This is a genomic window from Alphaproteobacteria bacterium (assembly GCA_018063245.1).
Lineage (GTDB): Bacteria > Pseudomonadota > Alphaproteobacteria > JAGPBS01 > JAGPBS01 > JAGPBS01.
On sequence record JAGPBS010000012.1, the window covers coordinates 1 to 44,104 of the forward strand.

43 protein-coding genes, 3 tRNA genes and 1 pseudogene are annotated in these 44,104 nt (G+C 39.4%); 19 read left to right on the forward strand and 28 right to left on the reverse strand.

The window, feature by feature from the left end; genetic code table 11:
* Positions 1 to 161 precede the first annotated feature (161 nt).
* The 3 genes from KBF71_02555 to KBF71_02565 are packed head-to-tail and all read right to left on the reverse strand — an operon-like array spanning position 162 to position 2,761.
* On the reverse strand, positions 162 to 1,298 hold the full coding sequence (locus KBF71_02555; protein ID MBP9877200.1) for a nicotinate phosphoribosyltransferase: 1,137 nt from the start codon (positions 1,296 to 1,298) through the stop codon (positions 162 to 164).
* The gene (smpB, locus tag KBF71_02560) at positions 1,282 to 1,785 is read right to left on the reverse strand and encodes an SsrA-binding protein SmpB (protein MBP9877201.1); all 504 of its coding nucleotides are present in this window, start codon (positions 1,783 to 1,785) and stop codon (positions 1,282 to 1,284) included. The genes KBF71_02555 and smpB overlap by 17 nt, the downstream gene beginning before the upstream one ends.
* A gap of 40 nt (positions 1,786 to 1,825) precedes the next feature.
* Entirely contained in the window at positions 1,826 to 2,761 is a 936-nt protein-coding gene (locus KBF71_02565; GenBank protein MBP9877202.1) for a 4-hydroxy-tetrahydrodipicolinate synthase, read from the reverse strand.
* Positions 2,762 to 2,819: 58 nt separating this feature from the next.
* Here KBF71_02565 and KBF71_02570 point away from each other — a divergent pair, with 58 nt between their 5' ends.
* Positions 2,820 to 4,796, forward strand: a complete 1,977-nt coding sequence (locus KBF71_02570) for a lytic transglycosylase domain-containing protein (protein ID MBP9877203.1) — start codon at positions 2,820 to 2,822, stop codon at positions 4,794 to 4,796.
* A gap of 398 nt (positions 4,797 to 5,194) precedes the next feature.
* On the opposite strand, the gene KBF71_02575 is transcribed toward KBF71_02570, so the two are convergent.
* On the reverse strand, positions 5,195 to 5,545 hold the full coding sequence (locus KBF71_02575; protein MBP9877204.1) for a hypothetical protein: 351 nt from the start codon (positions 5,543 to 5,545) through the stop codon (positions 5,195 to 5,197).
* A 150-nt stretch (positions 5,546 to 5,695) separates the two neighbouring features.
* Between KBF71_02575 and KBF71_02580 the strand changes: the two genes are divergently transcribed.
* The 10 genes and pseudogenes from KBF71_02580 (at position 5,696) to KBF71_02625 (ending at position 13,910) form a co-directional block, all read left to right on the forward strand.
* Positions 5,696 to 5,771: transfer RNA gene (locus KBF71_02580), tRNA-Thr, on the forward strand.
* A 38-nt stretch (positions 5,772 to 5,809) separates the two neighbouring features.
* Entirely contained in the window at positions 5,810 to 6,403 is a 594-nt protein-coding gene (gene ccmA, locus KBF71_02585) for a heme ABC exporter ATP-binding protein CcmA (protein MBP9877205.1), read from the forward strand.
* Positions 6,400 to 7,065, forward strand: a complete 666-nt coding sequence (locus KBF71_02590; protein ID MBP9877206.1) for a heme exporter protein CcmB — start codon at positions 6,400 to 6,402, stop codon at positions 7,063 to 7,065. Before ccmA ends, KBF71_02590 begins: the two co-directional genes overlap by 4 nt.
* 22 nt (positions 7,066 to 7,087) lie before the next feature.
* Positions 7,088 to 7,816: a heme ABC transporter permease gene (locus tag KBF71_02595; GenBank protein ID MBP9877207.1), complete on the forward strand. Its 729-nt coding sequence runs from the start codon at positions 7,088 to 7,090 to the stop codon at positions 7,814 to 7,816.
* A gap of 143 nt (positions 7,817 to 7,959) precedes the next feature.
* Positions 7,960 to 8,388: a cytochrome c maturation protein CcmE gene (gene ccmE / locus KBF71_02600; protein ID MBP9877208.1), complete on the forward strand. Its 429-nt coding sequence runs from the start codon at positions 7,960 to 7,962 to the stop codon at positions 8,386 to 8,388.
* The gene (locus KBF71_02605; GenBank protein ID MBP9877209.1) at positions 8,388 to 10,352 is read left to right on the forward strand and encodes a heme lyase CcmF/NrfE family subunit; all 1,965 of its coding nucleotides are present in this window, start codon (positions 8,388 to 8,390) and stop codon (positions 10,350 to 10,352) included. Before ccmE ends, KBF71_02605 begins: the two co-directional genes overlap by 1 nt.
* Before the next feature lie 4 nt (positions 10,353 to 10,356).
* On the forward strand, positions 10,357 to 10,872 hold the full coding sequence (locus KBF71_02610; protein ID MBP9877210.1) for a redoxin family protein: 516 nt from the start codon (positions 10,357 to 10,359) through the stop codon (positions 10,870 to 10,872).
* Between the two features lie 8 nt (positions 10,873 to 10,880).
* Positions 10,881 to 11,273, forward strand: a complete 393-nt coding sequence (locus tag KBF71_02615; protein ID MBP9877211.1) for a cytochrome c-type biogenesis protein CcmH — start codon at positions 10,881 to 10,883, stop codon at positions 11,271 to 11,273.
* The gene (locus tag KBF71_02620; protein MBP9877212.1) at positions 11,260 to 11,949 is read left to right on the forward strand and encodes a hypothetical protein; all 690 of its coding nucleotides are present in this window, start codon (positions 11,260 to 11,262) and stop codon (positions 11,947 to 11,949) included. The genes KBF71_02615 and KBF71_02620 overlap by 14 nt, the downstream gene beginning before the upstream one ends.
* A 1,877-nt stretch (positions 11,950 to 13,826) precedes the next feature.
* Positions 13,827 to 13,910 (forward strand): annotated as a pseudogene (locus KBF71_02625) (energy transducer TonB).
* A gap of 1,555 nt (positions 13,911 to 15,465) precedes the next feature.
* Here KBF71_02625 and KBF71_02630 read toward each other — a convergent pair.
* Together KBF71_02630 and KBF71_02635 are read right to left on the reverse strand one after the other, a co-directional pair.
* A complete protein-coding gene (locus tag KBF71_02630; GenBank protein ID MBP9877213.1) occupies positions 15,466 to 16,377 on the reverse strand; it encodes a LysR family transcriptional regulator in 912 nt (303 codons plus the stop codon).
* A gap of 68 nt (positions 16,378 to 16,445) precedes the next feature.
* Positions 16,446 to 16,613, reverse strand: coding sequence for a hypothetical protein (locus KBF71_02635; protein MBP9877214.1), 168 nt, complete (start codon positions 16,611 to 16,613; stop codon positions 16,446 to 16,448).
* A gap of 123 nt (positions 16,614 to 16,736) precedes the next feature.
* Here KBF71_02635 and KBF71_02640 point away from each other — a divergent pair, with 123 nt between their 5' ends.
* From KBF71_02640 to KBF71_02655, 4 genes are all read left to right on the forward strand, one after another.
* On the forward strand, positions 16,737 to 17,288 hold the full coding sequence (locus KBF71_02640; GenBank protein MBP9877215.1) for an HAD family hydrolase: 552 nt from the start codon (positions 16,737 to 16,739) through the stop codon (positions 17,286 to 17,288).
* Positions 17,289 to 17,363: 75 nt separating this feature from the next.
* Positions 17,364 to 17,750 (forward strand): preprotein translocase subunit YajC, encoded by a 387-nt coding sequence (yajC, locus tag KBF71_02645; GenBank protein ID MBP9877216.1) that lies wholly within the window; start codon positions 17,364 to 17,366, stop codon positions 17,748 to 17,750.
* A 109-nt stretch (positions 17,751 to 17,859) separates the two neighbouring features.
* Positions 17,860 to 18,663 (forward strand): peptidoglycan editing factor PgeF, encoded by an 804-nt coding sequence (pgeF, locus tag KBF71_02650; protein MBP9877217.1) that lies wholly within the window; start codon positions 17,860 to 17,862, stop codon positions 18,661 to 18,663.
* Between the two features lie 107 nt (positions 18,664 to 18,770).
* Positions 18,771 to 20,321: a hypothetical protein gene (locus tag KBF71_02655; protein ID MBP9877218.1), complete on the forward strand. Its 1,551-nt coding sequence runs from the start codon at positions 18,771 to 18,773 to the stop codon at positions 20,319 to 20,321.
* 113 nt (positions 20,322 to 20,434) lie between these two features.
* Here KBF71_02655 and KBF71_02660 read toward each other — a convergent pair whose 3' ends face one another.
* The 11 genes from KBF71_02660 to KBF71_02710 all read right to left on the reverse strand — a co-directional run bounded on the left by KBF71_02660 (position 20,435) and on the right by KBF71_02710 (position 33,139).
* A complete protein-coding gene (locus KBF71_02660) occupies positions 20,435 to 20,887 on the reverse strand; it encodes a tRNA (cytidine(34)-2'-O)-methyltransferase (GenBank protein ID MBP9877219.1) in 453 nt (150 codons plus the stop codon).
* On the reverse strand, positions 20,887 to 21,918 hold the full coding sequence (gene lpxK / locus KBF71_02665; protein ID MBP9877220.1) for a tetraacyldisaccharide 4'-kinase: 1,032 nt from the start codon (positions 21,916 to 21,918) through the stop codon (positions 20,887 to 20,889). The genes KBF71_02660 and lpxK overlap by 1 nt, the downstream gene beginning before the upstream one ends.
* Positions 21,919 to 23,232, reverse strand: coding sequence for a 3-deoxy-D-manno-octulosonic acid transferase (locus KBF71_02670; protein MBP9877221.1), 1,314 nt, complete (start codon positions 23,230 to 23,232; stop codon positions 21,919 to 21,921).
* Complete coding sequence (locus tag KBF71_02675; GenBank protein ID MBP9877222.1) at positions 23,229 to 23,744, reverse strand: hypothetical protein; 516 nt, start codon at positions 23,742 to 23,744, stop codon at positions 23,229 to 23,231. The genes KBF71_02670 and KBF71_02675 overlap by 4 nt, the downstream gene beginning before the upstream one ends.
* On the reverse strand, positions 23,745 to 24,698 hold the full coding sequence (lipA, locus tag KBF71_02680) for a lipoyl synthase (GenBank protein MBP9877223.1): 954 nt from the start codon (positions 24,696 to 24,698) through the stop codon (positions 23,745 to 23,747).
* A 24-nt stretch (positions 24,699 to 24,722) separates the two neighbouring features.
* Positions 24,723 to 26,126, reverse strand: coding sequence for a dihydrolipoyl dehydrogenase (gene lpdA / locus KBF71_02685; protein MBP9877224.1), 1,404 nt, complete (start codon positions 26,124 to 26,126; stop codon positions 24,723 to 24,725).
* Positions 26,127 to 26,160: 34 nt separating this feature from the next.
* Entirely contained in the window at positions 26,161 to 27,441 is a 1,281-nt protein-coding gene (locus KBF71_02690) for a pyruvate dehydrogenase complex dihydrolipoamide acetyltransferase (protein ID MBP9877225.1), read from the reverse strand.
* A gap of 20 nt (positions 27,442 to 27,461) precedes the next feature.
* The gene (locus KBF71_02695) at positions 27,462 to 28,835 is read right to left on the reverse strand and encodes a pyruvate dehydrogenase complex E1 component subunit beta (GenBank protein MBP9877226.1); all 1,374 of its coding nucleotides are present in this window, start codon (positions 28,833 to 28,835) and stop codon (positions 27,462 to 27,464) included.
* Positions 28,836 to 28,864: 29 nt separating this feature from the next.
* Positions 28,865 to 29,845 (reverse strand): pyruvate dehydrogenase (acetyl-transferring) E1 component subunit alpha, encoded by a 981-nt coding sequence (gene pdhA / locus KBF71_02700; GenBank protein MBP9877227.1) that lies wholly within the window; start codon positions 29,843 to 29,845, stop codon positions 28,865 to 28,867.
* A gap of 105 nt (positions 29,846 to 29,950) precedes the next feature.
* Positions 29,951 to 30,853, reverse strand: a complete 903-nt coding sequence (locus KBF71_02705; GenBank protein ID MBP9877228.1) for a 50S ribosomal protein L11 methyltransferase — start codon at positions 30,851 to 30,853, stop codon at positions 29,951 to 29,953.
* 12 nt (positions 30,854 to 30,865) lie between these two features.
* Entirely contained in the window at positions 30,866 to 33,139 is a 2,274-nt protein-coding gene (locus KBF71_02710) for a UvrD-helicase domain-containing protein (GenBank protein MBP9877229.1), read from the reverse strand.
* A gap of 105 nt (positions 33,140 to 33,244) precedes the next feature.
* Here KBF71_02710 and KBF71_02715 point away from each other — a divergent pair, with 105 nt between their 5' ends.
* On the forward strand, positions 33,245 to 33,964 hold the full coding sequence (locus tag KBF71_02715) for a DUF502 domain-containing protein (protein MBP9877230.1): 720 nt from the start codon (positions 33,245 to 33,247) through the stop codon (positions 33,962 to 33,964).
* Between the two features lie 16 nt (positions 33,965 to 33,980).
* Here the strand turns inward: KBF71_02715 and KBF71_02720 are convergent, their stop codons facing one another.
* Together KBF71_02720 and KBF71_02725 are read right to left on the reverse strand one after the other, a co-directional pair.
* Positions 33,981 to 34,376 (reverse strand): hypothetical protein, encoded by a 396-nt coding sequence (locus KBF71_02720; GenBank protein MBP9877231.1) that lies wholly within the window; start codon positions 34,374 to 34,376, stop codon positions 33,981 to 33,983.
* A gap of 41 nt (positions 34,377 to 34,417) precedes the next feature.
* On the reverse strand, positions 34,418 to 34,681 hold the full coding sequence (locus tag KBF71_02725; protein MBP9877232.1) for a hypothetical protein: 264 nt from the start codon (positions 34,679 to 34,681) through the stop codon (positions 34,418 to 34,420).
* A 301-nt stretch (positions 34,682 to 34,982) separates the two neighbouring features.
* On the opposite strand from KBF71_02725, the gene KBF71_02730 reads away from it, so the two are divergent.
* The 3 genes from KBF71_02730 to KBF71_02740 all read left to right on the forward strand — a co-directional run bounded on the left by KBF71_02730 (position 34,983) and on the right by KBF71_02740 (position 37,928).
* Complete coding sequence (locus KBF71_02730; GenBank protein ID MBP9877233.1) at positions 34,983 to 36,731, forward strand: ribonuclease J; 1,749 nt, start codon at positions 34,983 to 34,985, stop codon at positions 36,729 to 36,731.
* Between the two features lie 4 nt (positions 36,732 to 36,735).
* On the forward strand, positions 36,736 to 37,146 hold the full coding sequence (gene mce / locus KBF71_02735) for a methylmalonyl-CoA epimerase (GenBank protein ID MBP9877234.1): 411 nt from the start codon (positions 36,736 to 36,738) through the stop codon (positions 37,144 to 37,146).
* A 98-nt stretch (positions 37,147 to 37,244) separates the two neighbouring features.
* Positions 37,245 to 37,928 (forward strand): hypothetical protein, encoded by a 684-nt coding sequence (locus KBF71_02740; GenBank protein ID MBP9877235.1) that lies wholly within the window; start codon positions 37,245 to 37,247, stop codon positions 37,926 to 37,928.
* 7 nt (positions 37,929 to 37,935) lie between these two features.
* Here KBF71_02740 and KBF71_02745 read toward each other — a convergent pair whose 3' ends face one another.
* The 9 genes from KBF71_02745 to KBF71_02785 all read right to left on the reverse strand — a co-directional run.
* Positions 37,936 to 38,514 (reverse strand): DUF924 domain-containing protein, encoded by a 579-nt coding sequence (locus KBF71_02745; GenBank protein ID MBP9877236.1) that lies wholly within the window; start codon positions 38,512 to 38,514, stop codon positions 37,936 to 37,938.
* Positions 38,515 to 38,553: 39 nt separating this feature from the next.
* A tRNA-Arg gene (locus tag KBF71_02750) sits at positions 38,554 to 38,630 on the reverse strand.
* A gap of 180 nt (positions 38,631 to 38,810) precedes the next feature.
* A tRNA-Pro gene (locus tag KBF71_02755) sits at positions 38,811 to 38,888 on the reverse strand.
* 153 nt (positions 38,889 to 39,041) lie between these two features.
* Positions 39,042 to 39,560 carry a DUF192 domain-containing protein gene (locus KBF71_02760; GenBank protein ID MBP9877237.1) on the reverse strand — a complete coding sequence of 173 codons (519 nt, stop codon included), beginning with the start codon at positions 39,558 to 39,560 and terminating at the stop codon, positions 39,042 to 39,044.
* A 42-nt stretch (positions 39,561 to 39,602) separates the two neighbouring features.
* Positions 39,603 to 40,952 (reverse strand): sodium:proton antiporter, encoded by a 1,350-nt coding sequence (locus KBF71_02765; protein MBP9877238.1) that lies wholly within the window; start codon positions 40,950 to 40,952, stop codon positions 39,603 to 39,605.
* Positions 40,953 to 41,110: 158 nt separating this feature from the next.
* Positions 41,111 to 42,043 (reverse strand): ribose-phosphate pyrophosphokinase, encoded by a 933-nt coding sequence (locus KBF71_02770; protein MBP9877239.1) that lies wholly within the window; start codon positions 42,041 to 42,043, stop codon positions 41,111 to 41,113.
* A 110-nt stretch (positions 42,044 to 42,153) separates the two neighbouring features.
* Positions 42,154 to 43,134 (reverse strand): class II fructose-bisphosphatase, encoded by a 981-nt coding sequence (gene glpX / locus KBF71_02775; GenBank protein ID MBP9877240.1) that lies wholly within the window; start codon positions 43,132 to 43,134, stop codon positions 42,154 to 42,156.
* Between the two features lie 28 nt (positions 43,135 to 43,162).
* Positions 43,163 to 43,822, reverse strand: a complete 660-nt coding sequence (locus KBF71_02780) for a hypothetical protein (GenBank protein ID MBP9877241.1) — start codon at positions 43,820 to 43,822, stop codon at positions 43,163 to 43,165.
* Between the two features lie 81 nt (positions 43,823 to 43,903).
* A partial coding sequence (locus tag KBF71_02785) for an anion permease (GenBank protein ID MBP9877242.1) occupies positions 43,904 to 44,104 on the reverse strand: 201 nt, incomplete at its 5' end.

Sequence of the window (44,104 nt, forward strand, 5' to 3'; positions counted from 1 at the left end):
TCGATAACTCCTTTTGCTAACCACGGCATTTTAGATCTCCCATTTTTGCCGTAAAGTTTATCAATTTTCGTTACCTATGTCCCCGCACATTCGTTACCTATGTCTCCGGTCTGTACACGAAGGCAGGAATGACAAAATTGATTTTTTTCAGACAACTCAGATCATTTACGAAACAAAAATTCACGACCAACTTTGACGCGCGGCTTACCATCATAATCGATAATGTCAGCAGTTGCGTAGGTCTCTCTCCATTTTTCTGGCAAGAAAGAGCCTGTGCCAATCATATCAATTGGCGCTTTGGCTTCAGCCATTAAGAGGCATTTATTATAATCAAACCCGCTTGAGGCAATAATTTTCACTTGCTCAAAACCGTTTTTATCTAAATTCTCTCTAAGCCAGAACAGGCCAGCTGCTGAAACGCCAGTGCCAACCAAATGCTTAAGCTCATCTTCTGTTCTAAATCCTCTGATTGATTTAGGTGAATGTTTTTCAAGAACAGCATAAGATTGTGTTGGATCTAAACCTTCAACATAGCGTCCACCTGACGTATCAATTCTAAGTGAGAGTTTTCCAGACTTAGCTTCTGCTGAAAAATGATAACAAACCTCAAGTGAATCTGTAATTTCTTGAGCAAAGTAGTCAATTAAAACAATTAGGCTTTGATCCGGAAATGTCTTTGCATAGAGTTCTGCTGCTTTTAATGTTGAACCTGCATAGCCAATGAGAGCATGGGGCATTGTCCCCATTGCTTTTTCATTCCCGAAATAATGGGACGTTGCGGCAATTGAATTGCCAATAAATCCGATTGCTTTTGCTTTTTCTTTTGCGCTTGCAGAACCAACTGAAGCAGCATATGACATTTGCTCTGCCATGTCATGACCTGCACAATGACGTGCATCCATTGCTAAAAATGGAATTTTAGGCAAGGTCGAGCACATGCTAAAGGCATTGTAAGCTGCAACACATGCCGGTCCTATTTTCATTAAGAGCTCAGTTTCAAGATCAACAAGCTGTGAAAATTGACCCGAAACATACATCAGAGGCTCACCCGCTCCAACCCATGCACCTTCTGGATAGCAAAGATCAATCTGAAATTGAGTATTGCGTTCTAATTCTTTTTCTTTGAGCCAATTGATTGCAAGGCGAGGGGCCGACAAAACAGGCCTACGCATAAAGATAGCATATGTAACGTGTGCATCTCCATGTGATTCAACAATTTTTTTTGTTTTGAGAAAATACTCATCAACCCATGCAGTGCCCGACAATTGATCTTGAATTTTCTTACTCACTCTTCTGATCCTTCATGATTTTTGCTTTTTCACGTTGCCAATCGCGCTCTTTTTCAGTCTCACGCTTGTCGTGAAGTTTTTTACCTCTTGCAACACCAAGCTCTATTTTAACTTTACCTTTTTCATTAAAGTACATTGAGAGAGGAACGATAGTTGTTCCTTTGCGGCTCACAGATTGTGCAAGCCGTGTAATTTCTTTTTTTCTGAGCAAAAGTTGTCTTGGTCTTTTAGTCTCATGCTGAAAATAATTACCAGTATGTTGATTTTCAGGAATATAGGCATTATAGAGCATAATGACTGAATCATCATTTTCTGTTTTACCAAGTGCTGCAAAAGATTCATTCACGCTGGCATGGCCTTCTCTGAGCGATTTAACTTCGCTACCAAAAAGCATAATGCCTGCCTCAAAAACTTCATCGATGAAGTAATCAAATTTTGCTCTTCTATTTTGTGCAATGAACTTTTTAGCGCGTTCTTGCTTCTCTTTGTCCGCCATTTTTTCCTCTATATGCGGCAGCCTTATGCATGAATTTCAATCAAGAAAATTGCATTGGATATCCGCTTGAATCTGCAAAGCTTGCAATGGCTGATGTTTCATGAGTCAAGAGATGCAACTTTTTCATTACATCTTGAATTGCTTCTTTTGATTCCTCAGTCGTTGTCACCAACGGTAATCTCACATCATCACGACACAGACCCATTAAGCTTGCTGCATATTTTACAGGACCTGGGCTTGTTTCGCAAAACAAAATATCACTGAGGGGAGCCAATTGATCTCTTATTTTTGTAAAAGTAGCTATATCAGCCTCTTTCCAAGCTTTATAAAACTGAACACAGAGTTCAGGCACAAGGTTAGAGGCAACAGAAACGCATCCATCTCCTCCATGCGCAAAATAAGCACCTGCTACAGGATCATCGCCAGTCAGCACTTTAAAATCATTTCCTAAAGCTTGGCGATATTTAAGAGGCATGGTGATATCACCAGAACAATCTTTAATTGCCTTAATCCGAGGAAGTTCTGCCAAAGCACAAACTGTATCAAAACTCATGTTCACATTGGTTCGGCTAGGCACATTATATAAAATAATTGGAATGTCAACAGCGTCATGAATTGCTTCAAAATGAGCATAAATACCGCGTTGTGTTGGTTTATTGTAATAAGGAGCAACACTCAGAACAGCATCAGCACCAACCTCTTTGGCATATTTTGTTGTTTCAATTGAATGAGCTGTATGGTTCGAACCAGTACCCGCAATGACTTGACATTTCCCTTTTGCAACTTCCATCGTTAAATCAAAAATACGATAATGTTCAGAGATTGAAAGAGTTGGGGCTTCACCTGTTGTACCACAAGGAACAACGCCTGTTACACCTGCTTTAATTTGACGCTCTATCATTTTCTGAAAAGCATCTTCATCTATTTTATTATCTTTAAAAGGCGTTATAAGAGCCGTATAATATCCTTCAAACATCTTTTTCTCCTTTTTTATAATCTGGACCTTAAAAAGAATAACAGGAAATGGACTCAAAATGCAATCAATAGAACAAAGACTTTCTATCTCTCAACGTCTCTGCAGATTTTTCCTTCTCTTTGGTTTAGCCTCAAGCTTTGCAATCGATGCAAATGCAGATGACTCACTAGGCTTTCTGTACAATGCGGCATCACAAAAACAATGGCATGTCCTTGAAAAAATTGCGGTGCAAAAGAAAAACCCTGAGACCAAAGCCTTTATTCAATGGATGTGCTACAAGAATAAAACATGCCCAGCATCAGCTACTGACATGGTTTCCTTTATTCGTCAAAATCCAACATGGCCCGATATTAAGCTTATTCAAGAAAATGCTGAACAGGCTTTAGTCCGTGAAAATAATACAAAGCTTGCCATGGAATGGTTTTCAAACCATGAACCTCAAGGGCTTGAAGGTATGATGATCTATTTAAAAGCCGTTGAAGCACAAAAAGGAAGAGAAGCTTTTTCAAAAGAAGTCAAAAGATTTTGGAGAGGCTCTCAATTCATTGTACCTACACAGCAAAAATTTTTAAGTCTTTATAAATCGCAATTGAATGTTGAAGATCATGTTCAGCGCTTTAATTTCCTGATTGAAAAAAATCAACTTCATCAAGCTGAAAAAATCATCCCTCATTTGCCTCAAGATCAAAAAGCCCTTGCATCAGCAAAGCTTGCTTTGGCTCAAAATCACCCAGCTGTTGCTCATGCTTTACAAAAAGTACCTCAATCCCTCAGGAATGATGCAACACTTAATTATTTACGCGTGAAATGGCGTCATAAACGCAAAGCGGATAAAGAAGCTCTGGAACTGCTTGAGTCTAAAAACATTCATTTCCCGCAAACACAGAACATGTGGGTTGAGAGAAATTACTATGCGCGTGCTTTGCTTAAAGACAAACAATATCAACGAGCCTATAAGATCGCCTCACAACATGGCTTAAAAGAAGGAGCCTCTTTTGCAGATGCTGAATTTTTAAGCGGCTGGATTGCTCTTAAATTTCTCAAGAATAAAGAAACTGCCCTGAATCACTTTACAGCCTTACAAAAAGCAACAAGTAGCCCTATTTCACAATCACGTGCTTATTACTGGATGGCAAAAGTGGCACGCGACAAAAATGATTCAGCAGGTGCCTCTCAATATCTCACAAGTGCTGCTCAATTCCCAAATACCTATTACGGCCAGTTGGCAGCAAAAGAGCAGGGACAAAAGTCTAAGAATTTTATCATAGATCAATTATCAATTGCCTCTGATCAAAAACAAGCCTTCCAGAATGACCCTCGTGTGAAATTGGCAAAACAATTGATCAAGGTGAATAGATCGTTATCTCGGAGCCTTATCAGATCACTCGCAAACAGTGCAGAGACAAAAGAACAATACTATCAAACTGCAGAACTGGCACAATCATTGAAATTTATTGATCTATCTGCACGGATAGCAAGGCAAGGCATGAATGCCAATATGGGTGTTTTTACCCAAGCCTTTCCAGTGCTGAAAGAAAGCCCCGTTCATAAAGATCAACGGAAAAATGCAATGACACATGCATTGATTCGTCAAGAAAGTGACTTTAAAGCAGATGCCTTAAGTAACAAAGGAGCAGTTGGCCTCATGCAGCTTTTACCTGCAACAGCCAAAATTATTTCCAAAAAAGAGAGCCTCTCTTATTCGCCTCAAAAGCTAAAAGGGGATCCTGCTTTCAACATGAAGCTTGGGACATCTTTTTTCAACCAATTGATGGATCGTTTTGATGGATCAAAAGTCCTTGCCATTGCGGCATACAATGCAGGTCCAAATCGCGTTTCTGAATGGATCAAAGAATATGGACATCCCAAAGAGCTCAAAATGAGTGAAGCTGATTGGATTGAAATGATTCCATTCCAAGAAACCCGAAACTACGTTCAGCGCGTTTTAGAAAATTCAAGAGTGTACAAGGTGAAATTGTCACAAAGCGCAGATAGGTCAAAAGTTGTTTCTGTGAATGATTTAAAAGCGCAGTGAGAGGGGCATTCTTTGTCATGCTGAATTTATTTCAGCATCTTTGTGTAATGAAGAACAGATCCTGAAACGAGTTCAGGATGACTATGACCTTCGTCATTGCGAACGAGTAAAACGAGTGTACTACCTTCCCATAAGTGTACAGTTTTATTACCCCGTGCCCCTTTTTTGTCACACCTGCGCAGGTGTCCAGAAATATTGAAACACAGAGTCATCCTGAACTCGTTTCAGGATCTACCTATAATTACAGGAAGATGCCGAAACAAGTTCGGCATGACGTACTGGTTGTCGTTTTTCCCGGATTCCTGCTTTCCACCTACGCCAAGGCTTCGGTCGACAGGTCGCAGGAATGACAAAAGAAGAGGCGGGGGTGACAAAAGTTAAGTAAAAGACTCAACCAACTAAACAGCAGTAATTAGATTCGCAAGCGCAACACCTTCAGCAAGATCGCAATGAAGAGTCGAACTAATGTCCTCAGCTCTCACAGTACTTTGATGAGTAAAATATAAGACAAAATCCTTTAAATGACCAAATTGAGGACTATTAATTTTCACTGCATTGTTTGGACTCAAAGCCATCAAATGAGCAATTGGACAAGGAAGGCTAATTTTGTCTAAGTAACGATTAGAGATTGTCACATTCTTGTTTGGATAATATTCAACATGATATGTTTTATTATCACATTTAAACTCACCTTGTTTTGTCGTACCCATACTTGGCGTTTCTTTCCAAACTATTTCAATTGTAGGCATTTTATATTCCTTTCATTCTGATAGGCTTAAGCACTCTATTGTTCAAGCAGTAAAAGTATATATGATAATCACCATCACGCAAGCAGAGGAATGAAAAATTTTTGTTTGTATCTTTGGGGCGATCCATATAGAATATCGAAATCAGTAGGCGCCGCTTTAGCTCAGTTGGTAGAGCATCTCATTCGTAATGAGGGGGTCGTAGGTTCGAGTCCTATAAGCGGCACCACTTCTTTTCCTTAACAGAGCTCTACTAGAAGAAGAAAAATGATTCTCGATGCTCAAAACCTGTCTTATGCTTACCAAGATATTCCTTTGTTTGAGTCAATAACTCTACAGATCCAAAAACCAGGTCTTTACCTTATCAAAGGGCCAAATGGAGCCGGCAAAACAACACTTTTAAAAATGCTCTCAGGCATATTGAAACCTTCAACCGGCAGCGTTCAAACGAAGATAACCTCTCTTTACATCGGTCATTTAAATGCCTTACATGACCAGCTCACATTGTCAGAGATGCTGGACTATTACACCCATTTTTTAAGAAGCACACAAAGTGATAGGAGCCATAGAGCTTTGAACTCATTTTCATTACAGGATTGGTTAGATACAAAAATGTCTGATTTATCTTATGGTCAAAAACGCAAAGCATCCTTGATGCGTTTATTTTTAAGAGATTCACCATTATGGATATTGGATGAGCCTTTTCAAGGACTTGATCAAGAAGCCCATACTTTTTTATGGTCTGAAATTGATTCATTTATTCAAAGTAATGGAACCTGTGTCATGACTTCGCACGAATCGCCCTCAGCAATCCAGCTTCCCTTTAAGGTTTTTGATCTGACTTTTGGAGAAAAGTCATGATATATCTCCTCAGATTTTTCATCCTTGAGCTCAAGCGACAATCCGCGGATCGTCATTCTTTTCTTTCAATTTCTCTCTTCTTTCTGATTTTCTTGAGTGTTGCTCTTTATGCTTTTCAGTCAGAAGGTATTCTCTCATTTTCAACTTTCGCCGGCCTTGTTTGGCTCTGTATATTGCTTTCAAGCTTTCTGGCATTAGACTTCTTTTTTGAGCAAGATGAACAGAGTGGTCTGCTCGATTTTTATCTGACAGCGCCTATCTCGCTTGCATATTTCATCTTTTGCAGAAGCCTTTCTATCTGGTCCTTTCTCTTTCTGCCTTTGATTCTCATCTCAAGTTTCTTGGCCGCTCTTTTAGGCTTTACAGAGGTGGTTGTTTTTCAATTTGGGCTTTCTCTTGTGATGGGGAGTTTTATTCTTTTATCTTATCTCTCCGTTATTGCAGCTCTCTTGGTTGGCGTGAAACAAACAATCTATCTGCTTGGCATTGTTCTTTTGCCTTTATTGATCCCTTTATTACTCTTAGAAATGAATCTTGCCCAAATTTTACAAGTGGGAGAGAAAGTTGATGCTTTTCTTTGGATTTTAGGCGGGATTTCGATTATGCTAGCCTCAGTAAGCTCATATAGTGCTGCATGGGTTCTGCGGAAATCAAAAGAATAAAAAAGGATCTGGATTTATCGTCATGAATTTTTTTGGCCTCTCACAACCAACACGTTTTTTGATGCTCAGTAAATATCTGACGCCCCTATTGCTTTGTTTATTTTTAGGCGCATTAACCTATGGGCTTTATCAATCACTCTATATTTCTCCACCTGATTACCAACAAGGTGAGTCCGTTCGCTTAATGTATATCCATGTGCCTGCAGCCTGGATGGCCTTATTCATTTATGTATCAATGGGTATTGCATCAGCTATTTTTCTTATATTCAGACATAATCTAGCCTCTCTCTATTGTAGATCTGTTGCGCCACTCGGGATGATGTTTACTGTTATCTGTCTCATCACAGGCAGTATTTGGGGAAATCTTACCTGGGGAGCCTATTGGGTTTGGGATGCGCGTTTAACCAGCGTTTTGATTCTGCTCTTTTTATATATTGGATATTGGGTTCTAAAAGATGCTTATCGACATGTTGAAAAGGGAGAAAAAATGGCATCCATTTTGGTGCTGATTGGCCTTGTCAATATCCCTGTGATTAAATTTTCGGTTGATTGGTTTCAGACACTTCACCAGCCTGCTAGTTTTAGAGCCTTCCAAAGACCATCTATTCACCCCGATATGTTAGTGCCTCTTTTATGGATGGCTTGTGCTTATTTTCTTTTATATGGCCTTCTAACCCTATGGCGGATGCAAAGCCTTTCATGGGAACGTAAAATCAAAAGACTTCAGATGAAACAGAAAGGAATATCTTGATGATTCTTGATGAACCAACCATTTCTTACTGTTATTTTTTTGTCTTATCTGTCTTTTTTGTTAGCTTTGTACGTATTTTTACAGTACGAGGCCATCATAAGAGGAAATTACATCAATTGATCTCTGAGAGAGAATAAGCCGCCATGCTATCTTTAAAACAACAGAGATTCTTTTTCATCTGCCTCATGTTATTGGGCATTTCACTTTCAGTTTTCTTCTTTTTGAGAGGCTTTGAGGAAGACATCATCTTTTTCTATACGCCATCAGATATCATCACAAAAGGAATGCCACAAAAGGAAATCCGCTTAGGTGGGCTGGTGAAAGAAGGATCTATCTTAAAAGAAGGAGAGTTGCTTCACTTTACACTCACAGATACCAATCATGAAGTCCGTGTGGATTATCAAGGGCTTGTGCCAAATTTATTTCGTGAAGGGCAGGGTATTGTTGCTAAAGGACGCTTTCAATCACCAGATCATTTCGTTGCAAAAGAATTGCTTGCAAAGCATGATGAGAATTATCGTCCACCTGAGCTCACAAAAAAACTTGAGCAAAACCAGAGAAAGAGCGACTGATGTTCATTGAAGTGGCTCACTATTGTTTTATTCTGCAGACAGCTCTGTCTTTGATCTTGTCCTTTGCCTTGTTTATGCTGCCACGGATTGAAAGTCGTATCAGTGAAAACCAGCTCCAAAAATGGGTTCCTGATTTTATTGAACGCGCTTTAATCTTATTTGCTATCCTAACCATCATCTGCTTGATTGCTTTACTGGATGCATTTTTATCATCGGACTTTTCTGTCTCATTGGTTTTCAAACATAGTAGTTCAATTGATCCTTTTATTTATAAGATCTCAGCTCTCTGGGGAAATCATGAAGGATCTATGTTTCTATGGATCTGTTTTCAACTGATTTTTATTTCTCTGCTCTTTTATCGATTAAAATCTGTTCATTTATCCAGCAGCCGCACAGCTTTTCTATCGAGCCTTTTTGGCGGACTTTTTGTCATCTTTGGTCTTTTTTCTATCTTTGTGATTGTGACCTCTAATCCATTCTTACGTCACGTTTTTGAAGGAGGAGAAGGAAAATCACTCAACCCAATGCTCCAGGATCCAGCTTTTATCATCCATCCACCTTTATTGTTTCTAGGCTATGCGAGTCTTCTTGTGCCCTTTGTGCTTTTACTCACCGCACTTTGTTACGAAACATTGACTCAGCGCGTCATTCGAGAAATGCGTTTTTGGGTATTGCTTTCCTGGGGACTTTTAACGCTTGCTGTTGCTCTTGGATCTTATTGGGCCTATTACGAATTAGGCTGGGGAGGCTGGTGGTTCTGGGATCCTGTTGAGAACGTCTCTCTCTTGCCTTGGCTCTTAAATTTGGCCTTGTTTCATGCTTTGCTGATGTATGAAAAGAAAAAAATCATGAAAGGCTGGGTATGCGTTTTGGCGAGTCTTTCTTTTATTCTCAGCATTATGGGCACCTTTTTGGTACGTTCAGGTCTTTTATCATCCGTACATAGCTTTGCTTCTGATCCCTTACGCGGATCCTTCATTTTTGGATTTTTTACCCTTCTGAGTTTCGTGACTTTAAGTATTTTCATTATCAAGCGCGATGAGCTTTTAAAGGATGAGGGGGCTTTGCCTTTTTCCTTTTTCAGTCGTGAGATGATGTTTGTTCTCTGTAACTTCTTTTTGCTCTTTGGCTCATTTGTTGTTTTGCTTGGCACATTTGTGCCTTTGCTCTATGAGGCTCTCTATGGAGAGGTGATCGCTGTTGGCGCTCCTTATTTCAACAAAATCTTTGCTCTCTTTTTACCTGCTTTCGCGCTTGTCATGTTTTTAGGGATTGTTTGTTCTTATCAAAGAAGTATCCTTACAAAAATATCTTCCTTTTTAATTCTGGCTCTCTCTATTACATTTGCGATCTTGCTCGCAATTGTTTGGATTTATGGACATGGATTGCTCATGCCTTTTTCCGCAACTGTTTCCGGTATTTTCATTTGTGTCTTTACAGTCATTCATTGGTGGCGTCGTCGTCAGCAAAAATCGCTTTCAATCGGCTATTTTGGGATGTTTTTTGCACATGGTGGATTTGGCATCATGCTTCTTGCCCTTGGCATTGCCTCAAGCTATGCCTTTATTACAGAACAAACGCTAAAACTCGGCCAAAAAAAGCAAATTGACGCCTATGAGTTTTATTTCACAGATATGCATGTAACACAAGGCTCAAATTATCAATCTTTGCAAGCAGATGTCCACGTGAAGAAAGAGGGTAAAGTTTTTCCTCCCTTTACGCCAGAAAGACGCTATTATGTACCTGCAAATTATGATTTAGCCGAAACATCTATTGCCACTAGCTTGTTAGAAGATGCATTGCTTGTTTTAGGCCCGATTGAGTCAGGCTCAAAGCAGGATCATATTCAAATTCGCTTTTATCATTATCCGCTTGCACTTTGGATATGGATAGGAGCCTTAGGCATGTTTATTGGTTCAGTTTGTGGACTGATACACCTCACAAATAAAATAAGAAAAGGATAAATTGATGCACTCAAAAGGAATATATATTGTTTTAGCTACCATATTGATTGTTTTTGCATGTGCAACATATGCTTTTAAAAGCAATCTATTCGATTTAAAATCTGAAGAGCCTACCCGAAAAGTGCCAATTCAAAACCTCGCCTTATCTGACAAAATGTCAAAACAAGATTATGTTTTTGTTCAGTTTTTCTCAAGTTGGTGTGAGGCTTGTCATGTTCAACACAAAAAACTTATGACACTCTCACAACTTTCTCCTTTTCCGATTGTTGGCATTGCGTTTCAAGATAGGCCTGAAGAATTAAATGCCTTTCTCAAAGAAGAGAGCTCACCCTATCAACAAGTGACTCATGACACAACAGGTAAGCTCGCTCTTTCCTTTGGACTCAGAGGTGTGCCTGAAATCTTTTTAATCCGCGTAAAAGATGGTGCCGTTCTCTTCCATCATTTGGGTGTTTTAAATCAATCTATGCTAGAAAAATCACTGATGCCAATTCTTAATAAGTTAAACGAGAAAGCATAAATAAAAATATGAAAAGATTGATTTTAATTTTTATTTTTTATTTTTGGCCTTTGTCATTTTCACAGGCTGAGGAGGCTCTTTTAAGGTCTCAAGAAGAGGCTAACTACCAAGAGATCACACGTTCTTTGCGTTGCTTAACGTGCGAGGCTCAGTCTGTTTTTGAATCAGACACCCCCATGGCAATTGCTGTCAAAAACTATGTGAAAGAAAGTCTTCTCCAAAATCAATCAGAAGAAGAGATTCATACCTACTTGCGTGACCTCTATGGCGAAACAATTTTTTTTGAACCGAAGGGTTCATTTTTGAGCTCGGCTTTATGGTTAGGGCCACTTATTTTATTTGTCAGCGGCGTCATTTGGGTTGTTAGGATGAATAGAGGTGTTCAGCATGATTCTCGATGATTTGATCTTTTGGGCTCTGATTGCAGGAATTACAGCGATTGCTTTCGCTTTCTTGCTCAAAGTGATGATTATGCCCTTTAAAATACTCAAATATATCATTGTGATTATTGTGCCGATGACAACTTTAATTTTATACAATCATTTTGGGTCTCCAAATATTGCAGATTTGCCTCAGATAATCAAACCAAATGAAGATGCCTTAAAAGCAGTCCAAAAAATTGAAAAGCAAATACAGACAGGCGAATCAACAGATGTGCCTGTTGATCTGCAGTTGCTCATTGCTTTTTATGATAAAACACAGAACTATTCCAAATTGGCAGCATGGCTCGGGGAATATGTGAAAGCTAATCCAGATAATATTGCCATGACAGCCAAGTGGATTGAGGCGCGTATTTTGGAAAAAAATGGTGAGATTTCAACAGAGATTGGAGATGACCTCAAAAAGGCTTTTGATTTGACTGATAAATCAAATGAAAGAATAGGCTATTATCTTGCTCTTTATCATGCTCAAAAAGGCGATAATCGGAAGGCAATTGCTATTTTAAGACAAATGATTCAGAAGATGCATGCCGATGATCCTTTTATTGCTGAAATGGTGCAAACTTTAAAACTACTTGCACAAGAAGAGAAGTTGGATTTTGAATCAATCGTTCCAAAACCGTTGCCACCGAAATAAACAACTATCATTAATAAACAATTAAATTACCCTTGCCTTTTAGGTAAAATACTGATATAATCATCGCATAGACTATTGAGTAATGATTTTTTTAGCAATTCATTCTTTTTTAAAATCTATCACATTTTGTTATATAAGGAATATTTATTATGCGAATTTTAGCTCATCATGATAACTTTAGAGTACAACGAGAAAACACTACTGCTCTACCAGCACAATATAATGCACCCAGTCATGCATTTTTGGCTCATAAAAATTTTACAGATATCCTTCGCAATGCGCCTATGGTTGGTCATGGTTTTAATTTTGTCTATATGACATATATGCCTTCAGCTCTTTCGCGTAACTTTCAATTGGATCTGATGGCTATCCTTTCTTTTGCTGCGGCCTATAATTTAAACCAGGAGCAAATCAAGAGATTAAAAGATGAAATCAGTCATTTTGATGATCGCAATAAAACAATTGACTATATTCTTTTGAATACGCAAGTTATGAGAGATGTTTGTGCCCCACGTCAAATTGCTCCAGCTGTGAATACAGCAAATATTGAAAAACAAATTCAAGACGGTGTAAGGGGCATCATGGGCCTAGCGAAGGCACAAAAAGTTGCACCGCACATAAATAACATAATAATGGCAGCTTATAATCAGCCACTTATAAATAGAATCAATATCGAACAACTTCCAGCGACCATGCAAAAATATTTTACAGGTGCAGATCAGACTTATTTCAAAGGTAGATCATATGTTCAACTGCTAGAAGACTTAAACCCTCAACCTGTTCAGAGAGTGAATCCCGCGCTTGATGGCATGAAAGCTGAAGCAAAAGCCTCTTATGATACACTCTTTTCTCTTTATATCAGAGCATCAGAAGATAACAGAAACACTGCAGACAGAATTTTTGGTCGTCAAGCTGTTGTGTTTGGTGGAGACCTGGTTCCAATCAATCCAAATGGTTTCATGCCAGCAGCACCTGTTGGTCCTGTTGTTAATCCAAATCCAGTCAATCCCCTATTGTATTCTATAAATCAGATCAACGGTGTTTACGAAATTAACGGCATCAGAGAAGGGCAACCTGGATTTGCTGCATTGGTAAATGCCGCTCCTCCTAGCATCATAGGTCTTCTGCCGGCACGTTTACGTGGTCAAAATCCTGTACCTCCATTAAATAACCCTTTAAACAATTGGGGGAATTTAATTTATCCAAACCCAGTTATGCCCCCTGTGAACCCATTTGCACCCGTAAACCCTCCACCTCTTAACTCGATTCTACCTAGCAATCTAACAACAGTGGCTATCGCAAATGGAGACACAAAAGTAACCAAAGCGAATCATCAGACTTTTATTCGTGAGCTTCTAACTGATTTTGATAAAACAACAATTATTGATAATTTAAAAAATACGCCTGGCCCTTTCCAATTCTTGATTAGTGAATTGACACAAACGTTTGAGATGTCTGATGACCTTACTGCAGTTATGAAATCACTCACAAAAAAGCAGATCCAAACTCTTTTTGACTTAACCAAAGGAGGATTAAGAGAAGATTTCTTGAGTGGATCAGTGACTCAGGAATCTCTGAGACAACTCACAGATGCATTCTTTAGAACCTTAACTGATGGGAATCTCTCTGTTAGGAATGCATTTCCAGGAGAGAGTCTTGAGACAAGGAAAAGTAATTTCGATGATATATTCTTGTCCCTCAATCTTATGCAAACAGATAAACGGATACAAAGACAATATCGTAACAATAGATATATGACAGTTCCGACTGGATATGGTGGTCTCAGAACACCAAACATCAGAGAAACCCAAGCAATTATCATCTATTGTGCAATCGTATCTGCCTTTAAGAATGATGCAGATGAAGTGGTTGTCGCCCCAAATCCGAGCCCGAATCCAAATCCAGCTCCCGTTATGCCTGGAAAGAGACCAAACCCGAATCCGAATCCTGGACCCAATCCTACTGCACCACCTGTAAGACCGGTGCCAGTTGCTTTGCCAGTTGAGGAAATTGAAATTCCGGATGAAGTGATCGCTGGTTTCTACGCAGAATATGAGGACAACCCTTCAGCATTTTTAACACCTGATGAGTTTGTTGAACAAGAGTCAGCAAGGTACAGACTGAGAATGAGCAACCAAAGACCGCAGGTGAATTCAGGCCCACAGAATGCGCCTGTAGCCGGAAGAGTCCTCACTGGGGCAACTTATCTAGGAATCATTAAAGATGTGCTCACAAGTGATGCCTCTTTCTATCCAGCATCTTATTCTGAACCTTTAACACTTTCTGCGTCTTACCCATATAATGGTGAAATTAATAGATTGAAAATACATTATCTGAGCAACAGTAATGGACTTGTTGTGAAAATGCTCTCTCATTTCTCAACAGATGAATTAAAGCTTCTATTCAAAACGAATCATAACTTTTATGCAAATGATAGGGAGATGAGAATCAGAAAAGACTATAAGAGCAATTCGTTCATGGAAACTCTTTATCGCGACAATGAACGCCACACTGCATTTTATGAAAAAATGAAAACGCAAATGGGTTACCAAAGTGATGAAGCCGTTAAAGAAGCTCTCAAAAATCTTTTTGAACTCCTTGATTTTGAACTTGTTGTACCAACTGATCCCCTCGATCAACGAAAGAAAGTTTTACCTCATTATCTTGTCATGAGGGCAGTTCTACTCGCCACGAGTGAATTTAATGACCAACCTCAAAATCCAGGACTTCGGGTAAATCCTAAAAATCCTCCCCCAAAAGGCGCATTCGTTTTACCACCTGTCGGCGAAATGAAAAAAAGACCTGTTGCCCCTCAAGGGGATGCGAAAAAGAGCCCTGTTGTTAATCCGAAAAGGCCAGTTATGCCTCCAAGGCCAAAAGTGAACCCGAATCCAAACCCGGCCCCGGTTGCACCAGCCGCTCCTGTACAGCCAGTTGTTGTTCCTCCTACAGCTCAAACGTTAACGAGAGCAAATTTGGCAGCAGAGCTTGATAAAATTGTATCAAATAGTGCTTTCTTCTCTGTTCTAGGAATAGAGGGTGGCAAAATTAATATGTTGGATAATCATTCACAATATGCCCAATCCATAAACGCACTAAAGAGCGTTTATGCTCAAGATGAAGTTGCAATGATTTTGAAACATTTATCAACTGAACACTTCCATCTATTCTTTGAAGTCGGCATGTATCAAGTTCTTGGCGTCAAAATAACTGCATTTTTGCAGCAGATTAACAATGGAGTTGAAGACATTCCTGCCTCTTTGAAACAAAGAATGTTAGCTGATGAAGAGCTTGGAATCTATAATGAAGATGAGATGAGAGATGTTATCAAAAAAGCACTTGACCATATCGCATTTAATTATGTTCAAGGATTACCAAATACGATTGAACCTCACTGTCTTGATAAAAAAATTCTACACTATCTCATCAGAGTAGCAGCTGTTCAATCAGTGTTTGAAGCAGATTGATCTTCTTCCTAAAGAGGGGAAAGAGCGGAGATGCAAATCTCCGCTTTTTTTATGCCGATTTACGATTCGCACTCAAAGAAGCTCCAAAAGTCTCGACCAGCCACTCTTGCAAGCAAGTTATCAATGGATCATAGACTACTGTATCTGCAGCTGATACAAAGGCATAGCCCCAATTGGTCATTTTTAACTTTGGGAAAGGATTGATGAGCAATTCATCCTCAAGGGCTTTTTGAGCCGCTTCATCACGTAATAAACATATACCAAGGCCTTGACGCACAGCTTTTAGCATCTCAGCCTCTGTTTTGAAGTACAAGCCGTTGCTTGGTGCAATTTGGTTACAATCCATAGCAGATATCCAATGATCCCAATCTTCAAGGGAAGCTGTGTGATGAAAAAGAGTAAAGCAACTCATATCCTCTAAATTCAGCTTTTTAACTTTACCCTCTTTTTCAATCAATGAACGAGCGCAAACGGGAGTGAGCGATTCAGTGGTTAAAAAATGAGGATGTTGATCTTGTGTAAAGATGATTGAGCAGTCAATTGAATCACGCTCTAAATCAGGCGTTTTTTGTTTGGTTGACACACGAAGTTCAATATGCGGATATTGCGCATTAAAATCCCCAATATGCGGCGCTAAAAAGTGAGTCATAAAACAAATCGGAACATGAAGTGTGATAATAGGAGAAGAGCCCGAATCTTTCATCATATGATTTGCTTTAGATAAAATATCAAATGATCTATGAACAGATGGCAAATAAGCCTTTCCCATGCCAGTGAGTTTGATTTCACCAAGTCCTCTCACGATCAATTTATATCCTAAAAATTTTTCAAGTTGTTGAATATGATAATCAACATCAGAGGCTGATGTGTTGAGCTCAAGACCTGTTTCATAGAGATTGAGGTGCCTTGCAGCGGCTTCAAAAGCTTGCAGCGACGTGATCGAGGGAAGGTGATATTTCATTTATTTATACTTTTTATTATTGTGATGAGAGTCCCACTCTACCACGTATTTATAAATAAAAATCCAGATTAAATATTGAGATTATATAAATAAGAAAAGGTTTCAGAAATCAGTTGGGTCTCAAGCTCCACATAATAGAGAGCAGCAATCACAATTGATGTATAGAAAAGAAAGGTGATCAGCTTCTTGATCTTCCTCTTGCGTCTTTTTTCTCTGCTTGAAAAAATATAATTCATGAGATCTCTTGCAATTTCTGTTATTCTAGTATAAGTATTTTTTCAAGACAAAAGCAAATGTTTTTTCAGAAGCCTGGAAGCATCTGTTTTTCTTGAAAATCAGATGGATACAGATGGGAAAAAATGCATAAAGCTCTCTTTTTAGATCGGGATGGAATCATTAATGTTGACTCAGGATATGTGTCAACTCTCTCTCAATTCATCTTTGTCGATGGTCTTTTTTCTTTTTTAAAAAAGGCCATCAGCGCAGACTATAAGCTGATTATTGTCACCAACCAATCTGGAATCGCAAGAGGCTACTATACAGAGACAGATTTTCTGAATTTGATGAAAGAAGTTGATGTGAAAATGCAAGAGCAGGGGATTCAGATTGAGGCAACTTACTATTGTCCATATCATCCTGATGGTAAAGTTGCAGGCTATGCAATAGAGCATTTCGATCGCAAACCATCACCTGGTATGATTTTACGGGCCATTGAAGAGCATCAAATTGATCCGCTGCAGAGTTACATTATTGGGGATCATATGAGAGATATTGAAGCTGGCCATAAAGCAGGCCTCAAGGGTGGTTTTTTGGTTTCATCGTCAAGCGATATGCTCGAACATAAAAACAAAATGGATAACTTTGACTTTTTGAGAGTTGATCGCCTCACTGATTTACTATCTTTTTTTTGATTCATTCTTTTTTGCTTTATTTCCTGGTAAAGCTTGATATAGTTCTAGTAAGTAATAGGAAAAAAGGAGTTACTCATGTCAATATTTAATGAAGCCATTGCACAAACAGCTGATGCAGGTGCTGCAGCCCCGCAAAGCATTCTTATGAATCTTCTGCCATTTGGGCTGTTAATTGTTGTTTTTTACTTTTTGTTGATTCGTCCTCAGCAAAAAAGAATGAAGGAACATAAAACAATGGTTGATAACCTGCGTCGTGGCGATCGTGTTGTTTCAGCCGGCGGTCTTATCGGAACAATCAACCGTGTCGGTGAAGGCGAAGAAATTGAAGTTGAAATCGCAAATGGTGTTATTGTCACAGTTGTCAAATCAACAATCACAACCATCATGAATAAAAATGCAGCAGGCGTTAAAGTTGCAAACGACTCAAGCGCTGGACAAAAGAAAGCAAAGTCTAAGAAGTAAAAAGACGTTCTAATCTACTCCGCTCATTAGATGGGTGGAGTAGATATCCTGCACACCCACAGTCATCCTGAATTTATTTCAGGATCTCAGATGCTGAAATAAATTCAGCATGACAAAATTAGAATTGTTCATGACCAACAAATCATACACAGAATCAGAAGCTTTAAAGTCAATCCCTTGGATTCGTCATGCCTTTTTTACCAGATGCAACGGCGTAAGCCAAGGCCTTTATGCTGGCAGAAACTGTGGACCTGGATCAAACGATGATCCACAATTTATTCAGCAGAACAGAGAACGCTGCGCAGAAGATTTGCTCGGCATGAAATCTAACCCACTCACGCCTTACCAAATTCACTCTAATTCTTGTGTAGACGCAGACAATATTGTATCAAGCCAATCATCTCCGCCTGAAGGCGATGCTTTGGTGACACAAGAGCCACAAAGGATCATTGGCATTCTAACCGCCGATTGTGTGCCTATTCTTTTTGCTGACCGTAAAAAGAAAATCATTGCTGCTGCTCATTCCGGATGGAAAGGGGCTTTTTCAGGCATTATTCAAAACACAATCCAATCAATGTGTGATAAAGGCTCTGATGTAAAAGATATTATCGCGGCAACAGGTCCTTCAATTGCCCAAAAATCATATGAAGTTTCGGCAGATTTTAGAAATGATTTTCTCTTAAAATCATCAAACAATAGAGATTTATTCATAAGCTCACCTCGGGATGACTTTTATTTATTTGACTTAAAGGAATTCGTTCATCGAATCTTGAGCGATTTTCCTTTGTTTGCAATTGATATTCACCCTGATGACACCTATGAACAAGAGAATCTTTACTATAGTTATAGGCGCATGACCCACAGAGCTGAGCCGGATTACGGACGCCAGATGAGTGCCATATCCATAGCATGAGACAAGAAGCAACTTTTTTCCTCAAAATTAACTATAATAAAAAATAATTTAATTTTTGTGTTAATATTATATATGTAACTGTTATTGATTTAGACAGGAGATATAAAATGCCTAAAATTCAAGAAAATAGGGGTGCTGGCACTGTTCAGCCAAGTGAAACCACAGAACAATCTGATAAATTTACAAAAGTCAAAGCTGAAGAAGGGGCTGTGAGTCGGCTTAAAATGACCAAAAGAGTTGATGAAAACAGCATTCATGCTCGTTTTGTCAAAGCGATCGGTAATGACTTAAATGCAAAAGGAATGAAGGCTCTCTTAGCAAAACTCAATTGCTCAGAGACAATGAAAAAAATCCCAGATGGCTTTCCAGCTTCCATGTTCAATGCTTTAGAAAATGGAGAGATGACAGTTGAAGTTGCAAAAAAGTTACTCACTGAATTTGATCAAGATTTAAAAGGCAATCTGTCTGCTGGTCAAGGTGTTCAAGTCTTTAAAATGAATATATCAGCTCACGATAAATTAGAAATATTGCAACATTTCGATGATGATTTGAGGAAAGGGGAGTTTGCAGATTATTTAGCTTACAAACTCATCATCGTCGCAGCAAATGAACAAAACTTAAAAGAAGGCGCTGATTTAAGAGCATTTTTTGACTCAATGGTAACAGCCTATGAGACAGATGAGACCTTTCTTGAAACTTTTGATGATCATCTTGATACCTTGATTACCAGTAACCAAGTCCAAAATGAATTATCAATGGCCGTACACGGTAAATTGAAAGCAGATACCGAAACACCAATCAAAGAGAACATTTCAGAAAAACTCAGAGATGTCGATTTTCTCAAATCATTGCTAAGCGAAGGTGAGGTGCAAGATCTTCTCACAAATCTTAAAAAGCTGAAATCAGCGAAAGATGTGGAAGAGGCAGCTAAAATTGAAGAAACACCTGATATTAAAGATGAATTTGCACTCTTATTAGAATCTGAAGAGTTTGGAGAGTTCATTAAAGCCTTTGGCGAGCATATCTCAACACGGCTTGCAGACAATCCACATCTGCTTAAAAGCTTAAAAGATGCAGAATCTTTTCTGATTGAGCAATTCAATCAGATGGTTTCAGACGTATTTGAGAGTGACCACGACCTTGACAAAGATCCTCTAGGTAAAACCTTTATAGGACTTGTGAAAAAGTTCACAGAACTTCTTGAACCCGGAGATGTCAAAAAGGTTGAAAAATCAAGAGCCAAAAAAGTGGGCGCTATGATTGTATTGATTTTGAAAAAGACGCTTCAAGGCGTTAAAAACTCATATCAAATGTATATTGTTGCCGCCGGCGTCATTACGCCACTTGTACCTATTTTAATTGGCCTCGGTGTCTCAGGACCAATTGGTTGGGGGATTGGAGCCGGTCTTTTGGGGGCTTTGATTTTATATGCCTTTATCAGAGGCGTCATGGGCGCTGCCATCACAAAAGAAATAGAAGCGGTCAAAACAGCTGCTGAAGTTCTTGCACCGATGGCTGCTGCAATGCCAAAAAAAGAAGGCGCTCCAGAAATGGATCCAACTTTCAAACTGATTTTAGACTTTGGCCAAAAAAGAGCAAAAGAACAAGAAGAAGCCGACAAAAAGAAAAAAGAGGAAGAGGCCGCAGCTCAGGCATAATCAGTGTGATAAACATATTGAGGGCACATCCATATCATCACACTAATAAATTCTATAATTTGTATTATGGAAAGTGACTATAGTAAGAACTAGGAATATATTATCATTACAGACTATTTCTCTGTAGTTTGCCTTATCGCCTCAGCCAAGACAATACTTGCTGAACAAGCCAAATTTAAAGATCTCACTTCTGGCCTCATGGGAATAATCACGGCATGCTGGGCTTGTTCATGAACATAATCTGCAACCCCTGCGCTCTCACTCCCGAACAATAAAATATCATCATCTTGAAACTCAAAATCCCAAAATGAGGTTTTGGCCTTTGTTGTCAGCAGAATCACTCTTTTCTGTGCTGAAACATCTTTAAAATGCTCCCACGATGCATGGCGATGCAATGTCAAATAATCAATATAATCCATGCCAGAGCGCTTTAATTTAGGCTCGGATAAAACAAATCCCATAGGCTCAATCAAGTGTAAATCCACATCAAAACAAGCACATAGGCGCATAATAGCCCCTGTATTTTGCGGAATATCGGGCTGAAATAAGGCAACAGAAACCATGATCAAATAACTTTCTTTCGGGTTCTTTTCTGAGGAAGCTTATTATAAAACACCTGCCAAAAATGGCTTTTCTTCGGCACATCAAGGGAAATTTTCACATGATGAACGTAATGCTCTTTGATATAAAGCGAATCGAGCTTTACGATATCCTTTTCAGTTGTAATCAAATCTGCCTCTAATGTTCTGCGTAGCGTTGCTAACTCTTTTAAATCTGATTTTGTATAATGATGGTGATCTGAATAGGCAATTTTTTTCACAAAATGATAACCCATAGCCTCAAGCATATCAAAAAATTTATCAGGATTCGCAATGCCTGCAAAACCAACCAATGGTGTTTTTGTTTTAAAACCGGTTAAAGACTCTGGATCGATCACAACATTCGCTCGTAAAACCTTATCCTTTGGTAACTGAGTCTGACAAAATGGCTCAATCGCACTTGCACCACTAATCACAAAAAAATCAACTTTATCAATTTGTTTCTGTGTTAAACGACGTCGTAAAGGCCCCGCCGGAAAACAAAATCCATTTCCAAAGCCAAAATGAGCATCGATCATACAAATAGAGAAATCTTTATAAATTGTCGAATTCTGAAGACCATCATCCATAACGATATAGTCATGGCGTTTCAGCCCTTCTATAAATTGGAGCCCCTTTTGTTTATTTTTAGAAATAACAACATCGTACCCTCTCATCGCTAACATAAAGGGCTCATCACCAACTTGATCAGCTATCATCACGTCAGGATCTATGAGTAAAGGCCCCTCCTCGCGTCCCTTGTATCCACGACTTAAAATACATACAGATTTGTTTTCTTTCCTGAATTCCGCAGCTAAAAAATCTACAAAGGGCGTTTTCCCTCCGCCACCGATTGTAAAATTACCAACGCAAATCACAGGAATGCGTGATTTATAAGGTGTTGTAAACACAGTCCTCAAATATGAGCCAAACTCATAACAAAGAGCGAGTGGCATGAATAATAAAGGAAGAAATATAGACTTTTGAGCTTTCCAGAAAAGCGGTTGCTTTAAGGTCATTTAAGAAGAGATCCTTGAGAATAAGTACGGATTTTTTGCATGAAAGAGTTGTTTTATTCTATCCAAAGTTGAAGCCAATGTCATCTTTTTTACATCGACCAATTCAGAGGCTCTTTTTTGATAATCACTTGCCACTTTTTTATCCTGAAACACAACTTTAAGTCCTTTTTGTAACTCATTTATATCATTCACAAAAATCATTGCATTTTCAGCTTTAAAGTCTGCACATATTTGGAGAAAATTTCCATAATGCGGCCCCATAAAAACAACTGACGAGCATTGTGCTGGCTCAATAGGATTGTGCCCTCCCCATGGAATGAAAGATCCACCAATCACGCAATAAGGAGACAATTCATAAAAAAGGCCCATATCTCCAATTGTATCAACCAGATAGACATCCACCCCTCTGATTTTTTCCACAGTATAATCGCTTGATTCAGAATGACGAAGTATCTTTAATTGAAACGAATCAGCTAATCGTTCGATTTCTTCTCGTCTACTCGGATGCCGCGCGGCTAACACGAACAAGAGGTTTGGATATTGCTCCTTGAGGCCTGCATAAATTCCAAAAAACTGCTCCTCTTCCCCTTCATGAGAGCTTGCAAATAGGCATAATTGCCTGCCCTTCAATAATCCCTCAAAACGTTTTTTCTCAGAAAGATCAACATATGGCTTAGGAGCGCCATATTTCAAATTTTCCAATAAAGACAAATTATTAGCACCAAGAGTTAAGAATCTATCTGAATCATGAGATGATTGCACAAGACATAAATCAAAGGTACGAATTGCCTCACTGACTAAAGGCTTAAACCATGACCAAAGTTTAAATGATTTCAATGACATACGTCCATTCAACAAGCAGGCAGGAATCGATCGTTTTTTGGCGTCGGTTAAAAGAGATGGCCAAATCTCAGATTCAAGCCAAATAATGGCATCTGGCTGCCAATGATCATAAAAGCGCCTCACCCATTTGGGATGATCTAGCGGAATAAACTGATGTATAACCCTTTGACTTTGAATTCTTTTTTCTAAAAGCGCTGCTGATGTCACTGTGCCCGTTGTAAATAAAATCGTCAAAGCTGGATCTTCTGCTAGAAAGTTTTCAACAACAGAAATGGCTGATAAGGCTTCGCCAACACTGGCGCCATGGATCCAGATAAGAGGTCCATTTGGCCTTTGCTTTGTGGTGATGCCATAACGCTCAGACAAGCGCTCAGGGATTTCTTTTTGATGATTTGCTCTATCTTTCAAATACATAGGCACAAATGGAGAGGCAATGTACCAGAGAGATTGATAAACGGATTTTAATATCATGATAGATCCATTTCTGTTTTTGTTTTTAGACCTTCATCAGGAAAATACAGGTTAAAATCATCAGACGTTAGGTGTGTCATTGCCTCCGTTGAACCTAAAGTAATCGCATGTTTTAAAGCTCTAACCCCCAATTCTGGATGTTTTTCTTTTTGCATCAAAGCCCAAGAAACGAGCGCATCCTGAACTTTCAAAGTCACTGAATGACTCTCTATTCCTTTTCTCATATAATAATAAGCCAAAAGACAGAGAACCCAGAGATAGTTTCTACCTGAAGAGGATAAAGATAAATAATTGTCAAAATCAATATACCAATCAAATGCATCACGCTCTTTACAATCTTTAGCATTCAGCATAAAACCATCGATTTGACCTAATCCAACACGACATCTTCGCGTAATCTGAGAAGATGATGCTTTATAAACGCCTGTAATCTCAACACATTCTGTATCAGGCACCCAATACAAATGCTCAATTTTTCTGATATTGTTATCGACCACTATCATACCAACCATTTAACGACTCATCATCTGATCACGCGCCGCTTTTAACTTCTGGAAATCATCACCGGCATGATAAGAAGAACGTGTTAAAGGCGATGCAGACACCATCAAAAAGCCTTTACCAAAGGCCATTTTCTCGTAGGATTGAAATTCGTCTGGCGTTACATACCGATCAAGCGCTGCATGTTTTAAAGTTGGCTGTAAATATTGCCCAATTGTCAAAAAGTCTACATCAGCAGCTCTTAGGTCATCCATCACTTGCAGAATCTCTTCGCGTGTTTCACCCAAACCAACCATCAGGCCAGATTTTGTGAATATGGTTGGATCATGCGTCTTTACTTCCTGCAAAAGGCTCAGAGACGTGAAATAACGCGCACCAGGGCGAATAGATGGGTACAATCTCGGCACTGTCTCTAAATTGTGATTAAAAACATCAGGACGTGCGATTGCAACTGCTTCAATCGCCCCAGGCTTTTTCATAAAGTCAGGCGTTAAAATTTCAATAGTTGTTGCTGGCGATGCCGCTCTGATGGCGAGAATAGTACGAACAAAATGATCAGCCCCACCATCATCAAGATCATCACGATCAACTGAGGTAATCACAACATGCTCAAGACCCATTTTTGCAACAGCTTCAGCAACATTATCTGGCTCATGCGGATCTAACTGATCTGGACGCCCAGTCGCAACATTACAAAAAGAACATGCGCGTGTGCAAACTGACCCTAAAATCATGAATGTCGCATGCTTTTTCTGCCAACATTCACCAATGTTCGGACAGGCTGCTTCTTCGCAAACAGTATTTAACTTCAAACTCCGCATCAAATCACGCGTCTCATGATAAGTCTGAGATGTAGGGGCTTTCACACGAATCCAATCAGGCTTCCTCAAAATAGGTGAATCAGGACGATTCCTCTTTTCAGGATGACGGATTTTTTCTACATTTTCTTCTAAATTCAATGACATAAGAGAGACTTCTTCCTTTTGACTTTACATGTGAATAACTTGACCATAAGCATCCAGAACAGATTCATGCATCATTTCTGAAAGGGTTGGATGCGGGAAAATTGTATGCATTAATTCTTGTTCTGTCGTTTCTAGAGTTTTACCAACCACAAAACCTTGAATCAATTCAGTGACTTCAGCACCGATCATATGAGCACCTAAAAGCTCACCTGTCTTTTGATCAAAGACCGTTTTGACCATACCTTCTGTGTCACCCAAAGCGATTGCTTTACCATTAGCCATGAATGGAAAACGACCAACCTTGACTTGATAGCCTTTTTCCTTTGCAGCAGCTTCCGTAAGCCCTACAGAGGCAATTTGCGGGAAGCAATAAGTACAGCCAGGAATATTTTCCTTTTTCATTGGATGAACGTCTTTTTTGCCTGCAATATATTCAGCACAAATAACTCCTTCATGACTTGCTTTGTGCGCAAGCCACGGAGCACCAACCATATCACCAATGGCATAAATATTTTTCTCGCCTGTTTGTAAAAATTCATTTACAACCAGATGACCACGATCTAATTGAATAGCCCTACCCTCAAGGCCTAAATTCTCTGTATTTGCAACAATTCCGATTGCTGAAATAACGCGCTCAACATCAACAGAAATCGCTTTCCCTTTTTGATCAATTTCAACTTGAACAGTGTTTCCTAATTTATTGATCTTACTAACTTTTGCGTCAGTAACAATTGTCATTCCTTGCTTCTCAAAAGATTTCTTTGCCAAGGCCGAAATCTCTGCATCTTCAACTGGTAAAATTCTATCCATCATTTCAACAACAGTTACTTTTACGCCCAATGCATTGTAGAAGCTTGCAAATTCGATGCCAATGGCCCCAGATCCGATCACTAAAATTGATTTTGGTAAATAATCTGGAACCATCGCCTCACGATAAGTCCAAACAGCTTTTGGATCAGGCTCCAGGCCAGGTAAAACCCTGGCTCTAGCGCCGGTTGCCAGAATAACATTTTTTGCTTTTAGAGTGAGTTGCTCTTTGCCGCTATTCATTGTTAAAAGAACGTCCGTCCCTTTACCTAACTTTGCTTCAGCCTCAAAGACTTGGATTTTGTTTTTCTTCATCAAATGCTGAATACCATTTGATAATTGAGTTGCGACGCCTCTTGACCTTTGAACCATTTTCTCAAGATTATGTTTTACACTACTGATTTCAAAACCAAATTCATCTGCATGTTTTAGAAGTCGAGCAATTTCAGCTGAACGTAAAAGAGCCTTTGTTGGGATACAGCCCCAATTCAAACAAATGCCACCCAAGTGCTGCTTTTCAGCGAGCGCGACTTTTAAACCCAACTGTGCACATCGAATGGCAGCCACATATCCGCCTGGACCACCGCCGATAACGACAACATCATATTGATTTTGTTCCATTTTATCTTTTCTCTTTTGAGTGAAAATATCGATTTTAAACTAAAGCCAAACTCGGATTTTCTATATATTTCTTAAAGGCTTGCAAGAATTGTGCGCCAACCGCCCCATCAACAGAGCGATGGTCAACTGATAAAGTACAAGTCATCATATTCGCAATAACCATCTGTCCTTTTTTCACCACAACACGCTCTTCACCCGCGCCAATTGCAAGGATACAAGATTGCGGAGGATTAATAATGGCACTAAATTCTTTAATACCATACATCCCAAGATTCGAAATTGTAAAGCCACCACCTTGGAATTCTTGTGGTTTTAATTTATTATCACGCGCCCTTGTTGCCAAGTCTTTCATTTCAGCTGACACTTGAGATAATGATTTTTCATCTGCTGATTTGATAATTGGCGTTACAAGGCCTGCTGGCGTTGCAACCGCAACAGAAACATCAACACGCTTATACCGTAAAATGGCCTCATCAACCCAAGACGCATTCGCATCAGGTATATCTTTAAGAGCTCTTGCTACTGCTTTGATAATAAAGTCATTTACGGAAATTTTGTAAGCTTCTGAATGAGAGTTAATTTCTTTACGCATTGCGAGTAAATGATCCAATTCACAATCCACTGTGAGATAGAAATGGGGGATTGTTTGCTTTGATTCTGTGAGACGCTGAGCGATGATTTTACGCACTGCTGAATTAGGTGCCTCTTCATAAGGCATACCCAAAGCATCAGCAAGTGATTTTGGCCCTGGACCAGCTGGAATAGAACGTGATGACACAGATGCAGGAACTGCCACCAAATTAGCATTTGCAGGTGCATTCAAAACATCTGCCTTCACAATACGACCCCGTGGCCCAGATCCTTTAATTTGAGAAAGATCGATTTTTTTATCTGCTGCGATTCTTTTGGCAAGAGGGCTCGCGATAATGCGCGATTGCATTTGTGCAGAAGGTTGAGCTTGTGTCATTTTCGGTGGCTCCTCTGGTCGTGATTTAGGTTCAGAAGAAACAGGAGGAGCCATCATCTGCGGTGCTCCTTTTTTCTGATAAGTATCGAGACTTGATTTATCTTCACCTTCTTCTAGAAGCAAAGCAATCAAAGAATTGACCTTAATGCCTTCAGAACCCTCTGGAACAAGGATTTTACCCATAATCCCTTCTTCAACAGCTTCAACTTCCATGGTTGCTTTATCTGTTTCAATCTCAGCGATAACATCACCAGATGCAACTGAATCACCAACAGATTTAAGCCACTTGGCTAATTTTCCTTCTGTCATCGTTGGTGACAAAGCGGGCATCAAAATTTCAATAGGCACAGTCAGCTCCTTTTTACACTTTATCTTTGATAACATACTTTTTGAACGGCAGCCACCACATCTGCAGGCTGAGGCAATGCCATTTTTTCAAGATTAGCAGCATAAGGCAAAGGAATATCTGCACCATGAACACGGATAACAGGGGCATCCAAGTCATCAAAACCCGATTCCATGATCTGAGCCATAATCTCAGAGCCAATACCTGCAAATGGCCAGCTCTCTTCAAGAGTTACAAGGCGATTTGTTTTGGAAAGACTTTTCAGAACAGTCTCAATATCCAATGGACGAATCGTCCGCAGATCAATCACTTCAGCACTGATGCCTTGTTTTAGAAGCTCATCTGCCGCTTCTAACGCAACACCGACCATCTTTGAGAAAGTCACAATAGTTGCATCGGTCCCTGCTCTCACTACTTTTGCTTTTCCGATTGGCAAAACAAAATCAGGATCTTCAGGCACATCAAAACTCACACCATAAAGCATTTCATTTTCAAGGAAAACAACAGGGTTTGGATCACGAATAGCTGCTTTTAAAAGACCTTTTGCATCACCTGCACTATAGGGCGCAATTACTTTCAGACCAGGCACATGCCCATACCAACTCGCATAACATTGTGAATGCTGAGCGCCAACTCTAGCTGCTGCGCCATTCGGACCACGGAACACCATTGGACATCCCATCTGACCACCAGACATATAAAGTGTTTTAGCCGCTGAATTCACAATATGATCAATAGCTTGCATTGCAAAATTGAAGGTCATAAACTCAATAACTGGCTTAAGACCACCAAAGGCAGCCCCTACGCCTAGTCCTGCGAATCCATGTTCTGTAATTGGTGTGTCAATCACACGATCCTCACCAAATTCCTGAAGTAAGTTTTGGCTCACTTTGTAGGCCCCTTGGTACTGAGCGACTTCTTCACCCATCAAGAAGACAGTTGGATCACGACGCATTTCTTCCGCCATTGCATCTCTGAGCGCTTCTCTGACAGTTAATTTGACTGTCTTTTCATAGAATTTGGCCTCATCAATATCGAGAACAGCCTCAGCTTTTGGTGCTGCAGGCGCAGTTTGAGCTGATGGCACTTCAACGAGCGCTGATTGAGACGGCGCTGCTGGCACTTTCAAATCGATAACATTATCCTTGCTTTCACCTTCTTCAAAAAGAACCGCAATTGGAGTATTAATTGCAACATCGTCAGTTCCATCTGGAACAAGAATCTTGCCGAGAATACCGTCATCAACGGCTTCGACTTCCATCGTCGCTTTATCTGTTTCAATTTCAGCGAGAATATCACCTGATTGAATTGCATCTCCCTCACGTTTCAGCCATTTGGCAAGACGACCCTTGGTCATTGTCGGAGAAAGAGCTGGCATTAAAATTTGAATTGACATTATTTCCTCTTTAAACTGTGATCATCATGTTATGCGCTGACGAGAACGTCTGTCCATAGCTCAGATGCATCTGGCTCTGGGCTCTGCTGTGCAAAGTCAGCTGACTCTGCAACCAAGGCTTTGACTCTTTTATCCATCTCTTTGAGTTCTTCTTCAGTGATCATTTTTTTCTCAAGAAGATACCCTTTCAAATAATCAAGCGGATCTGACTCGCCCTTGACCTTTTCAACTTCTTCCTTGCTACGATATTTAGCAGGATCTGACATCGAGTGACCACGATATCGATATGTTTTTGCTTCAAAAAGCATAGGACCTTTGCCTGAACGAATATAGTCAAATGCGTCAGATGCCTCATGATACATCTCAACAACATTCATCCCATTCACTTGTTTGCCTGGAATGCCGTAAGAAGCGCCACGTTGATAAAGCTCACCGGCAGATGATCTCTCCTGAGCCGTTCCCATCGCATATTTATTGTTTTCAACAACAAACAAAACCGGTAATTTCCACAGAGAAGCCATATTGAAAGACTCATAAACCTGGCCTTGGTTGATAGCCCCATCTCCAAAATAACAGACACAAACGCCGTTATCTTTTTTATACTTATGTGCAAAACCTAAACCAGCACCAATTGAGACTTGAGCTCCAACAATACCATGTCCGCCGAAAAAGTTCTTTTCACGGCTGAACATATGCATAGATCCGCCCTTACCTTTTGAATAACCACCACTGCGTCCTGTAAGCTCAGCCATAACACCCTTTGCATCCATACCGCAGGCGAGCATATGACCATGGTCACGATAGCTTGTAATCACTGTATCATTGGCTTGTTGTGCTGCTTGAATTCCAACCACAACAGCTTCTTGTCCAATGTATAAGTGGCAAAATCCGCCAATTAAACCCATTCCATAAAGCTGTCCAGCTTTTTCTTCAAAGCGACGCAAAAGGAGCATGTCCTCATAAAACTTTAAATATTGCTCTTTAGATAGAGCCTCTCTTTTTTTCGTCATCGTCTTTATATACCCTTGCTGTTAATTGGTACTTATAAGTTTCTTCAAAACTTACCTAGCCTTTACATACTTTACAAACAAAAAAATAACAATTTGATAAAAACATTATCTCATACTCTCTTCTTTTTTCGTTAAAACGAGAATTTGCCAGTCTTGATAAGCCTTCTCATAAATCAAGTCAGCGCCATGCTTTATATGTGCATTTAACACATCTTCTTTTTGGTTAACTAAAAGCCCTGCCAAAATCAAATGGCCACCAACGGCTAGTTTTTTCATTGCCGCTTCAGCCATCAAACAAAGAGGATTCGCCAAAATATTTGCAAAAATCAGATCAAAGGCCTTGTGATCCTCTACTTCTTTTGTATTATATCCATCACCACAAAAAGCTGCAACACGTTTATTCAATTGATTTTTTTCTAAATTAAATTGGCTGACTGTCACAGCTTCCGGATCATTGTCAACAACAAGAATATCAGTCACATCAGGATAAAGTTTCGCTGCTGCCATACCCAGAATTGCTGTACCACAGCCCATATCAAGAATAGAAGCTGGGGTGATTTTATCTTTCATAGCCAACAGCGCTTCAAGACATCCTCGTGTTGTGAAATGCTCACCCGAACCAAAGGCTGTTGCTGCATCTAATTGTAAAGCGTGAAACCCTGCAGGTGGCGCCTCTGCAATATGAGAGCCATAGATGTAAAATTGATCGCCAATGGTGAGTGGTGGGAAGCCTTCGTATGATTTTTTAAGCCAATCCTCATCAGCAATTTCTTCAAGGGATAACGCAAAAGGTTCATCAGTTGACCTTTGCAAGGGCAACATATTTTGGATATCTTCTAAATCAGGCTTTTCCTCAAAGAAAATCTGAACGCCCCATTTTTCAATCGATTCATCAATTTCCAAAAGGCTATAAGTTGGAAAAACCTCATCCAACATTGACTCAACACGTAAGAGATCAGACACATCTAGCTCAAACGAAACTTTATACTTCAGAATATTTTCTTCCACAATTCACCTAAATCAAAGACCTGCAGCTTCAGCCACAACTAAAAAACCAGACATAACCTTTTTCTCGCCTGCTTTATCAAAAAGAACAGTTACTTTATCACTTTCCACAAAAGAAACAACCCCATATCCAAATTTTTGATGAAAAACCCTAACGCCTTTCTCAAAAATTGAACTTGCCGTAAAATCATCAGCAGGTTCGCTCATATACCGATTTTTCTTTTCGAGAGATAAAGGCGGCTTATCAATCATCTGATTTTTGTAATATGACTGCTGAGACCATTTTTGCTGCACTTGATAATTAGATTGCGATTGCGTTCGCTTGATAACAACAGCACTCGCCGATAATTCTTTTAAAAACCGTGACGGCAGCATCGCATCCCATGTTCCATACATGCGCCGATTCTTAACATGTGAAATAATCAAACGCTCCCTTGCCCTTGTCATCCCAACATAGGCAAGGCGTCTTTCCTCTTCAAGGCCTTGAACGCCATTATCTTCCATTGCTTTTGGATTTGGGAATACACCCTCCTCCCAGCCTGGCAAGAAAACAACATTAAACTCAAGCCCTTTCGCTGCATGTAAAGTCATGAAAGTAACAAGATTCTGCTCAGTTTGGCTTGCATTATCCATCACGAGAGAAATATGCTCCAAAAAGCTCTGCATCGTTTCAAATTCGCCAATCGCATTGATTAACTCATTTAAATTCTCAAGACGACCTGGCGCTTCAGGGCTTTTATCTTGTCGCCACATCTCAATATAACCAGAGTCTTTTAAAATTGACTGCACAACATCTACATGCTTCGTATGAGCTAAAGAGTCACGGCATTTTTTGATATTATTGACAAATTCAAAAAGAGTTTGCTTCATTTTGGGTTTAAATTCATCCGTTCCCAACAGACGATCCGTCGCCTCCAACAGGGAAATTTGCTCACTACGCGCAACATGATGAATCAATTGAAGCGTTGAAGGACCAATGCCTCGCTTTGGCGTGTTAATGATGCGCTCAAATGCAAGATCATCCTGAGGTTGTACAATCAGACGAAAATAAGCAATCGCATCTCGAATCTCAAGCCTTTCATAGAATCTTAAACCACCGATTACTTTATATGGCAATCCAACGGCCAGAAACCGTTCTTCAAATTCACGTGTTTGATAACCAGCACGAACCAAAACAGCAATCTCAGATAACGAAACGCCTTTTCTCTGGAGCTTATCAATCTCAAGAGCAATAAGACGCGCCTCTTCTTGCCCATCCCAAAAAGAATGAACCTCAACTGGCAGGCCTTTATCTGATTCTGTCCAAAGCGTTTTGCCCAATCTAGATTTGTTTTTCTCAATCAATGTGCCCGCACATGAGAGAATATGTCCTGTGGAGCGATAATTTTGCTCAAGACGAATAATTGTAGCACCAGGAAAATCAGCCTCAAACCGTAGAATATTATCAACTTGAGCACCGCGCCATCCATAAATGGATTGATCATCATCGCCAACACAACACAAATTTTTATGATGCTGCGCCAAATACCGAAGCCACAAATATTGAGCAACGTTTGTATCTTGATATTCATCAACCAGAATATATTTAAACCGATGTTGGTATTGCTCAAGAATCTCAGAATGATTCTTAAAAATCTGAATCACGTGCAGCAAAAGATCACCAAAGTCACAAAGATTTGATGCTTTCAGGCGCTCTTGATAAAGACTGTAGATTCTTTTCATCTTGCCTTCAACCAAAAATCGCTTTGCATCCGATCCGATTTGTTCTGGCAAAAGAGCTCTATTCTTAAAATAATCTATGGTTGATTTGACCATACGCGGCGGCCATTTTTTCTCATCCACCTCTTCATCTTTCAGAATCTGCTTAATCAAACGCAACTGATCATCATCGTCCAAGATATTGAAATTCGACTGCAAACCAATTTTTTCTGCATGAACACGCAAAATACGCACTGCAATCGCATGGAAAGTTCCAATCCACCAGCCTTCCGTCTGATGCCCTAAAAGCATGTTAACACGTTCATGCATTTCAGCTGCGGCTTTATTGGTAAATGTCACGGCCAGAATTTCATGCGGAGAGGCTTTTCCTGTATTCAGCAAATGAACAATACGTGTCGTGAGAACTCTAGTTTTCCCTGTGCCGGCACCAGCCAAAACCAAGACAGACCCATCCGTTAAAAGAACAGCTTCTTTTTGTCTCTCATTCAGCAAGTCCAAGTACGACAAGGGGGATGACACTGGAACCTCTTGATTTTCTTCAATTTCAATATTGTATGCATATTCATTCATACCCTTTTATAACACCTTTTTTCAAAAAGCAAAATTCAATTTCATCCTTTTTTTTAGAGAGAGGAGTTGCTATGATAGAAAACAATAAAAATAAAGGCAAATAAGATGAGCAAAAAAACACATTACAAAAACAATCTTAAAAGCGATGTTGCTTGCTTAATCAAAGCCGCTCAAAGAAAAGGATTCTGGGGAAAGCTTAGAGGCTATTTTCTGGCAGGAATCCTGATCACCGCCCCTATTTCTTTGACCATATATCTCGGTTGGATTTTTATCGATTTTATGGATACAAAAGTCTCAGGCATTTTACCCGATAAATACAATCCTGAAACCTACCTCCCTTTTAGCGTTCCAGGCCTTGGCTTTTTAATCTTTCTGATCGTTATCACACTTATTGGAGCACTGACAGCTGGCTTTGTTGGTCGATATTTTATCAACCTTAGTGAACGTATCGTCACAAGAATGCCGATCCTGAGATCAATTTACGCCGCGATCAAGCAAATTTTTGAAACAATCCTCTCAACGCAATCGAGCGCCTTTCGTGAAGTGGTTCTGTTTCAATATCCACGACCAGGAATCTGGTCATTAGGCTTCATTACGGGCCTGACTGAAGGTGAAATTCAAGATCTGACAGAAGATGAAGTCCTCAATGTTTTTCTGCCAACAACGCCAAATCCAACTTCTGGATTTCTTCTTTTCATTCCTAAAAATGATCTGCTCTTTCTTGAAATGTCCGTTGAAGATGGCATTAAAATGGTTGTATCTGGAGGAATTTTGACACCTAAGAAATTAAAGGAAAAGTCAATAGAAACAAAAAATTACGCATAATACTTAAGAAAAGAGATTACGAGTACATACGCCTTACTGCTTCTGCACGACCACTCTCATCTAGCTCCTCTTGTTTATGCGCATTTTTTAACCGAGCGTGCCTTGACAATAATTCATTCTGAACTCTCTTTATTGCAGCAAATTCTTGCATTCTTGGAAGCAATTTCAAATTCAATGTCGTTTTATCAACACCTTCACCACCCTCTTTTATATTTTCCTCTTCAAGCTGGTCAAATATTTTCTTTGTAATTTGCATTAATTTTTCTTCGAGCAAGACAATATTTAAATAGGTGAATGACAATGGTAAAGGAACAGATGAATTTAGAAAATAATCAATCAACATAACAACATGCGATTGACTTTCAAACTCAACATTAAAGTGAGAATTCACATATCTGATTGAATCACTCATCTTCATAAACTCACTTTGAAGAGTCTCAACGGCCCTCTCTTTTATATTCTGTTCTGGATTTTCAAGATTGGCAATTGCTGTGATGACTTTTTCGGCCGATACTGAAAACAGGACAATAGATATTCACCTTGTGGTGTTATGGTTACCTTAGAAAAACAAGGATGTCTTTCCAAGAAAACAGCCGCCTCCATCTCTTCTTGATGAGGGTAATTCAGTTGATCAAAAACATATTTAGGGATAGGTTGAATAATTAAAGAGCTAGCATTTACAGCATGTTGCGATAAACTTTGGTTTGGTAAGGGCATGAACCGCTCCTTCACGTTATTATTCAACCATCTGAATTAAAAGAATAAATTGACTTTTAGTTTGAAAAGCTTTATTCTGTACTCTCCTACTCTTTAGGCTAGATTAAAAAAATTACGAATCAATTAAGATGATCGTTTAAATTCATTACTTTATTAATCATAAGCAAAGACTGGAAATCCATCATAAAGAGCCCTCTAAACGCGGGGCTTGATGGTTTTATTTTAAAATTTTAAAAACTATGTTATGATATTGGCAGAAAACCGACTTGATAATATAAGTAAACAGAAAGAAGACACTACCGTGACTATGAATAAAGATCATTTTTCAAAAAAGAAGAAATCTCACAAACAACAATCTCATATTAAATCCTTTGATTTAAAAACAACACCCCACAAAAAATTTACACCTCCAGCTGATGAAAACTGGTTTGTTTCCCTTGGTGGATCTGGTGAAATTGGAACCAACTTAAACTTCTATGGCCATGACGGAAAATGGCTAATGGTTGATTTTGGTATTTCATTCGGTAATGACATGACACCAGGTGTTGATGTGATTATGCCAGACATTTCATTTGCTGCCGAACATAAGCGCGACATTGAAGCGCTGATCGTCACACATGCACATGAAGATCACTGCGGTGCTATCCCTTATTTGTGGCAAAAACTAAAATGCCCAATTTATTGCACCCCTTTTACAGCAGAAATTGTCAAAGCAAAAATGCAAGAATCTGGTGTTAATTTAGAAAACAACTTACATGTTGTCCCCCTTGATTCTGAAATTGAACTCGGACAATTTAAAGTTCATTTCATTAGCATGACACACTCAATCCCTGAATCATGTGCTTTATTTATCCAAACAAAAGCCGGAAACGTTGTTCATACTGGTGACTGGCGTGTAGATGAAAACCCAATTGTTGGCCGTAAAACAAACGTTCCATTCTTAAAACAAATTGGCGAACAAGGTGTTGATGTAATGGTTTGCGATTCAACAAATGCAAACGTAAAGTCAGTTGACGGATCAGAACTTGAAGTTGAGGCCACCTTACGCCGTATCTTTAAAGATTATAAGCACCGTGTTTTAGTCACTTGCTTTGCCTCAAACATTGGCCGTGTTGTTAGCGTTGCGCGTGCAGCTCATGAGCAAAACAGAAAAGTGGCTCTTGTTGGTCGATCACTCTGGCGCATGACTGGTGCTGCTAAAGAGACAGGCTATCTTGCCGGGATTGATAATTTCATTTCAGAAACTGATATGAGAAACTATGCCGACGATGAACTCGTTCTTATCTGCACAGGTAGCCAAGGCGAAGCACGTGCTGCCATGTCTAAGATTGCTAGAGGCGAACATCAACACGTACGCATTAAGCCATCAGACTTAGTCCTTTTCTCATCACGTGAAATTCCAGGAAATGAATTAGCGCTCAATCGCGTGAAAAACAACCTGAGTCAGTTAAATGTGAAATATATGACAGCCGATGACGAAATGATTCACGTTTCTGGTCACCCAGCACAAGATCAATTATTACAGCTTTACCAATGGGTTAAGCCAAAAATATCTGTGCCTGTTCACGGTGAAGTCATGCATCAAACAGCCCATGCTGAAATTGCACATGCAGCCAATGCAAAACAAGTTGTAATTCCTGACAATGGTGATTTGTTCAGCTTTAAAGATGGCGCTGCTCATTTGATTGATAAAATCAAAACAGGTAAATATGCATTGCAAGGTGATAAGGTTGTTGCTTTTGATGAAGATGTCATTCGCGATCGTTTCAGAATGATGAATTCTGGCCTTGTGATGATTACACTTGTGCTCGACGAAAATGGAGAAGTTGTCTCTGATCCTGTTGTCAGCACCATGGGTATTTTCGATGAAAGCGACTACGATATTGGACGCGTTGATGAAATTATCTATGATACTCTTGGATCAATGAACCCTTCTCAAATCGAACAAGATGCTCTGATTGAAGAAATGATTGGCCCAAAAGTCAAAAGATACTTCTCATCTCGTTATGGTATGAAACCAAACCTCAAACTCCATATTGCAAGGGTATAAAATTATGCTAAAAAGACTAAACCATGTGGCAATCGCCGTTCCTGATTCAGAACAAGCAGCAGCTCATTATGGTTTAGTCTTTGGCATGACGCCCTCTTCTGTCCAGATATTGCCTGAACATGGCGTTAAAGTTGTTTTTGTTGAAACAGAAAATATGAAGATTGAATTCATATCACCTCTTGATGACACATCCCCTATCGCGAATTTTTTAGAAAAAAACCCAAAAGGCGGCATTCACCATCTTTGTTTTGAGGTCGATGATGTCACAAAATCTCTGGCTCATCTGCAGAGCATAAACATCAATCCTGTAGGCTTTAAGGAGCCTCGTATTGGCGCTCATGGTAACCCTGTCATCTTTCTATCACCTAAAGATTTTTATGGCACATTGTTGGAACTTGAAGAAATCCCTTCGTAAGAACCTTGCCATTTATTTTTAAATATATTAAAGTTTCAGTAAGTATAATCCTTTAATCTCGAATGTCCTATGCAAAAAAATAAGAATGAGCAGACACCATGACATCCACAATTGACTTGAAAATTTTAGAGACTCTCTCTTCAAAAATTTGCCACGATCTCGTGAATCCCATCAGCGCAATCAATAATGGCGTTGAATTGCTTGAAGATAGTAGCAATGATGGAAATTTCTCAAAAGAAGCAATCAAAATGGTTGAATTTTCGGGAGATCAAGCCTCTAAACGGCTCCAAATTTTCCGTTATGCTTATGGACAGCTCTTATCCGGCACAGGCACCCCCCTTACAAAAATTGTTGAAACCATCAACTCATTTCTATCAAGCAGCCGTATTTCTGTTGAATTCCCTACCAATTTCGCAGCATCGCCCTTAATGAAAAAAGATGGCTTCTTAAGGCTTTTGATCAACGCCTTTCTCTTTTCATTCGAAATTATGCAAATCGAAGGCACAATCACTGTTCAAGATAATATTTCTGTCGATGGAGAAGCTCTCTCATTGCATATTTTTGGAAAACATAAAGACATTAATGCTGAAGTTCTTTCAGGGCTCCAAGGACGCAGCAATGCGAATGACGTATCTGTTCAATCGATCACCGCCTATCTGCTAGGATGCTATGTTCGTCAGTATGGCGCAACCATTGCTTTAGAGGTGACAGATGAAATTAACATGACCCTCAAACTGACAATGCCAGAACAAGGAGTCGTCAGCTCCACACAGCTGAACTAGCCCCCCCCTATTTGCCCTTCATAAAATTTGTTTCCTCGAGAAATTTTATTTCATCTGGTGTGCTCTTTCTGCCCAAGATCGAATTTCGATGCGGAAAGCGCCCAAATTGCACAATGACGTCTCGGTGTTCAATTGCATATTTCAACGTATACTCATCTCCCAGAGCCTCAAAAAGAGCAACAGAATAATCCTGATTTTCAATCTTTTCACTATGCTCAAAAGGAAGATATAGGAATACCCTTTGCGTAGGTAAAAGGTTCTGGTCATATTTTTTGTCTAATGCATCCCGGCTAACGCTGAGAGCCATTGGGTCTGAAGCAAAAGCTTGAGGTGTACCTCTGTACATATTTCTTGGGAATTGATCGAGCAAAATGACTAAGGCCAAACTTCCTTTTGGTGTTTCTGAAAGCGCATTTAATTTACCTGCAACAGCTTCAACATAGATGGATTCAAATTGTGTTTTGACCTGTTGATCAAACTCAGGTGAGCTTTGAAACCAAAAATCTTGAAAATGACCATAGGTGTCCGATTCAGGATCTCCGAACCAGAAGTTTAGTATGGATGATATAATCAATTGAGATGACATTACTTTCCCTTTTTTTTGCTAATAGCTTTCTGAGGAAAATGGCGTGCCCGAAGGGATTCGAACCCCTGACCCACAGCTTAGAAGGCTGTTGCTCTATCCGGCTGAGCTACGGGCACGTAATGAAACATTTTATAGCAATCGTCTCATGTGATTTTATAGCTCATTTGACAAGAAAATCCAAGCTCTTTTTTTGAAAAAAAGAATAATAATATCTCGGCAGATCACAGAATAATACTCAAACGAGAGTTATAAACTCATCATGACTGTATTGATTTTAGAAAGAGGGTTTTTAAAAGTGGTCGGGGCGCCCAGATTCGAACTGGGGGCCCCCTGTACCCAAAACAGGTGCGCTGACCAGGCTGCGCTACGCCCCGACATATGCTTTTAATTTAAAGACGAAGGATAAAATTTCTTTTAACCCCTCTTAAAAATTTTAAAGCCATTTTTTAACTTACTTGTATTTCTAACCCATCCAGACGAATTTATCAAGTCTCTTTTTTGAAATTAGAGAACTTTTTTTATGAGCTTTAAAATAATCGAGCATTTAGAACGAGATCACCAGCCTTCAAATGATTTTTATCAGCACCTCCGCCCTTGATTTCCAGTACTCCCATCACCGGAACATCTGATGAAATCTCTTCAATTGACAAAGGCGTCACATTTTTTTGTATTTTCACAATGCGGCCATTTTCAGCAATAAAGAGCATGTCTAATGGAATAATCGTATCTTTCATCCACATTGACACAACTTTTGCAGGATCAAATGAAAAAAGCATCGCTTGATCATCTTCAACCTTATCAACAAAACTAAGACCTGAAGCAAGTTCATCAGGTGTCGAAGCAATTGCACCTTTAAAAATCACACGCCTATGATCCTGAGTGATGACCATAATTGTATGATCATAATTAATCTGTCTTTTTGTTGGCTTTAAAGGTTGCTGGGTGGCTTCTACTAAAAAAATGTGTGATCCTGTCGCAAAATGCGATACTACAATACCCACAAGACCTAAGAAGAGCGTTACAAGGATATATTTTTTTATATTCATCTGTGTCATCCTTTCTTATAGCATGCTCAGAGTAAATTTTTGTTAAATGAAGAAGATATAACTGAGTAACACGAAGAGCGGCAGCAACGTAATGCAAGCAATGAACATATATGAGAAAAAGCCAGGCATCTTGATGCCATTATGTTCAGCAATTGATTTCACCATAAAGTTTGGCGCATTTCCTATATAAGTCATGGCTCCCATAAAGACAGCACCTGCTGAAATAGCAACCAATGTCTGAGATAAAGTTGTCATAAGCTCTGTCACATGTGCATTGGTTGCATTAAAAAACACTAAATAAGTCGGTGCATTATCTAAGAAACTTGATAAAGTGCCCGTGAGCCAAAAGTACATTAATGGATCCGGCTCACCATTCCGATTCACAAGAGCAATCAGAGAATGAAAGGCCCCCTTCTCTCCTGCTTTTAACATAGCAAGAACAGGGATAATTGTCATGAAGATCCCAAAGAAAATTTTTGCAACCTCAAGCAAAGGCTCCCAATTAAAATCATTCAAACGATGTGTTTCTTCATGTGTGATCCAAAGCGAGAAAAGCGCAATCAAAATCATACCACCATTCACAACCATTTGCGTGTAAGTAAACATCACATCAAAAATCATCACACCTTGATCTGTCTGATATTTCCCCCCCAAAAAGAGCAACAGAATGATTGCAACCAGCGGGATAAAGTTCCATTTCCCTTCAACATAAAAAAGCTTGGTATCTTGGTGAAACTTTTTTGGATGATCATCTTCTTTTGAGAAAAAGTATGTATCAACAATAAAAAAGATCACCAACACTGAAAACACCATAAATAGCATCGGCTTTAGGAGATGACTTGTTGGCCAGAAAAATGATACCCCTTGCAAATATCCAAGAAAGAGTGGTGGATCACCAATTGGCGTCAAAGATCCACCGATATTTGAAATCAAAAATATAAAAAACACAATAACATGAACCTTATGATTTCTATATTGATTCGCCTTAATAAAGGGTCGAATCAGTAAAATCGATGCCCCTGTTGTTCCCATAATACTTGCCAAAAAGGATCCAAACATCAAAAGAGCCGTATTGATTATAGGTGTTCCTACAAAATTTCCAACAATTCGAATGCCTCCTGTCACTGTAAAAAGAGCAAACAACAAAATAATAAAGGGCAGATAATCATGTAAAAAAGTTGCCAAAATATGGTGCGTTACAATATGTGCCTCTATTATAAAATAAGCAGGCATCACAAAACAAAGAGCCCATGCTAAGGCGATTTTACCGTAATGATGATGCCAGATTTTTGGTGCAAACAATGGAAACAAACCAATTGAAAGTAAAATCCCTGCAAAAGGGATACCCCATAATAATCCCATCGTCTCGACTGGAAAAGCAAATTGATGCATCTTATTCCTTTATTATTATTTTTATCCGAAAGAGCCCACTTTTGTCACCCCCGCCTTCCCCCTACGCCAAGGCTTCGGAGCGACAGGTCGCAGGAATAACAACTATCTAGATTAAACCACTATTCGAGGAATATTCTATGCTGTATTTGAAGGAATGATCAATCAAAAAGAGACGAAACGGATTCTTCCAGAGAAATACGCTTAATTGCCTCAGAGAGCAATGATGCAATTGAAATATGCCGAATGGAATTAGATTCAGCAATCGCTTGGTTTGGCTCAATACTATTTGTTACAACCAATTCGTCCAATGGAGATTTTGTAATTCTTTCCAGCGCCGGACCAGATAAAACACCGTGTGTCGCATAAGCAATCACACTTAAAGCACCAGCCTCTTTCAAAGCTTTTGCAGCATTGCACAGAGTTCCTGCACTATCAACGATATCATCAATAATCAAACATTTTCTGTCTTGAACATCACCAATGATATTCATTACTTCTGAATGACCTGGTTGCTCACGTCTTTTATCGATGATTGCAAGATCAGCGTTCAGTCTTTTTGCAAGACCACGTGCACGAACAACACCGCCCACATCAGGCGATACAATCACTAAATTCTCATTGCCATATTTTTTTTCAATGTCCTTTGCAAAAACAGGTGATGCAAAAAGATTATCCACAGGGATATCAAAAAAACCTTGGATTTGGCCTGCATGTAGATCAAGCGTTAAAACACGATCGGCACCTGCAATGGTAATCAAATTTGCAACAAGTTTTGCAGAAATAGGTGTTCTTGGACCTGTCTTACGATCTTGCCTTGCATAGCCGAAATAGGGAATAACTGCCGTGATCCTTTTGGCAGATCCCCGTTTTAAAGCATCTATCGCAATCAAAAGCTCCATCAAATGATCATTTGCTGGATAAGATGTAGATTGGATGATAAAAACATCCTCTCCACGTACATTTTCATGAATTTCAACAAAGATTTCCATATCGGCAAAGCGGCGAATTGTTGCAAGCGTCAGCGGAATATTCAGCTGTTCACTAATTGAACGTGCAAGAGAGAGATTACTATTACAGGAAAGAATTTTCATTTATGATCCAATGGTAAGAAAGAAGCAACAGAGAGATAAAAACATACTAACAGATTGATAGCAAAGAGCCAAGCTTCTGTAAATATATTTTTGAAACGTCTATCGATCCTTTATATCGCCTTCCGTTCAAAATTATGAATCGCATGAATGTGTCTGACTGTACCACTTTTCGACCGCATAATGATGGAATGAGTCTCAGCACCTGTTGGCCAGCGACGTACGCCTTTGAGCATTGATCCATCTGTTACACCCGTTGCTGCAAACATCACATTGCCTTTAGCCAAGTCCAACAATTCATACTTACGATTCAAATCTTGAATACCCCAACGCTCTGCTCTTTTACGCTCATCATCATTGCGGAATAAAAGCCTTCCTTGCATAAAACCACCAACACATCTAAGCGCAGCTGCCGCCAAAACACCCTCAGGTGCACCACCTGTTCCCAAATAAAGATCAACACCAGATAAAGGATTTGTTGTTGCAATCACACCACTCACATCACCATCAGAGATCAGCATAATCCGAGCCCCTGCCTCTCTCACACGCGCAATCAGCTCTTCATGACGCGGGCGATCCAATATGCAAACCAACAGATCATCAACATTTCCTTTTTTGGCCTTAGCAAGGTTTCTAATATTCTCAAGAGGTGTTTGATCCAGATCAACAACACCAGAAGCAATACCAGGACCTACAGCAATTTTATCCATATAAACATCTGGTGCATTTAAAAATCCGCCTTCTTCAGCCATTGCAATGACAGCAAGCGCATTTTGACCACCTTTTGCCGTAATGGTTGTGCCTTCCAGAGGATCAAGAGCAATATCAATCTTTGGACCACGACCTGATCCAACTTTCTCACCAATATAAAGCATAGGCGCTTCATCGCGCTCGCCCTCACCAATAACCACTGTTCCATCAATCTCGAGAGATTGAAGTGTTCTGCGCATTGCATCAACAGCAACTTGATCTGCTTTTTTCTCATCACCACGACCAACTTCAAGCGATGCTGATAAAGCCGCAGCCTCTGTCACACGAACCGCTTCAAGCGCTAAATTTCGTTCTAATACATTTGAAAAAGTTACGCCGTGCATGTGTGTCTCCTATATGCTTTTTTGTTTATTATCGTGTAAATACTTTGAGTTCATTATCTTGCATCCGGTCAAGGGATGGGAAATAAGATTCATCTAGCTGATCGCTATATCCATAGAAAATACGATCAGAGCGAATGCCTGAGGATAATAAAAGTCTCACCACTCTTTTCAATCTTTTTTGACCTAAAGTATCAAATCCCAGAAGGCTTTCATTCCTTTTGGCAACAACGACGATCTTATGGTCTTGTCTTTGGACATTTTTGCCAAATTTTAGAACCTGCTGTTCTTGATTCGGCAGAAAATCAAATTCATCTCCCTCAAAGACAACTGTATCGGCAAGCAAAAAATGCTTTGTCACCTTTTTCACATTCACAAGAGAAAAAGGCCCCCTGTTTTCAGACTTGCTTTGAGCATATTGAGACGCAATTTCAATAGATTGATCAGTCTTATTCTTAGAATCAAAATCATCTGTATCGTCAAAAAAAACACGCTCAGGCACATCGCCTAAATTTGGGAAAGATTTCTGTGCATTTGCTTCATGACGTGCTTTCATTTCACCACTTTGAATTTGATAATCCTCTACACCATCACTTAAGTGATTAAAATCACAAGCTGACAGAGTCAATAAAGCAATGAGAGTCCCGAAAATTTGACCCTTTATAAAACTATTTGATTTAAAAACCGTCACTCTTTTCTCCTCTTTGTAGAGTCAATTCTACATCATGCTAAAATAAAAACGTTGATAATGATAGAAGATTGTTAATTGGCATTATAGTATACCTAGCCATTTCCAGTAAGTTAATGAAAAGACAAAACTCAGCACATACACAACAATTGTCAGAGCAATACCTACTCTCATAAAATCTTTAATCGTAAAGCTTTCAGTACCATAAGCAACCATACTTTGAGGGCTATTCACAGGTAAAATGAAACCAAGACTAATAAAGAATTGCATAAGCAACGTTACGCC

Coding starts and splice junctions, on each gene's coding strand:
- smpB (MBP9877201.1), bottom strand. CDS start 1,785: ATGGCGGACAAAGAGAAGCAAGAACGCGCTAAAAAGTTCATTGCACAA.
- KBF71_02565 (MBP9877202.1), bottom strand. CDS start 2,761: ATGTTTGAAGGATATTATACGGCTCTTATAACGCCTTTTAAAGATAAT.
- KBF71_02570 (MBP9877203.1), top strand. CDS start 2,820: ATGCAATCAATAGAACAAAGACTTTCTATCTCTCAACGTCTCTGCAGA.
- KBF71_02575 (MBP9877204.1), bottom strand. CDS start 5,545: ATGCCTACAATTGAAATAGTTTGGAAAGAAACGCCAAGTATGGGTACG.
- ccmA (MBP9877205.1), top strand. CDS start 5,810: ATGATTCTCGATGCTCAAAACCTGTCTTATGCTTACCAAGATATTCCT.
- KBF71_02590 (MBP9877206.1), top strand. CDS start 6,400: ATGATATATCTCCTCAGATTTTTCATCCTTGAGCTCAAGCGACAATCC.
- KBF71_02595 (MBP9877207.1), top strand. CDS start 7,088: ATGAATTTTTTTGGCCTCTCACAACCAACACGTTTTTTGATGCTCAGT.
- ccmE (MBP9877208.1), top strand. CDS start 7,960: ATGCTATCTTTAAAACAACAGAGATTCTTTTTCATCTGCCTCATGTTA.
- KBF71_02605 (MBP9877209.1), top strand. CDS start 8,388: ATGTTCATTGAAGTGGCTCACTATTGTTTTATTCTGCAGACAGCTCTG.
- KBF71_02610 (MBP9877210.1), top strand. CDS start 10,357: ATGCACTCAAAAGGAATATATATTGTTTTAGCTACCATATTGATTGTT.
- KBF71_02615 (MBP9877211.1), top strand. CDS start 10,881: ATGAAAAGATTGATTTTAATTTTTATTTTTTATTTTTGGCCTTTGTCA.
- KBF71_02620 (MBP9877212.1), top strand. CDS start 11,260: ATGATTCTCGATGATTTGATCTTTTGGGCTCTGATTGCAGGAATTACA.
- KBF71_02630 (MBP9877213.1), bottom strand. CDS start 16,377: ATGAAATATCACCTTCCCTCGATCACGTCGCTGCAAGCTTTTGAAGCC.
- KBF71_02635 (MBP9877214.1), bottom strand. CDS start 16,613: ATGAATTATATTTTTTCAAGCAGAGAAAAAAGACGCAAGAGGAAGATC.
- KBF71_02640 (MBP9877215.1), top strand. CDS start 16,737: ATGCATAAAGCTCTCTTTTTAGATCGGGATGGAATCATTAATGTTGAC.
- yajC (MBP9877216.1), top strand. CDS start 17,364: ATGTCAATATTTAATGAAGCCATTGCACAAACAGCTGATGCAGGTGCT.
- pgeF (MBP9877217.1), top strand. CDS start 17,860: ATGACAAAATTAGAATTGTTCATGACCAACAAATCATACACAGAATCA.
- KBF71_02655 (MBP9877218.1), top strand. CDS start 18,771: ATGCCTAAAATTCAAGAAAATAGGGGTGCTGGCACTGTTCAGCCAAGT.
- lpxK (MBP9877220.1), bottom strand. CDS start 21,918: ATGACCTTAAAGCAACCGCTTTTCTGGAAAGCTCAAAAGTCTATATTT.
- KBF71_02670 (MBP9877221.1), bottom strand. CDS start 23,232: ATGATATTAAAATCCGTTTATCAATCTCTCTGGTACATTGCCTCTCCA.
- KBF71_02675 (MBP9877222.1), bottom strand. CDS start 23,744: ATGGTTGGTATGATAGTGGTCGATAACAATATCAGAAAAATTGAGCAT.
- lipA (MBP9877223.1), bottom strand. CDS start 24,698: ATGTCATTGAATTTAGAAGAAAATGTAGAAAAAATCCGTCATCCTGAA.
- lpdA (MBP9877224.1), bottom strand. CDS start 26,126: ATGGAACAAAATCAATATGATGTTGTCGTTATCGGCGGTGGTCCAGGC.
- KBF71_02695 (MBP9877226.1), bottom strand. CDS start 28,835: ATGTCAATTCAAATTTTAATGCCAGCTCTTTCTCCGACAATGACCAAG.
- pdhA (MBP9877227.1), bottom strand. CDS start 29,845: ATGACGAAAAAAAGAGAGGCTCTATCTAAAGAGCAATATTTAAAGTTT.
- KBF71_02710 (MBP9877229.1), bottom strand. CDS start 33,139: ATGAATGAATATGCATACAATATTGAAATTGAAGAAAATCAAGAGGTT.
- KBF71_02715 (MBP9877230.1), top strand. CDS start 33,245: ATGAGCAAAAAAACACATTACAAAAACAATCTTAAAAGCGATGTTGCT.
- KBF71_02720 (MBP9877231.1), bottom strand. CDS start 34,376: ATGAGTGATTCAATCAGATATGTGAATTCTCACTTTAATGTTGAGTTT.
- KBF71_02725 (MBP9877232.1), bottom strand. CDS start 34,681: ATGCCCTTACCAAACCAAAGTTTATCGCAACATGCTGTAAATGCTAGC.
- mce (MBP9877234.1), top strand. CDS start 36,736: ATGCTAAAAAGACTAAACCATGTGGCAATCGCCGTTCCTGATTCAGAA.
- KBF71_02740 (MBP9877235.1), top strand. CDS start 37,245: ATGACATCCACAATTGACTTGAAAATTTTAGAGACTCTCTCTTCAAAA.
- KBF71_02745 (MBP9877236.1), bottom strand. CDS start 38,514: ATGTCATCTCAATTGATTATATCATCCATACTAAACTTCTGGTTCGGA.
- KBF71_02760 (MBP9877237.1), bottom strand. CDS start 39,560: ATGAATATAAAAAAATATATCCTTGTAACGCTCTTCTTAGGTCTTGTG.
- KBF71_02765 (MBP9877238.1), bottom strand. CDS start 40,952: ATGCATCAATTTGCTTTTCCAGTCGAGACGATGGGATTATTATGGGGT.
- KBF71_02770 (MBP9877239.1), bottom strand. CDS start 42,043: ATGAAAATTCTTTCCTGTAATAGTAATCTCTCTCTTGCACGTTCAATT.
- glpX (MBP9877240.1), bottom strand. CDS start 43,134: ATGCACGGCGTAACTTTTTCAAATGTATTAGAACGAAATTTAGCGCTT.